Annotated in this window: 37 protein-coding genes, 2 tRNA genes and 2 rRNA genes; 19 read left to right on the top strand and 22 right to left on the bottom strand. The window is 57.9% G+C overall.

Translation table 11 applies throughout. From position 1 onward, the window contains the following. The 8 genes from VK574_RS03265 to mtnB form a co-directional block, all read right to left on the bottom strand. Positions 1–82: ribosomal RNA gene (locus VK574_RS03265) — 23S ribosomal RNA — on the bottom strand; the annotation flags it as partial. A gap of 390 nt (positions 83–472) precedes the next feature. Beyond that, positions 473–548: transfer RNA gene (locus VK574_RS03260), tRNA-Ala, on the bottom strand. Positions 549–583: 35 nt separating this feature from the next. Beyond that, positions 584–660: transfer RNA gene (locus VK574_RS03255), tRNA-Ile, on the bottom strand. A 254-nt stretch (positions 661–914) separates the two neighbouring features. Then, positions 915–2416, bottom strand: a 16S ribosomal RNA gene (locus VK574_RS03250). Positions 2417–3256: 840 nt separating this feature from the next. Further along, complete coding sequence (locus tag VK574_RS03245; protein ID WP_472798375.1) at positions 3257–3949, bottom strand: MarC family protein; 693 nt, start codon at positions 3947–3949, stop codon at positions 3257–3259. Between the two features lie 44 nt (positions 3950–3993). Next, the gene (gene mtnC, locus VK574_RS03240) at positions 3994–4755 is read right to left on the bottom strand and encodes an acireductone synthase (protein ID WP_472798374.1); all 762 of its coding nucleotides are present in this window, start codon (positions 4753–4755) and stop codon (positions 3994–3996) included. Continuing rightward, positions 4752–5321, bottom strand: a complete 570-nt coding sequence (locus VK574_RS03235) for a 1,2-dihydroxy-3-keto-5-methylthiopentene dioxygenase (protein ID WP_472798373.1) — start codon at positions 5319–5321, stop codon at positions 4752–4754. Before VK574_RS03235 ends, mtnC begins: the two co-directional genes overlap by 4 nt. 72 nt (positions 5322–5393) lie before the next feature. Then, on the bottom strand, positions 5394–6020 hold the full coding sequence (mtnB, locus tag VK574_RS03230; protein ID WP_472798372.1) for a methylthioribulose 1-phosphate dehydratase: 627 nt from the start codon (positions 6018–6020) through the stop codon (positions 5394–5396). A 191-nt stretch (positions 6021–6211) separates the two neighbouring features. On the opposite strand from mtnB, the gene VK574_RS03225 reads away from it, so the two are divergent. The 3 genes from VK574_RS03225 to VK574_RS03215 all read left to right on the top strand — a co-directional run bounded on the left by VK574_RS03225 (position 6212) and on the right by VK574_RS03215 (position 10150). Next, complete coding sequence (locus tag VK574_RS03225) at positions 6212–7861, top strand: VWA domain-containing protein (RefSeq protein WP_472798371.1); 1650 nt, start codon at positions 6212–6214, stop codon at positions 7859–7861. A 54-nt stretch (positions 7862–7915) separates the two neighbouring features. Continuing rightward, on the top strand, positions 7916–8701 hold the full coding sequence (locus VK574_RS03220) for an RNA methyltransferase (RefSeq protein ID WP_472798370.1): 786 nt from the start codon (positions 7916–7918) through the stop codon (positions 8699–8701). A gap of 339 nt (positions 8702–9040) precedes the next feature. Then, complete coding sequence (locus VK574_RS03215) at positions 9041–10150, top strand: energy transducer TonB (RefSeq protein WP_472798369.1); 1110 nt, start codon at positions 9041–9043, stop codon at positions 10148–10150. A 12-nt stretch (positions 10151–10162) separates the two neighbouring features. Here the strand turns inward: VK574_RS03215 and VK574_RS03210 are convergent, their stop codons facing one another. Further along, complete coding sequence (locus tag VK574_RS03210; protein WP_472798368.1) at positions 10163–10552, bottom strand: VOC family protein; 390 nt, start codon at positions 10550–10552, stop codon at positions 10163–10165. Between the two features lie 2 nt (positions 10553–10554). Further along, positions 10555–10725: a hypothetical protein gene (locus VK574_RS03205; RefSeq protein WP_472798367.1), complete on the bottom strand. Its 171-nt coding sequence runs from the start codon at positions 10723–10725 to the stop codon at positions 10555–10557. A 122-nt stretch (positions 10726–10847) separates the two neighbouring features. Here VK574_RS03205 and VK574_RS03200 point away from each other — a divergent pair, with 122 nt between their 5' ends. The 4 genes from VK574_RS03200 to VK574_RS03185 all read left to right on the top strand — a co-directional run bounded on the left by VK574_RS03200 (position 10848) and on the right by VK574_RS03185 (position 13959). Beyond that, positions 10848–11126, top strand: a complete 279-nt coding sequence (locus VK574_RS03200; RefSeq protein WP_472798366.1) for a hypothetical protein — start codon at positions 10848–10850, stop codon at positions 11124–11126. Between the two features lie 123 nt (positions 11127–11249). Next, positions 11250–11528: a hypothetical protein gene (locus VK574_RS03195; RefSeq protein ID WP_472798365.1), complete on the top strand. Its 279-nt coding sequence runs from the start codon at positions 11250–11252 to the stop codon at positions 11526–11528. A gap of 238 nt (positions 11529–11766) precedes the next feature. Then, positions 11767–12801, top strand: a complete 1035-nt coding sequence (gene moaA / locus VK574_RS03190; RefSeq protein ID WP_472798364.1) for a GTP 3',8-cyclase MoaA — start codon at positions 11767–11769, stop codon at positions 12799–12801. A gap of 138 nt (positions 12802–12939) precedes the next feature. Continuing rightward, positions 12940–13959, top strand: coding sequence for a GGDEF domain-containing protein (locus VK574_RS03185; protein WP_472798363.1), 1020 nt, complete (start codon positions 12940–12942; stop codon positions 13957–13959). A gap of 194 nt (positions 13960–14153) precedes the next feature. On the opposite strand, the gene era is transcribed toward VK574_RS03185, so the two are convergent. Beyond that, positions 14154–15254 carry a GTPase Era gene (gene era, locus VK574_RS03180; protein WP_472798362.1) on the bottom strand — a complete coding sequence of 367 codons (1101 nt, stop codon included), beginning with the start codon at positions 15252–15254 and terminating at the stop codon, positions 14154–14156. A gap of 5 nt (positions 15255–15259) precedes the next feature. Between era and VK574_RS03175 the strand changes: the two genes are divergently transcribed. After that, the gene (locus VK574_RS03175; RefSeq protein WP_472798361.1) at positions 15260–15820 is read left to right on the top strand and encodes a GNAT family N-acetyltransferase; all 561 of its coding nucleotides are present in this window, start codon (positions 15260–15262) and stop codon (positions 15818–15820) included. Between the two features lie 103 nt (positions 15821–15923). On the opposite strand, the gene VK574_RS03170 is transcribed toward VK574_RS03175, so the two are convergent. From VK574_RS03170 to VK574_RS03145, 6 genes are all read right to left on the bottom strand, one after another. Next, entirely contained in the window at positions 15924–17225 is a 1302-nt protein-coding gene (locus VK574_RS03170; protein ID WP_472798360.1) for a hemolysin family protein, read from the bottom strand. Then, positions 17222–17803, bottom strand: a complete 582-nt coding sequence (gene ybeY, locus VK574_RS03165; RefSeq protein ID WP_472798359.1) for an rRNA maturation RNase YbeY — start codon at positions 17801–17803, stop codon at positions 17222–17224. The genes VK574_RS03170 and ybeY overlap by 4 nt, the downstream gene beginning before the upstream one ends. A gap of 62 nt (positions 17804–17865) precedes the next feature. Beyond that, on the bottom strand, positions 17866–18924 hold the full coding sequence (locus VK574_RS03160; protein WP_472798358.1) for a PhoH family protein: 1059 nt from the start codon (positions 18922–18924) through the stop codon (positions 17866–17868). Positions 18925–19385: 461 nt separating this feature from the next. After that, the gene (locus tag VK574_RS03155; RefSeq protein ID WP_472798357.1) at positions 19386–21206 is read right to left on the bottom strand and encodes a hypothetical protein; all 1821 of its coding nucleotides are present in this window, start codon (positions 21204–21206) and stop codon (positions 19386–19388) included. 196 nt (positions 21207–21402) lie between these two features. Further along, positions 21403–22464 (bottom strand): ImmA/IrrE family metallo-endopeptidase, encoded by a 1062-nt coding sequence (locus tag VK574_RS03150; protein ID WP_472798356.1) that lies wholly within the window; start codon positions 22462–22464, stop codon positions 21403–21405. 4 nt (positions 22465–22468) lie between these two features. Next, the gene (locus VK574_RS03145) at positions 22469–23059 is read right to left on the bottom strand and encodes a hypothetical protein (protein WP_472798355.1); all 591 of its coding nucleotides are present in this window, start codon (positions 23057–23059) and stop codon (positions 22469–22471) included. 354 nt (positions 23060–23413) lie between these two features. Between VK574_RS03145 and rpsT the strand changes: the two genes are divergently transcribed. Continuing rightward, positions 23414–23689, top strand: coding sequence for a 30S ribosomal protein S20 (gene rpsT, locus VK574_RS03140; RefSeq protein ID WP_472798354.1), 276 nt, complete (start codon positions 23414–23416; stop codon positions 23687–23689). A 419-nt stretch (positions 23690–24108) separates the two neighbouring features. Here rpsT and VK574_RS03135 read toward each other — a convergent pair whose 3' ends face one another. The 3 genes from VK574_RS03135 to VK574_RS03125 all read right to left on the bottom strand — a co-directional run bounded on the left by VK574_RS03135 (position 24109) and on the right by VK574_RS03125 (position 28465). Beyond that, positions 24109–25293 carry a thiolase family protein gene (locus VK574_RS03135; protein ID WP_472798353.1) on the bottom strand — a complete coding sequence of 395 codons (1185 nt, stop codon included), beginning with the start codon at positions 25291–25293 and terminating at the stop codon, positions 24109–24111. Between the two features lie 87 nt (positions 25294–25380). After that, entirely contained in the window at positions 25381–26007 is a 627-nt protein-coding gene (locus VK574_RS03130; RefSeq protein ID WP_472798352.1) for a hypothetical protein, read from the bottom strand. A 1-nt stretch (position 26008) separates the two neighbouring features. Beyond that, positions 26009–28465: a 3-hydroxyacyl-CoA dehydrogenase/enoyl-CoA hydratase family protein gene (locus VK574_RS03125; RefSeq protein WP_472798351.1), complete on the bottom strand. Its 2457-nt coding sequence runs from the start codon at positions 28463–28465 to the stop codon at positions 26009–26011. A 999-nt stretch (positions 28466–29464) separates the two neighbouring features. Between VK574_RS03125 and VK574_RS03120 the strand changes: the two genes are divergently transcribed. Then, positions 29465–30679, top strand: a complete 1215-nt coding sequence (locus tag VK574_RS03120) for a GNAT family N-acetyltransferase (protein ID WP_472798350.1) — start codon at positions 29465–29467, stop codon at positions 30677–30679. Between the two features lie 209 nt (positions 30680–30888). On the opposite strand, the gene VK574_RS03115 is transcribed toward VK574_RS03120, so the two are convergent. Further along, positions 30889–31461 (bottom strand): GNAT family N-acetyltransferase, encoded by a 573-nt coding sequence (locus VK574_RS03115; RefSeq protein ID WP_472798349.1) that lies wholly within the window; start codon positions 31459–31461, stop codon positions 30889–30891. Continuing rightward, positions 31458–32099 (bottom strand): NADPH-dependent F420 reductase, encoded by a 642-nt coding sequence (locus tag VK574_RS03110; RefSeq protein ID WP_472798348.1) that lies wholly within the window; start codon positions 32097–32099, stop codon positions 31458–31460. The genes VK574_RS03115 and VK574_RS03110 overlap by 4 nt, the downstream gene beginning before the upstream one ends. A gap of 170 nt (positions 32100–32269) precedes the next feature. Between VK574_RS03110 and VK574_RS03105 the strand changes: the two genes are divergently transcribed. The 9 genes from VK574_RS03105 to VK574_RS03065 form a co-directional block, all read left to right on the top strand. Continuing rightward, positions 32270–32746 carry a hypothetical protein gene (locus tag VK574_RS03105; RefSeq protein WP_472798347.1) on the top strand — a complete coding sequence of 159 codons (477 nt, stop codon included), beginning with the start codon at positions 32270–32272 and terminating at the stop codon, positions 32744–32746. A gap of 65 nt (positions 32747–32811) precedes the next feature. Beyond that, positions 32812–33768, top strand: coding sequence for a cation diffusion facilitator family transporter (locus VK574_RS03100; protein WP_472798346.1), 957 nt, complete (start codon positions 32812–32814; stop codon positions 33766–33768). A gap of 25 nt (positions 33769–33793) precedes the next feature. Next, a complete protein-coding gene (locus tag VK574_RS03095; protein WP_472798345.1) occupies positions 33794–35980 on the top strand; it encodes a CocE/NonD family hydrolase in 2187 nt (728 codons plus the stop codon). A gap of 59 nt (positions 35981–36039) precedes the next feature. Then, on the top strand, positions 36040–36696 hold the full coding sequence (locus VK574_RS03090) for a hypothetical protein (RefSeq protein ID WP_472798344.1): 657 nt from the start codon (positions 36040–36042) through the stop codon (positions 36694–36696). Between the two features lie 205 nt (positions 36697–36901). Beyond that, the gene (gene prfA, locus VK574_RS03085; RefSeq protein ID WP_472798343.1) at positions 36902–37978 is read left to right on the top strand and encodes a peptide chain release factor 1; all 1077 of its coding nucleotides are present in this window, start codon (positions 36902–36904) and stop codon (positions 37976–37978) included. Beyond that, positions 37978–38925, top strand: coding sequence for a peptide chain release factor N(5)-glutamine methyltransferase (prmC, locus tag VK574_RS03080; RefSeq protein ID WP_472798342.1), 948 nt, complete (start codon positions 37978–37980; stop codon positions 38923–38925). The genes prfA and prmC overlap by 1 nt, the downstream gene beginning before the upstream one ends. 117 nt (positions 38926–39042) lie before the next feature. Next, positions 39043–40089 (top strand): NAD(P)-dependent alcohol dehydrogenase, encoded by a 1047-nt coding sequence (locus VK574_RS03075; RefSeq protein WP_472798341.1) that lies wholly within the window; start codon positions 39043–39045, stop codon positions 40087–40089. 52 nt (positions 40090–40141) lie between these two features. Then, on the top strand, positions 40142–40246 hold the full coding sequence (locus tag VK574_RS03070) for a translocated intimin receptor Tir (protein ID WP_472798340.1): 105 nt from the start codon (positions 40142–40144) through the stop codon (positions 40244–40246). A gap of 82 nt (positions 40247–40328) precedes the next feature. Further along, on the top strand, positions 40329–41019 hold a 691-nt coding region (locus VK574_RS03065; protein WP_472798339.1), incomplete at its 3' end, for a GRP family sugar transporter.

Genomic DNA, 41019 nt, shown 5'->3' with positions numbered 1-41019 from the left:
CCCGAAGCTTATCGCAGCTTGCCACGTCCTTCTTCGCCTGTCTCTGCCAAGGCATCCACCGTGCGCCCTTAGTAGCTTGACCATAGAATTAACTCCAGCGCAGGGTGCTGAATCACTTCAGTCCTGATCAAAGTTAACCTTGATTATTCGCCTTGAGATCGATCGCTTGCGACTCACGTCGCTACGACCCTTCTCCTTAAAGACACTCTTATTACATTGAACACTTCCTGATCGCAAAGACACCCCAAAAGGAATGCCTCGACGGCCAGTCGTGCTCGGCCTTGTATTACCCAATCAATTTCGTTGTCAAAGAACAAAACAATACTTCGATGTCGAAGCATTTGAGCCCTGAGGCTTGGAAACCAGCTGAACGCTAAACTTAATAAGCAATCCAGCCTCTGTCTCCGGGTCGATGTCTCGGACTGTAAGTACGAGGCATCCAACCGGATACAGTGAATGAAATATGAGGATTTGGTGGAGCTGAACGGGATCGAACCGTTGACCCCCTGCTTGCAAAGCAGGTGCTCTCCCAACTGAGCTACAGCCCCATTGTTAAATTCGACTCCGGGTGCTACGGCAAAATTGGTGGGCCTGGGTAGATTCGAACTACCGACCTCACCCTTATCAGGGGTGCGCTCTAACCAACTGAGCTACAGGCCCAATCTGATTCGCACTCCAGGGCGATACTCCTCATCCATTCAAAAAGGTTTCGAGGACAAGGTTGAACGTGCAGAGCGACTACGTCGCTCGTGACCATCGTGGAAAACTAAAGCAGTCAGAGAAGGCCTGAACCGGACTCTTATGAACCTCAACTTGCGTCGATGCTCATAAGGTTGTGTGACCACCGCACTCTACGTCTCGCGACGTTCCGCCTAAGCGGAAGGAGTGCTAAGCGCCACAGCGTTCTCTCTTAGAAAGGAGGTGATCCAGCCGCAGGTTCTCCTACGGCTACCTTGTTACGACTTCACCCCAATCATGAATTATACCTTGGACGGCTGCCTCTCTTGCGAGTTAGCCCACCGGCTTCTAGTACAACCCACTTTCGTGATGTGACGGGCGGTGTGTACAAGGCCCGGGAACGTATTCACCGTGGCATTCTGATCCACGATTACTAGCGATTCCAGCTTCACGCAGTCGAGTTGCAGACTGCGATCCGAACTGAGGCCGGCTTTTTCCGATTAGCTCCACCTCGCGGCTTTGCGACGGTTTGTACCGGCCATTGTAGCACGTGTGTAGCCCTGGACATAAAGGCCATGAGGACTTGACGTCATCCCCACCTTCCTCCCCGTTATCCGAGGCGGTTCCGCCAGAGTGCCCAACTTAATGATGGCAACTGGAGGTAAGGGTTGCGCTCGTTGCGGGACTTAACCCAACATCTCACGACACGAGCTGACGACAGCCATGCAGCACCTATATACAGGCCCATTGCTGGGCGCCGATGTTTCCACCGGATTCCTGTACATTTCGAGCCCAGGTAAGGTTCTTCGCGTTGCGTCGAATTAAACCACATGCTCCACCGCTTGTGCGGGCCCCCGTCAATTCCTTTGAGTTTCAGCCTTGCGACCGTACTCCCCAGGCGGACTGCTTAACGCGTTAGCTACGGCACGGCGGGATTGGGTACCCGTCACACCAAGCAGTCATCGTTTAGGGCTAGGACTACCAGGGTATCTAATCCTGTTTGCTCCCCTAGCTTTCGTGCATCAGCGTCAGTTATGGTCCAGTGAGCCGCTTTCGCCACAGGTGTTCCTCCTGATATCTACGCATTTCACCGCTACACCAGGAATTCCACTCACCTCTCCCATACTCAAGCCCGGCAGTTTCTCATGCAGTCTATGAGTTGAGCCCATAGATTTCACATAAGACTTACCAAACCGCCTACGCACCCTTTACGCCCAATAATTCCGAACAACGCTCGCCCCCCTCGTATTACCGCGGCTGCTGGCACGAAGTTAGCCGGGGCTTCTTCTTCCGGTACCGTCATTATCGTCCCGATCGAAAGGAGTTTACGTCCCGAGGGACTTCATCCTCCACGCGGCGTTGCTGCGTCAGGGTTTCCCCCATTGCGCAAAATTCCCCACTGCTGCCTCCCGTAGGAGTCTGGACCGTGTTTCAGTTCCAGTGTGTCCGTGCGCCCTCTCAGGCCGGATACCGATCACTGTCTTGGTGGGCCATTACCCCGCCAACTAACTAATCGGCCGCGACCCCCTCCTGAAGCGAATTGCTCCTTTGACCCGTAGGTATTATGCGGTATTAGCTAAGGTTTCCCTCAGTTATCCCCCACTCCAGGGTAGGTTAGTCACGTGTTACTCACCCGTGCGCCACTGTACTCAGGTATTGCTACCCTTTCTCGTTCGACTTGCATGTGTTAGGCACGCCGCCAGCGTTGATTCTGAGCCAGGATCAAACTCTCGTTTGAAACCTAGTTGTCTAACTACCCGACGGAGGTCGGAATAGTTTCGACTCGTCTGCGCATCACTGCGCGAGACGTGTTACTTACCTTGTGAGAAGATCAAGCCAAACCTGATCGTTTCTCACGACTGGCACGTTCAACCTTATTGTCAAAGATCCTTGAGAGCGGTCCGCCTGAGCGGTGCCCCTTTTGGATCGAGGCCCAGGCTATTACGCCAAGGTTGTCCTCGAACTTATTGCGCCATGCCAGAATCTCGCTTCTTAGCGGTCACCGGCATTTTTGCGCGAACCTTCTAAACCTATCGAAGTTCCGATGTCGTGTCAAGCTGCGATTCTGTGGGAATCAAGCTTGCAACTCTTTCATCTTCGGCAGGCAGATTTTCCTGCCTATTCGATCGACTCGAGCGGCGAGGTTAGTCGTCCGCAGAAGGTCGCACTGCGCAAAATTTCAAACAGCAACCAGCGATAAATCGCCTCGCGCATTTCGCGCGCACGAAAGGAATTTTCCTCTCGGGTCATGCAATGGGTTTGTTCTCTGCGGGATTCCCTACAGGGGCCGGATGAGCTTACGCTTCCTATCCGCCCTACGAACCGGCTTCCCACTTCCCCACTCGGGGCAGGCCATAAGGCCACCGGGAGGCTCCACTGCTACTTGTACAACTTTTCAAGAGTAGCACAGGCCACTCTTCAATGCAAATCGCGAATCGCCTTATTCTTAGCGCCATTTCGCGACCTCCTGAGCATAGCAACCGGGCCCTCTTCACGCAACTCAATCCAGCTGTGGAAAGGAGCCCAATTCTGTGGGAAACAATGCCGCAGCCGCACCAGCGCAGGCCGGTAATTCTCGCTACGGCCGCGAAATAACTTCGAGATCCGTCAGCCCATTTACGAAAAACTGCATGGCCAGGGCCACCAGTAGCAGCCCCATGATCCTGACCAGGATACGGATCCCCGTCTCCCCCAGCACCGCCCGCACCCTTCCTGCTCCGGCAAGTACTAAATAACTAATAAAACAAGTGATAGCGATCGACCCAAGGACCGCCCCCATCTCCCACCGCCAAAGCCCCGAAGCCTGCCCTACCAGCACCATGACCGATGAAATTGCCCCCGGCCCGGCCAGCATCGGAATTCCAAGCGGCACGATTCCCGCATCTTCCTTGGCCGCACCTTCTTCCGTATCTCCATGCGCTTCCTGGGTGGGCGATCGCTTGGCCTGCAGCATGTCCAACCCGATAAGCAGCAGAATCAACCCTCCAGCTATCTCAAACGCAGGCAGGGTAATCCCGAACATCCTGAAGATCAACTGCCCCGCCAGCGCGAAGCTCGTCAGCACGATGAAGCAGGTAAGCGCCGCCTTGCGGGCCATCCGTTTCCGACGCGCCGGATCGACGCTCTGCGTAATCGCAAGAAACGAAGGAATTGCCGCGAACGGGTCAACGAGAAAGAAGATAGAGCTGAACGCCAGCACCGAAAAGCGCACCAGCGGCGCGGTGCGGATCTCGTGCAACGCGGCGGCGGCGGGGTTTGTCCAGTCGAGCATGGTCTTTTGATTCCCTACCTCGCAGGGCTGATTCGCGGAAGACCCTAAAGAACAGTAAAGCTCTTGATGCGGCGGTGACCATGCGCATCGTCCACCGGGACATTGCCCTCGCGCATCACCAGGCGCGTATGGCACCCAGCCTCACGTGCTGAATCGAGTTCCCTCACCACATCGGAAAAAAACATCACTTCGCGCGGTTCGCATCCCATCGCTGAGGCAATGGATTCATAGCTCAGCTTTGCTGTCTTCGGCCCCGTGCGCGTGTCGAAATAGCCAGAAATCAGGTGCGTCAGATCGCCGAAACTCGAGTGCCGAAAGAGCAGAAGCTGAGCCGCGACGGAACCCGAAGAATAAATCGCAACCTGAGCGGCCGACGACCACCGCTCCAGCGCCCGAGGCACATCTTTGAACAACGTTCCCTTCAACTCATCCGATTCAAATCCGCGCTGCCAGATGCGTCCCTGCAAGCTTTTCAGCGCCGTCGATTTGCGATCCTGGTCCATCAACCAGTTCAAGTAGGGAATCGCTTCATCCCAATATTCCGGCGTCGTGAACTTTGGAGCAGTCGGATCGGTTTCGCCTCCATTTTCTTCGGCCAGCATCCTGAGGTCGCCGGCAACGTTGGGGTCGCCACAGTGCAACTGAAGAAACCTTTCAAAATGCGCGCGCGCGTAGGGGAACATCTGGTCGTAGATCAGCGAAATAGGCGCGACAGTTCCTTCGACATCCAGCAGAAACAGTTTTGGCGCTCCCAATGACTGCTCCGCGCCGTTGGGGTGATTCTTCGGCGTCCTGGCCTTGGTCATAGGCGAATGCCAGTGGCGGCGCGCGGCCCAAAATACGCAGGACCGAAGCACAGCGGCTGGTAGCCCCCGTCCACGCCGGAACCGGTGTAATGCGGCGTCCAGCCGGCAGTGTCTTGAAACCAGCGAATAGCGCGAATCCGGCGATCTTCGCAGAGCGTGAACCAGTGCGTAGTGCCCCTCGGCACGCGCAGCATATCGCCCGGACCAACCTCAACCGAAGCGACCCGCCCCGCAATGTTCAGAAAAAAAATGCCGCGACCGGCAAGGATGAAGCGCACTTCATCTTCGTCGTGCGTGTGTTCCTTGTCGAATTTCGCCAGCATGACGTCGAGATTCGGCGTCGCAGGATTCACGTCGATGAAATCTGCAGTCACATATCCGCCGCGGCGCTTCATCTCTTCGATTTCGCCTGCATAGGCACTCAGTACATCGTCGGCAGATGCATCGGCGCCCACGCGATCAAGGCTCCAGCGCTCGTAGTCGATGCCAAGAGCGGCAAGCTCGCTGCGGATTTCCGGCTCGTTTTCGAATCTGGTGTTCTCTTCGGGGAAGCGAAGAACTGCCATGATGTGCACTCCTGATGGATAGTACGGAGTCAATTTTCCAAACTTCCGAATTGAAGGCCCCGGCACCTGGAATTAGTACTGGCCGAATATCCGCCGTCCCTCAACCTCGAAGAGAAATTCGAGGGCCTCCAGGTGACGGCGTGCTTCAGCCACCGATTCACCCCAAGTATAAAGCCCATGTCGGCTCAGCAAAACCCCGTGCGCATCGGGATGTTCGCGAAGGGCTTCGCCGAGATCTTCAGCAAGCGCATCGTATTCCTGCGAATTCGCGACAATGGGCACGCACTCCGTATGTTCGTGCGTCGTGACACCCGCGAGCCCCTTCAGCAACTCGTAGCCGGAAATGCAGACACTTCCCTCACCCGCAAATCTCCCCGAGAGCAGCGTGTTCCAAATCGTGTGCACGTGCACGATCGCACGCGCCTCCGGCCGCTCGCGATAAATGACCGTGTGCAGGCTCGTCTCCGCCGAAGGCCGGCCATGTCCGCCGAGCACGCTGCCGTTCATATCGATCTCCAGCAGATCCTGCTGCACAAGCGTTCCCTTATCCAGACCTGTCGGCGTAATCGAAATCCGGCTTCCCCAACGCACGCTGAAGTTGCCGCTCGTCGCCGGCACCCATCCCCGCGCATAGCAGGCACGCGCAGTGGCGCAAAGCTGCTCGATCTCCTGAACCTCTAAGTGTGCTTCCTCAACCATAGGTGAAAGCAGTGTAGCAATCCATCATCGCAACCGGCGTCGGAATTGATCGGTCGGATATACTTTAGCCGTCCCTTCGCGGAGGCAGTTTGCAGAACCGCAGCCGTTCTCTCTTACCAACCCTCCTCGCGCTTTTCGTCCTTCCACTTCACGCCCAGAGCAATTCCGGTAGTACCGCGCAGAACGTTCCCGTGCTGAAAACCACGGCGCGTGCGGTGGTCGTAGATGTCGTGGTCACCGACAAGAGCGGTGCCCCCGTCGGAGGATTGCAGCAGCGCGATTTTTCGGTGCTTGAAGGCGGCAAAATCCAGGCCGTCGACTTCTTTGAGGAACACACAGCCACGAATGCGCCACCCGCCGCGCTGCCGCAGTTGCCGCCAAACGTCTACAGCAATGAGCCGGCAGTCGCTCCCAACGAAGCTGTCAACGTGCTTCTGCTCGACAGCTTGAACACCGAAGAAGCGGACCAGGCCTATGCCCATAAGCAGATCGAGGGGTTTATCGGCAGCCTGCAACCCGGGATGCGCGTTGCCATTTACGTTCTGAATTCGCGCCTGAGGCTCCTGCAGGGTTTCACATCGGATGGCACACTGCTTCGAGCGGCGATCGAAACCAAAGGCGCAGCACCGGGAACGACCACGCTCTCGCGCAGCCGGCAAGACGACCTCTTCGACAAGGAAGCCGTCTCCATGGCTGGGGACGCACAAAAGGGACAGGCACAAGAGCGATCGATTCAGGCGTACGCGAGTTCGGAGCGAGGTCAGACCGCATCGCTCACGCTCGCGACGTTGCAACAAATGGCTCGCTCACTCTCAGCCATTCCTGGCCGTAAAAACCTGATCTGGTTCGCAAGCACGTTTCCGGTTGCTCTTTTTCCTGAGGGCGACAATCGCGCACTGCTCACGGCATTTCACGGACACGAACTGCCCGAGGCTCTGCGCGAGACCGTCAACATGCTGACCCGCGCGCGCGTCGCGGTGTATCCAGTATCGGCGCGCGGACTCATGGACGACCGCACCACGAATGCGGAATCGGGCGGACAGCCCAATGGCGATAACTTTGAAACGAATCCGTACAAGGAATCGCCGGCCATCCGCGCAAATACTGCGACCATGGATCAACTGGCCACGGACACCGGCGGCAGGGCGATTTACACGACCAACAATGTGGCGGCGGCGCTTACGCGCGATATCCAGGACGGCGCACACTACTACACCGTGTCGTACACACCATCGAACGAGAAGATGGATGGAGCGTTTCGCCGAATTGACGTGAAGCTGACCGAGAGCAAGTACAGGCTGGCCTATCGGCGCGGATACTACGCTGACACAGGATCGACGCCGACCGCCCAGCCAGCTTCAGATCCGCTGGCACCGCTGCTTGCAGCTGGATTGCCCGAAGCGACGCAGATTGTCTACCGAATGCGCGTAATCCCCGAAGGCCCTCCGGCATCGGGAGTTGCAAGAGCCGGCGGCAATGCAAAATTGACCGGTCCGCTCACGCGTCGCAAGATGATCTTCCAGATCCCGGCAGACAGCTTGAGTTTTGCGAAGTCCGATGGCGGAACATTCGACGCCCGGATCAGGGTTGCGATGGTCGCTTACGGCCGCGACGGCAAGCCGGTGAACTGGACCGGAGGTGTCATGACGCTCAAACTCAACGAAGCTCAGTACACGAAGGCGCAACAAACCGGAATCATGGCTCCCATGGAGATCGATCTACCGAATGCGGAGACCTCTCTCGCAACCGGGATCTTCGACATGAACACCGAAAAGGCAGGCACCCTGCGGATCGCGGTGAATCCTGCCTCGGACGCTTCCGCAACGCCGCCTGCGCAGTGACTTTGATTCTCGCCGTGCGATCGCTGGCAACCGCCACAGTTCTACAATCGTTCTTTGCTTACCGAGCCTCAACGCGAACGCATCAACGTGGTGCTGGTGTCGCCCCGGAATCCGCTGAACATCGGGGCGGTCGCGCGCGCCATGGCGAACTTCGGATTCACACGCATGCGTGTCGTAAACCCATACGAACCACATTGGCGCGAAGCTCGCTCGGCGGTGGGCGCACCGGAGTTGCTGAAGGGCGCACAAGAAACAGCTTCGCTGGCCGAGGCCATTCGAGATTGTTCCCTTGTACTCGGGACTGGCACCCTGACCCATCGCAAAGCGGAACAGCCCGTCGTGCCCCTCGATAAACTCGCACCGCTGGTGACCGAATCCCTGGGTCGAGGCGAACGCATCGCGCTCGTCTTCGGATCGGAAAAGCACGGCTTGACCCGCGAGGATCTTTCCTATTGCCACGTGCTGGTGGAGATCCCGACCGACGCGCAACAGCCCTCAATGAACCTTGGCCAGGCAGCAGCGGTTTGTTTGTACGATTTGGCTACGCGGAGCGGTCCATCGATCACAGGATCGGGAATTGCGGAGGATCGACTCGATCCAGCCTCCAAAACCGCAAATGCCTCAAAACCGTCGCCGACCTCCGACAACCTCGACATTCTCTCCAGTCTGATCGAAGAGGTCATGGTCGCCGCAAAATACTCCCCGCACACGATGCAGGGGGCTAACCGACACGACCTGCGCCTGATATTGCGCCGTATGAACCTGAACGCAGCCGACAGCCGAAGGGCCCTGGGACTGTTCCGGCGGATTCTGAGACGGCTTCGAATCCCTCAATCGTAACGTTACGTTGCAAGTCCTCAACAACTTACGTGTGATAGGCATCCTTTCTCACCCCAATCACAATCTTGTTAGATCGGAAAAACGAAAGGTTGCCGGATGCGTACGTCTATCGACGCTCTTCACGAAATGCGGAATCTCCTGAAGTGCGCTCATATTTCCCGGGCAGTATGCGGGTTTGTGGTGCTTTCGGCGATCTGTCTGATTGCTCCTTGCCAGACTCCCAATCCTGACCAGAGCCCGTCAGCACCTCCAGCGCCCGATCAGGCAACATCGGCTCCGGCAACCGCTGCTGAGGCCACCGCTTCCCCATCAACCCGCGGGGACGCCCCTTCCGTTTCAGTGAAGAACTCTGTCCTGAGCCAGGGAGCATTTACTGTCCAAACCGTTGGGGGCGAGATCAAAGAAGACCAGTTGAAGCTGTTGCTGGTTGGCAAGACCATGTACCTGCGCGCCGGCTACCAGGAGAACAATCTGGAATTTGATGAGCACGGGCGATTGCAGGGACATTCGCCCCAAGGCTCTTTCACGCTGAGCCAGATCCAGATCAACAAGGTGAAGCTCTCGAAGCGCAAGCTCGAACTCGAAGGCGACCGTTACGCGCTCCACTTTCTGGGCGCAGCACCCTACGAGGACCCGACGGCAGCGACAGACAGGGTAAAGATCACCCCGAAAAAGAAATCCGTGCGCATCTATTTCGTCCGCGAAGAGGTCGAAAAGCCAAAGAAAAAAGACAAGAGCGAAAACAAGAAACAGAAGCATCACGCGAAGAACGAAGATACCGAAACCGCCGGCAACCAGCCGTCGAGCGCGGGCTCTGACATCTCCGATTCAGCTAGCCCATCCACGCCCGGCGATCACCAGTCTGACAAGAAAGGGACGGCCGCCGCGTCGGAGACCCAGGCTTCGCAGCTGCTGCTGAGCGCGCTCGACACCGTCTTTTCAGTCGGAATCGATGAGCGCATGATCGCGACCATGCCTGAGTTCTGGAAGCTCTACTACCAGGCTGCAGCAGAAAAAACTGATTACAAGCCGGCCGATCCCGGAGTGCTGCGCCAGAGCGTAGTCGACCAAAAGGCCCGGTTGATTTCGGCGCTGGATCCGCCGTCAAACGAGTTCGCGCAGGCCAATGGCGTTGCGGGAATTGCCCTGTATCACGCAGTGATCGGCAGCGATGGCAAGGTTGAAGCGGTTGTCGCAGGCAGGCCGATCGGCTTCGGCCTGGACGAAAGCGCCGACCAGACCATTCGCAAAGCAACCTTCCAACCGGCGATGAAAGATGGCAAGCCAGTCCCGGTGACGCTGGACGTTGTGGTGTCGTTTCGAATCTATTCGAAGAGAACTTCGCAGCAAGCCGCAACCGACACCGGCCAGAAGCCGGAGTCACCAGCATTACCCGGCCCCTACACCGTGCAGTCGGAAACCGCGCAGGCATCGAGCGCGGTGCATTAACCGACTCGAAGGCTACGGTTTTTCGCCGCTGGATTCTGCCGCGTGAGGCTCCCACAGCTCAACCCGATTGCCTTCAGAGTCCCAAATCCACGCGAAACGCCCGTAATCATAATCTTCGCGTTTGGGATCGATGCGCACCCCGGCGCTCTCGAGCTTTGCGAGCAGTGCATCCAGGTTGTCGACGCGAAAGTTGACCATCGCCTGCTGCGATCCGTCGCCGAAGTACTTCGTGCTTTCCGGAAAGTGTGCAAACACCGTCATTCCCATCGAGCCGGGCCCATCAAAGGCCAGGGCACCGCCGTCCTGCAATGGAATCCCAAGATGCTCTCTATACCACGCGGACAGTTTTTCCGGGTCGCTCGCTTTCAGAAACACGCCGCCGACTCCCACCGCTTTGGCCACTGTTACTCCTCCTGCTGAATGATCTGTTCAAGCTTTGGCTTGTGTTTGGCCTGACGGCCTGTTTTTGGCGTATCCTCAACAATGCGCGCAGGCTTTGGCTGGCCGACATGTTCGCGGGCGTTTGCCTTTACGGCCTTGGTGGCCGAGAATTTCCCTGGCTTGCGTTTCGTCATTGCAAGGTCGAGTATGGAATAAGTCGGGCCAGAGTGGAAGCGCCTGGAATATTTATCTGCGAGGCTTTGTCGGGAACGGCTTGTCCGACGGGCTCTTTCGCTGAAGTGGAGAAGCGCGGGAGATGGAAGAGCGGGAATTTTTCATAGAGACGACGGAGACACGAACGCACAATCTGACCTGCCCCAAATGCGGGCAGCCTGGCGAGTACAAAGTGACCTGGGTTGTGCGCCGGAAGCGGCCCCAACTGCCGCGCCAAGCCGATGAGCGGGATCGGGCGCGGTTCGCAAAGGCGCAGTCGTACATGGTGCGTCGTGACGATAAGCTCAGCTGCATGAATGTCCGCTGCCGCAAGCCCTTTGAGATTACATCTCTGCAATCGCTGGCTTTCCTGAACGAGTAGTCGATATCATGAAAAGTCCGCCGCGCCATAGGTGGCGCTTCCCCAGCGGCATGTGATTGAATCGAAACAGTGAGCGGCACAAGGCCCGGAGGCCGTTGGTTGCCCGTGAGGAGACAAGGTCCAATGGCGAATTCCCTTCTTCCCGCTGCAGAACGCAACCTGACCCCCGACCAGGTGGAGGCACTGGACAAACGGCGCGAGTGGGGACATGCCCTGCTCGTGATTGCAGGCCAGTTCGCCGTGATTGCGACGGTATTGCTGCTGTGGGTAGGTCAGGATCTGACCTATTCGCCGGGGTGGGTTCACCCCATGGCCTTCTACTTCGTTATCGCGATCACCCTGGTTGCCGTGCTCGGCTTAACCGGGCTGATTTTGCGGTCTGGAACGCCTCGAATCGACTGAATCCGCGTTGAAACTTCACACATCGGCACGAACGAGGGTGCCCCATCCAAGCTCCGCTTGGGTGGGAAGGCACGATCTGACTAGCAGTGGTTTTCTTCCTTTTCCGGGTGTCGAGGAGCGATATCCACGACTGCGGTTGAAAAACGACTCATCGTCAGACGAGCTGGCCTTTGCGCCGGCTCTCGTTTTTGTCGTGCCTGCAGACCGTGCGAAAACGGTATAGCCTGAGGATGGACCGATGGCATCAGTTTCCCCAACCGCACCATCTACGACTTCCGCCCGGCGGCTCATCGACAGCCATGGCCGCGTGATCCACGACCTGCGTGTCTCCATCACCGATCGCTGCAATTACAAGTGCGTCTATTGCAGAACCGGCGAGTTGGGTGCCCAGTATCCCGAGTTGGGGATCGAAGAATATCTACGGCTGATCAAGCTCTTTGTACAGCTCGGCATCGAAAAGGTGCGCATCACCGGGGGCGAACCTCTCCTGCGCCGCGGCTTGATCCAGCTGATCGAGGAACTCGCGAAGTTGCGGACAGTTGCCGGCGAACCGCTTGACCTCGCGCTGACCACCAATGGGCATCTTCTCGACAACCTGGCGGCTCCCTTGAAGGCTGCGGGGTTGAATCGTGTCACCGTGAGCATGGATGCCGTCGATCCGCCGACCTTTGAGCGCATCACACGCGTTCCCGGCAGCTTTAAGAATGTCCTGGCCGGCATCCGCGCCGCTCGCGCCGCGGGCCTGATGCCCTTGAAAATCAACTGCGTCCTGCTGCGCGGATTCAATGACAACGAAATCGAGCGATTTGCCCGATTCGCTCGCGAAGAAGATGTGGTCGTACGCTTTATCGAATTCATGCCGCTCGAGGAAGGCCGCCTGTGGACGCCAGAGATTGTCGTTCCCCTGGCGGAGATTGTTGCCCGGATCGGCCGCGAAATGCCACTTGTCCCCTTGCCGCCACGCGAACCCAGTGAGACCGCTCGTCGCTATACCTTTCCAGATGGCGTCGGCGAAATCGGGATTATCGCGCCGGTCAGCCAGGCATTCTGTGGAGCCTGCAGCCGCGTGCGCCTCACATCCGACGGAAAAATCCGGACATGCTTATTTTCACAAGTCGAACACGATCTCTATGGAAGGATGCGCGCCGGTGAAGATGAATCCGCACTGTCCGACTACATTGTGAAGACCATCAATGGTAAAGAAGCACGACACCATATTGGCGAACCTGAATTTCTGAAACCCTCGCGGTCCATGGTCCACATCGGCGGCTGATCCCGTGAAAATCCAAGACAGGTAACTTTAGTACATGCCGACATGGACTAAAGAGACCCTTCCTGCGCGATTTGAACATGCGCGTGTGACAGAATTCACATCAGATGAGATCGCTCCCCATTTGCGCAAATGAATGAATTGACTGAAAATCGAATCCCCCTTGACGACCTGATGGTCTTCCACCAGCTGGCGCGTTCGCTCAATTCGAGTCTCGATCTGGATACGATCCTGCGGACGATTCTCGACCAGATGGAGAGAATCATCACGGCAGACATGTGGACCCTGCTGATGCTGGACGAACAGCGCCAGGAGCTCTATTACGCCATCGCTTCGGGAAGTGTTGAGGGAGCCTTGCGCGATCTGCGCGTGAAGATGGATGAGGGCGTCGCAGGCTGGGTCGTTCAGCACGGAGAAACACTCATTGTTCCGGAATCAGAGAACGACGATCCCCGCCTGCAACAGACGCTCGCCGCAGACAGGCACCGCGTGCGTTCCGTAATCGCGATGCCCCTGCGCGGCCGCAAAGGCGTGCATGGCGTGATTGAGATTCTCAATCCGCGCTCCAGCCAGCTGAGCGATTACACCATCGCCTTCCTCCACATCCTCTGCGACCACGCCGCCATCGCAATTGAAAATGCGCGCGACGTATCGCGCATTCAACAGCTCACCATCACCGATGACGCAACCGGACTGTACAACGTGCGGCATCTCTACAAAACGTTGGAGCAGGAACTCGATCGCGCTCGGCGCCTGCGGCATCCAGTTAGTCTGGCGTTCATTGATCTCGATCGCTTCAAGTTGGTGAACGACATTCATGGACACCTGATCGGGAGCGAACTCCTGGCACGCGTGGGAAGCCGATTGAAGCAGCTCAGTCGCGAAAAGGATAGCTGTTTCCGCTATGGCGGCGATGAGTTCGTCATCCTGATGCCGGAGACCTCGGCAACCGAGGCGCTCGCGCTGGCCACAAGTCTCCACACGGAATTGATAAACACACGCTTCCACATGAGCAACCACCTCGAGCTGACCGCAAGTGCCAGCGTTGGCCTCGCCACCTGCCCGCCTGAAAACCTCGCGGTCCACGCGATCATCGGCGCCGCAGACGCCCGCATGTATGAAGTAAAAAGTAATGGCCGCGGCAAAGTTCGCGGCGCTTGATCTCTGCGTCGATCAAGCACAGTTCATTCAACTCTCTCTAAACTCTTGTCCCTTATTCACAACAAAAGTTGAAAGTGTCATCCTGAGCGAACGGGGCCCCAAACGTATTTCAGTTTGGGGGTGGTGAGCGAAGGATCTGCTTTTGCGTCTTGCTTTTCACGATGCGGCTCTCTCCACCAGCACTGTCATCCTGATCATTTGTCGTGCTGCTTCTCCGCCAGCTTTTCGAGTTGGTTGCGCCAGTCCAGCGACTCGACAAATGGCCGCGACTCCCGCCAGTTGGGTTCCACAATCACGCGCAGTTCGAGATAGACTCGTGTGCCCAGCAGCGATTCAATCTGCTTGCGCGCGCCTGTTCCAATCTCCTTCAGCTTCGATCCGCCCTTGCCTATGAGAATGGCCTTCTGACCATCGCGCTCGCAGTAGATTGCCGCTGCGATGCGCGTGAGGGGCAAACGCGCAGGCGGCTGGCCCTTCTTGCGCGGCGGTGCAGGCGGCTCGGCTTCTTCAAATTGCTCGATCACCACGGCCGCCGCATACGGCACCTCTTCTCCCGTGTCCACAAGGATGCGCTCGCGAATCAGTTCCGCCACCATGAAGCGCATGGGCTGATCCGTGTACTGGTCCTTGGGGTAAAAACGTTCGCCCACAGGCAGCGCATCGACAATCTTCCTGACAAGAAGATCGAGCCCGTCTTTCTTGCGTGCACTGACCGGAATGACTTCCGCAAAATTGAACTGCTTCGTCAGGGTCTCGATCAGTGGCAGCAGCACGTCCTTCGCAACAAGATCGATCTTGGTGAGGACAAGGAAAACCGGACAATCCAGCCCGCGAATCAGCGAGAACAGAAACTCTTCTTCGCTTGCCCAGTTGGGCTTGCCGCGCTGATGCGCTTCGGCTGGTTCGCCCGCGGCCTCCAGTTGCACGCGCCGGCTGGCATCCATCAGCACCAGAACAACATCTCGCGTTTCGAGCGCCTCGTGAACCTCCTGCAACATCCGGCGATCGAGATGCGAGGAAGGCTTGTGAACGCCCGGCGTGTCGACGAAGACGATTTGTGCCGCGGGATTGACCTTCTTGCGCGCAGCAACTTCCAGCACGCCGATGATGCGGTTGCGCGTCGTCTGCGGTTTAGCCGTGACAATTGCGACCTTTTCGCCCGTAAGGGCGTTCATCAGTGTGCTTTTGCCGGCATTAGGCCGGCCCAATATGGCTACAAATCCTGATTTCAATTGGTTCTTCGACCCCAGCCTTCTATTATCGCGGATGCTCGCCCGCGAAGCTGCCGATATCATGACCTATGCCTGTCGAAGGCCACACCCGGCGGCTGCTTCTCAAGCCGCTCGAACTCACCGACGCTGACCGCATCCAGGAGTTATTTCCGCACTGGGAAATCGTGCGCTACCTGGTTAAGCAGGTTCCGTGGCCCTATCCACCGGATGGTGCGCTGAAGTTTCTGCGTGAATCGGCCCTCCCCGCCGTAGAAAGTGGCGAGGCGTGGCACTGGTCCATCCGCCTTCGAACGGAACCAGCGATAATGATCGGATCCATTTCCCTCATGAAAGGCGATTCAGACAATCGCGGCTTCTGGCTTGGTCTTCCATGGCAGGGATGCGGGTACATCAGCGAAGCATGTATCTGGGCCAACGATTTCTGGTTCGATACCCTCGGCTTTCCGATCCTCCGTGTGCCCAAGGCGGCCGCCAACGTCGCCTCGCGGCGGATTTCAGAGAAGCTCGGCATGCGCGTGGTTGGCTCTGGAAAAAAAGACTACGTCTCCGGTCGGCTGCCATTTGAACTCTGGGAAATCACTGCCGACGAATGGCACGCCTGGAAATCCCGCACCTCTCGACCAGACTGATTCAGCCACAAGGTCTGTTACTCCCCACTCCCTCAGTCCCCAGCCCCACGTCCCACGTCCCACGTCCCACGTCCCCTAGACCCTACGTCCCTGGTCCCTGTCTTTACGGCAGCGCCGTCGCTTCTTCCCTGGCCGGAGGAAAAATCCGCAGCCGGTCAACGCGGCGATCGGTAGATGCGATGACCTGGATGCGCAGGCCGCTCTGTTCCAGCAGCACAACCTCTCCCGGCAACGGGATACGCCCTTCGACCTCGCTTACCAGTCCACCAAGGGTCGTGGCCTCGTATTTTCCATCGACCTCAACCTCGTCGCCAAACAGATGCTGCAACTCATCGACCGGGAAATCGCCGGGGACAACCCACACGCCGCCTGGTTCACGTTGCGGATCGCTTGTATGGCCATCCTTCTCGTGTTCGTCCTGAATGTCGCCGACAATCTCTTCGAGAAGGTCCTCGATGGTCACAAGGCCTGAGACGCCTCCATACTCATCGATGACGATGCGCATGTGCTGCTTTTCCCGCTGCATCTCGCGCAGAAGCTCGTAGCCGCGTTTCGTCTCCGGAACAAAAACCGCGGGATGCTGGATGCTGGCGACGGTTCTGGTTCGCGCCTCCTCATCGGCAATCTGCAGCAGATCGTGCGCGAACGCAATTCCTGAGATCGAATCTAACGTTCGCTCGTAGACCGGCACGCGCGAAAAGTTGTGCTCTTTCAGCATTTCGAGAAAGCGTTCGAGTGTGATTGATTGCTGAACGGCAAATACCTGCGGGCGCGGCGTCATTACTTCGCGCACCAGCTTGTCTCCGAACTCAACAGCCGAACGCACGAGTTCGCGATCGCTCTCTTCGAGAATGCCTTCTTCTTCACCAGCCTCGAGCAGCGACTCAACGTCGGGCGCGGGCTCATCTTCTTCCGCAACGGGTTTTTCTGCGAGCGACGCGAGGGAGAAGAAGAAGCGGATGATTGCAGTGATGGGCGTCATGAGCCACAGCAGCAGTCGAATGGGCCACACCAGCCGCGCCGCCCAGCGGCCCTTGGTTTGCGTGAACAGCAGCGAAGGCAGAAGTTGGTTGCAGAAGACGACTGCCAGCAGGACGACCAGGACAGCCTGGGCAATTTCGGGATAGGTGGGGCGCGCAGCGTGCGGAGCGCGATCAAAGAGGACCGCTCCGATGGCGAGCGCGAAAACCGCCAGCGTAAGCTGCTGCAGCACGGCGGCGCAGAGTGCGGCATGCTCACGCGTAAGGCCGATCAACGGCTCAATTTTTTCTTCCCACTCGTCGAGATTGTCCTGCACCTCGCGGGGCAGGATCTTGCCGAACTCGGAATATACGCGGCTGATGTATGCGGCAAACGTGTCGACCAGCGCCGCAATCACCAGAAGGATGATAGTGAGCCAACTCATGCGCGCCGACCCTTCGCAGGTTTGGCATTCTCGTCCAGAGCTGCTCTCTCGATCAGCCCGTGCGGAAGCCGAAGACTGCCGCGAAGTTTCTGCTCCCGCCGCGCCATCTGGCCTGAATCAACTTCGTGGTCGTACCCGGCCAGGTGCAGCAATCCATGAAGCATCAGCACCTTGATTTCCATCGCGAGCGAATGACCGCGATCTGCAGCCTGCCGGCGCGCGGTGGGAATGCTGATAGCCAGATCGCCGGCGACTTCCTGAATCCTGGGTGCCCCTGGTCTCGCTTTTGAGACCAGGGGTAGCACCGCAGCAGGAAACGAAAGCACATCCGTAGCCTTGTTTTTTCCTCGGAACTGCCGGTTCAGTCGCCGGATGGCCGGATCGGTTGTCAGAAGTACCGAAACGTGCCCGCGCAACTTCACCACCGCCTGGGCCTCACGCAGAAAACGCGCAAGCGTCTGCCGCGACGGAATGCGCTGCCCGCGGAGGACAGCCGGCTGGCTGGCGCCTCCTGACCTCTTCGGCAGCTTTGCCTCCGGGGAAAGGTCGGTGTCCAGATCTGGGTCGAGAAGGATCATCGTGCGCGGGGACGCCATCTGCAGCGGCCCCGTGTCCCTACTATTTTACGCGAACGGCAGATTTACTGCGGTTTGGCCGGGTGCGCAGCCTGCTGTGCCGCCTGCTGGTCGGCCCGCGGTTCGATCGCTTCTCCCATGTTGATGTTCAGCGGCAGTTCCTGCTGCTGCGGCTTGGCGGCGTCGTAGGCGCGCACAATACGCTGCACCAGCGCATGCCGCACCACATCCCCGTCGGTAAAGTGGCAGAATGAAATGCCCTCCACCCCGTCAAGGATGTTGATCGCATCCAGTAAACCCGACTTGCGCGGGTTCGGCAGATCGATCTGCGTAATGTCGCCTGTAATGACGGCCTTCGAGCTGTTGCCCATGCGCGTCAGGAACATCTTCATCTGCTCGATGGTCGTGTTCTGCGCCTCGTCCATGATGATGAATGCATCGTTGAGCGTGCGGCCGCGCATGAACGCCAGCGGCGCAACCTCGATCACATTCTTCTCGAGCATCTTGTCGACCTTCTCAGGATCGAGCAGGTCGTACAGCGCGTCGTAGAGCGGGCGAAGATAAGGATCAACCTTCTCCTGCAGTGTGCCGGGAAGAAAGCCGAGACGCTCGCCGGCCTCCACCGCCGGGCGCACCAGCACGATCCGGCTCACTTTCTTGGCATTCATCGCAGCCACAGCCATGGCCACCGCCAGATAAGTTTTGCCGGTACCGGCAGGCCCGACACCGAACACCATATCGTTCTGCTCGATGGCCTCAATGTACTTACGCTGATTGAGTGAGCGCGGCTGCACGGTGCGCTTCACACCCGCCGAGCGCGCTTTGCCCGCATCCGCGAGTGAGCGCAGCGTCGTCGCCGGATCGGCCACGACCAGGCGCAGCATTCCATTCAATTCGCCATTGTGGGGATTGATACCCTGTCTCCGCAGAGCCTCGAAGTCCTGAAATATTCGCTGGACTCTGCCGACCGCTTCGTCTGGCCCTTCCACGTGTACGGCGTCAGACCGTAGGTCGATCCTGACACCTAGTGAATCCTCCATCAGTCTGAGGTTTTCATCGCGGGTCCCGAAAAGGGGCTCAAGATTTGGCGTGATCTCCAGAGCAGCGTTCAGATGGCCTCCCATGGCCCTGCCTCAAGGGCAGAAATCGGCTGTTGAATTTGATGATTGCGCGGGTGAATTGGGTGGAGTTGCAGAGCGATTATTTGCGAGTTGCAGAGAAAAGCGCACTGGGCCGTGGCCGTTGTGAAAGATTTCCGTATTGGCGCAGGCAACCAAGTGGCGGTGTATGGGGAGAGAGTAGCGCCAGAGTTAAATTCCGTCAATCCCACCACCCATGAATATTGAACCAATTAGTCACCACCTGGATACCAGCCGAGCCTCGTCCTCGATACCAGCCTCAGCCACATCCTCGATACCAGCCTCAGCCACATCGCCAACGCAGTAGTCCCACACCAGCGGATGTCATTCTGAACGAGCGGGGCCCCGAACGTACCAGGGGCCCTGCAGAGCGATATCTGTGGGGCAGGTTCGGGGGTGGTGAGTGAAGAATCTGCTTTTGCTTTTCCTGCATGAGCCTTCACCTCCTATTGCTTCATCGAAGCCGCATCCGCCCGATGCGGCTGCCACGCCGGTCCGCCTTCTTCCCATTGGTCGTCGGTCAGCTGTTCTACCTCGGTACCGTCCTTGCGCATAAGAAAAATCTCGCCATAGGGTTGCGGCGCGCCTATCAGAAGGGCCTCATCTTTGAAGCCCATCCGCGAACTTGTAAACAGCAGCCACTCTCCGTCGGGAGACCAGGCCAGGTGCGCCTCGTTGCCTTTCGTATGCGTCAACTGCGTCATCCCTGTCCCATCGGGATGAACAGTGAACACCTGAAAGTCACTGCCGGTTCGGCGAATGAATGCGATCAAATCCCCGCGTGGAGACCACACCGGAAAATTGTCCCACTCGCTGGTCAGCACCTTGATGGAATGGTCTTCCAGATTCATGATGCGCAGTCCCATCTCCTTCGCGCCGAGGGTGCGATACACAATGTGCTTTCCATCCGGCCCGAAGGACGCAAATGCGTTGTTGTTTTCTCCCGATGTAACGATCTGAAAGCCCGTTCCATCCGCATTCACGATACCGACCTGCGCCCCTCCGTTTGCCGGATCGATCGGTTTCTTTCCGCCTGCCTCAGAGTCGAGAAACGCCGTGAAGTTTCCCACCCCCACCACGATCTGTTTGCCGTCCGGCGACCACCCCGGAGCAAGAATCAAGTCCTTCCGCTCCAGAATTGCCCGCGCCGGTTTGCCCTCATCCACAACGAACAAGCTCACCCCTCCCCCACCCGGTTTCATCCGCGTTACGGCCAGGTGCTCTCCGCTTGGGTCATATGCCGGCAGCCACGCCGTGCCGTAGAGATCGAATTTCGGATTCTTGCTGAACTGCTTCACCGGCTCGGTCACGTGCTTCGACACGAAGCGGCTGAAGACAACCTGGGTTCCATCGGGCGCCCACGAAGGACTCCGCAGATCGTTCCCCTTCGGTCCCGGCTTGCCGATCCCATAAAAGACTCCGCTGGCCGTGGGGTCCATGCGCAAATACGCAATCTCGCCGGACGACAACACAGCCGGCTGCTCTTTCACTCCGGGTCCCGCCGCCACCGCCGTCGCGTTCCCTGTGCCGATATCGATCTTCATCAGCTTGTCTTCGCCATTGCTCCCACCAAAACGAAAATCCCAGGTCTCCTGCGCCAGCATGCAATACGCAACCACGCTTTTACTGTCTGGCGTCCATTTGGGACTGCCACAGAAATCCCCATGCTGCGAAATCCGCTTAACTCCCGAACCATCGGGACGGATCAGATAAATGTCCACCAGGTGCAGTCGCTCCCAACGGCCTTTCGCATCCGGCAAACTGCTTTCGCGATCAGAGGAGAACGCAATCCACTGTCCGTCCGGTGACCAGGAGGGCCGGAAGTCTCCGCCATTCCCTGTCGTTAACGCCCTGGCCTGATGCGTCGCGACATCGAGCACCCACAGGTTGGCTCTTCCACCACCTCGCGTCGAGACAAAGACAAGTTGGCTGCCATCGGGCGAGAACGCAGCCTGGTCGTCATACGCCGGATCGTCTGTCAGCCGTTCGATTCCCGTGCCATCGGGATGGATGCGATAGAGATCCGCCGATCCGGCGCGCTCCGATGTAAACGCAATCCAATCTCCCTTGGGAGACCACGCGGGATCGTAGTCAAGCGACCCCGACTGCGGAAGACCGTGCTCGCCGGTGCCATCGGCATTGGAGATAAAAAGGTTTGCCTGTGTAGGACCAAGCCGGGCAAGCACGATGCGATCGGCAGCATCACAGCAGGTCGCCCCGGAACCGACCACAAAGACACAAAGGAACCACGCACGGAGACAAGACATCTTCCACTCCGAATAGGGAATTTTGGATCAGGAGAAGTTGCCTGCGAGCATACCACCGCAAAGCACCGCCCGGCGACGAGAACTCGCCGCCCGCGACCCTCAGTTTTGAAAGGGCACGACTTCAGTCGTGCCCATAGGGCCGTCAAAGATGGCTGGCTTTAGCCCACTGAGGGATGTGTGAGAGATGCCAATTGAACTACGCAAATTGAAGAACCTTGGGACGGGGAAGGTACTTCGCAATAAATTCGGGTTCCAACTCGTTCATCAAGAGACTCAACTGCTCGATGCTGTATCTGAGGCCCACGAGATGCGTCTGAATCAGTTCATCCAATAGCGTAGGTTTTTCGATTGGAATATCTGTCTCAACCGATTCCCTATAGCTGTGTGTCTCAGCGCGAAGTTGGATTATCAATCGACTTCTTTGCGACTTCGATATGTTCCCAATGCGATATGCCTGTTCGATCAGGGAACCCATTGAGACACGCCACTCCTGTTTCAGCATGGCGAGCTTAGGCAACGTCAACCTCGTAAGCTGATGCGCTATGTCTCGCTCCGGAGTAAGGAACTCAGAGGCAAATATGTCCGCCTGTTCTTCCATGTGTGGCATCGGGAACTCGTGCATAACGACATGCCCTAGTTCGTGAGCCAAGCTAAATCTCAAGCGGTCGCCGGTCACATCGGGATGTGAGTTGATAAAGAAAATAGGCGGGTTCGGCTCTACCCACTCACTCACTGCGTCGGCCTTACGAGTTCCAAAGTCATGACGAATAATGATTGCGCCAGCATCTTCAAGCGCCTCAGTCAGGTTGCGAATAGGACCTGGAGGAATACGCCACGCCGTTCTTACGGCTCTCGCAATAACATCAACTCGCCCACGGTATTCCTGAGGGTCGAAGTGATCAAAACTGTTTGACGCGGCAATTCCCGTGGCCCTGAGCAGTTTTTGGATGCCATATCGCCTGATATTCATCTCCGCGTGAAGCTGGCGAAGCTGCTTCATAGGAAGCCCCTGCCGCTTGCGGTGATAGAAAACGCTCGACCCGAAGCCGTAGACCTTCTCGTTCTGAAAGAAAAATTGCAGCGGATATCTCAGCGTATCTGCGACTTTGGCAATAAGTTCCTCAGGGGTGAACAGAAAGCCAGCTTCCAGTTTTGATATTGTGCCCTGCTCTACGCCGATCAATTTTGCCAATTCAGACTGCGTGTATCCGCGCGATTCTCGCGCAAGCACCACCATGCCGGGATTGAATTCTGGCATCTCACTACATCTCCGATTGCTCTTCTGAGGGGCGAATGAATACTCGCCGTTTTGGTGTTGCTTCGGTGCTGACGGTGCTGTCGCGTGAATCAAGCACGATCAGCCCCTCTGACGGTGCCTCAAGCGTGATGCCGTATACATATCTTCCATTGAGAATGTTCGTGATCTGAACCTCGACCACGGCGGTCTGGAGCCGGTTTAGCTTGTACCCAAGTGAAAGCCGCTGAGGTGCCGATGGTATTCCCGGTAGGTCTTCGCCCCGATCCCAGTTGACCGCCGCTGGTGTTGGGAAGTTGGAAGGGAAACCGGCCATGCTCAATTTCTTGAATCGGATGCACACCTTCTCCGCGATGACCAGCAACACAACCCCGTTTTTCGTAACGATGATCTTCGTGTTACTGACGCCACGAAACCCACGGTGGACCCGGTCAACCCCCAAGTCCCAAATGATGTTCGCCCTTGTTCTCGTGCTATGGATAGCCAGGTTCGGGTACTTCTTCATGTATTCAGTAAAGGGATCTGCGCCTATCGAATACAACTGTTCGGAATACGGCTCAATCACTGAGATAACTTCGTCGCGCGAAAGTCGTTGCAAGTCGGCATCCCCCTTAAACGATGAGATATGTGCAGAGTACGCTCATCGAAGGGAATAATCAACATAAATTATTCCTAAAATTATGTTGAGTGTTTTCAGCTACTTCCAGCGAGTCTTTTGCTGCCGCCTTTCAGATTGCCTTGCTTGAGCGCTTAGGGTGTGGCTGTGATCTGCCATCAAACTGGCGCGCTGACAGTTCTACACAAATTCGGATGGATCCACCAAGGCAGCGCCACATTGACCCTTCCCCCAATTTCCCGTAGACTAGGAAACTGCGAGGGATGCGGTGTGTCTGCATTCTCACCCGCACCACTTTTCCCTGACAAATCAGGGCTTTAGACCAAGGAAAACTTAATGGCAAACCATGTATCGTCGCTGAAGCGCGCCCGCCAGACCGAAACCAAGACCGTTGTGAACCGCGCCAACCGCACCCGCGTGCGCTCCAGCCTCCGCGCCCTGCGCGAAGCCATCGCCAAGGGCGATGTCAAGGCTGCACAGACCCAGTTCCGCGAGACCGTTTCCGCCCTCGACAAGAGCGTCCAGAAGGGCGTTCTTCACTCAAATACCGTCTCCCGTTACAAGAGCCGCCTGAATGCCCGCTTGAAGGCTCTGGCGACGGCAAAAGCATAAGTTTTATGGGGTGGCCGCGATCCAGTGGGATGGTGAGGGGCCATATGAGCAGGTAACGGCCGGGAGCAATCCCGGCCTTTCCTTTTGCGCTGTCAAGCCTCGTCATTGTCGAATCTTCCTAAATATCAGATTTCATGAGCGAAATTATCTCCCGCATTTTGCAGGTAATTTCCACCCGCGGTCGCATAATCAAATCAAAGCTCCGAGACACGTTCCGGCACCATTTCATCCGCCTGAACGCTCGAGAATCTGATAACTGCTTTCTATAGAGAAATCTACGGTCAAGTTGAATTGCAAGAATAGTTTGCAGACTTGCCCATCCGTATATCGGTGAAAACACCATTTTTGTTCCCAGAGTGTGGGGGGGATGGGGGGCCCTCGTCGCACACGGCTCCTATTTTGAAAGCCACCGCGAACCCTTACTGCAGAAGCTCGAAAATCCCCGCGGCTCCCTGCCCACCGCCCACGCACATCGTCACCATGCCATAGCGCGCCTTCCGGCGTTTCATTTCCTGGAGGAGTGTTGCGGTAAGCTTTGCCCCGGTACATCCCAGTGGATGGCCCAGCGCGATCGCGCCGCCATTCACGTTCACTTTGTCAGGATCGAAACCAAGTTCGCGCATCACCGCCAGCGCCTGCGCCGCAAACGCCTCGTTGAACTCGATCAGCTCGATGTCGTCGAGTTTAAGCCCGGCTTTCTTCAGAGCCTTCGGGACGGCGTACAACGGCCCCATCCCCATCTCTTCCGGCAGGCACCCCGCCACCGCGTAGGCCACCAGTCGCGCCAGCGGTTGAATTCCCAGTTCCTTCGCGCGCTCCACGTCCATCAAGATCGTCGCGGCGGCCCCATCGGATGTCTGCGAAGAATTGCCGGCGGTCACAGAACCCTTCGCATGAAAAACCGGCTTCAGCGCTCCCAGCGCCTCGGCCGTTGTGTCGGCGCGAGGACCTTCATCTGTAGAGAAAACCGACTCCGAAGTTGCCGGTTTTCCTGCCTTGGCTGTCGGCGTCGCCATCGCCACCTTCACTGGAACAAGTTCCTCGTCAAACCGGCCTGCTCGCTGCGCAGCCACTGCTTTCTGGTGACTTCGCAGTGAAAACGCGTCCGCATCCTCGCGCGAGATGTTGTAGTGCTTCGCAACCCTCTCGGCGGTCAGTCCCATCGTCAACAACGAAGCTGGATAATTCTCCGCCAGCCACGGATTGGGCCGGGGCTTGACGCCGCCCATCGGCAGCATACTCATCGTCTCAGCGCCACCCGCAATCACCACGCGCTGCACGCCACCGCGAATGCGCATGTCGGCCTGTGCGATGGCTTCCAGTCCCGAAGCGCAAAGGCGGTTCACCGTCATGCCGGGCACATCAATCGGAAGCTGCGCCCGCAGAGCCGTCATCCGCGCCATGTTCCAACCCGACTCGCCCTCCTGCTGAGCGCAGCCGAGGATCACATCTTCAACCTCGGCTTTATCCAGTGCCGGGATCCGCTCCAAAGCATTCGTCAACGCAGCCGCAGCAAGATCGTCGGGGCGCGTGGTGGATAAGGCGCCCTTCGGCGCGCGGCCTACAGGAGTACGAACAGCGCTTACGAGTACAGCTTCGGGCATCGAATGCTCCAGGAAAACGTGGACCGGTTCACAAGATCCGCTGCTCATTGTTAGACCGCAAGGCGTTCAGCGGTCAAATAAGTGCAATTAGTCCGACGTATCTACTACCGTCCACGCGCTATGCGTATAGAAGCGATACACCGTCTTCTGGTTCAGAACGACATCCTCAAGCGCGTCGTGATCGAGCTGCGGAGGATGGTGCTCCATCCCAGCCTGCGCCTCGCGGATCTGTCGCGGTGAAGCAGGATCAATCCCCCAGTCGAATCCCAGAACTCCCGAGGAATCGTGCCGCTGCAGGCGTTCGAGTTCCGGAACCGATGCGAGCGTCACTGGCTTGTTTGGAATGCGCGCAAAAAACACCAGCAGGTCCACATTGCCATGCGTGGAACAAAGCACCGCCCAGTCCGACGATCCGGGGCGCTCCAAACTTGCGTTTATTACGTTTTCCGGCCGGTGCGCCTGAAACGTCTGCGGAATCATGCAACCGCGCTTCTCCAGAACATCGGCGATCGCATCCGGCAGATCAGGAAAAGAACTCGCCGGCAGCCGACGGATCAGGTACGAAGCAATGCGGCCATCGATACTCGTTTTGCCCGACTCGTTGAATTTTCCCGAACTATCCGGCTGTCTGGGAGATGATTCCTGAGCGAGTGCGCCCGCAGTTGCGAGCGCCAACGATGCCGCTGAAATCACGATGAGTGCTGCGAATTTCATTTCAATTGCGCAGTGGCTTGCCGGTCTTCAGTGTATACGCGATTCGCTCCTGCGTCTTGCGTTCGCCACACAGCGAGATAAACGCCTCACGTTCCAGGTCGAGCAGGTACTGCTCTCCGACCAGAGAACCTGCCGTGACCTTGCCGCCGCACAGGATGTACGCCACCCAGCGCGCGACCTTCATGTCGTGTTCCGAGGCAAACCCCGCCTCCCCCATCAAAAAGACGCCGGTATTCAGCACAGCAAGCGAAGCCGTACCCGGCGCCGGAATCACGCGTGGCTGCGGAGCCACATAGCCTGCCTCGGCCAGCGCAATCGCCTGCGCCTTGGCGTCCAGCAGCAGCCGCTCCCGGTTCAGCGTAATTCCATCACTCGGCAGCAGCAGTCCCAATGCACGCGCTTCTGCCGCGGACGTCGCCACCTTCGCCATCGCAATCGTCTCCAGCGTCCGTTTCAATGCCGAATTCATCTCGGCCGATTGCGCAAATCGCGATGGCGGGTCCTTCGGATCGGGCGGTGCGAGCGCAGTAGCCGCATCTACAGCGCGCAGCAGCATCTCCTTCGTTCCGCCGCCTCCGGGAATCAGCCCGATGCCCGTCTCCACAAGCCCGATGTAAGTCTCCGCATGTGCCTGCCGACGCGCAGCGTGCAGCGAGATCTCGGCACCACCGCCCAGCGTCAGGTTGAACGGCGCAACAACCACGGGCCGCGGGCAGAACTTGATCGACATCGACATCTGCTGAAACGCGCGAATAGCCCCCTCAACCTCATCCCACTCACCCTCCTGAGCGCCCAGCAGCAGTTGCATCAGGTTCGCGCCGACGCTGAACCGGTCGCGATCACCGCTAATCACAAAGCCGCGAAAGTTCTTTACCGCCTCCGACGTTGGATTCAGCACCGACGCAATCATCGCAACCACATCGCCGCCGATCGCGTTCTTCAGCGAGTGCAGTTCGATGCAGCCGATGCCGTCGCCGATATCCACCAGCGATGCGCCTGGATTGCTCCGAACCACGCCATTGCTCCGACGGAAATCGGCAACGCGCGCGTGCCCCGGCTGTTGCGGGATCGTCTCCCACGCGCCGGTCGTTGGGTTGTAGCACTGCGGTCCGTCCGGCGAATACCAGGAAACAGGAGAGGTCTCAGGCGCAGAGTCCAAAAGACCCCTAACGGCCTCGCTCACCGGAATACCCAACGCCTTCATGCGGCCTGCAGACTCGCGCACTCCCGCCGCGTCCCAAAGCTCAAACGGGCCCAGTTCCCAGTTGAACCCCGCCCGCATCGCCTGGTCGATCGACGGCGCATCGTTCGCCGCATCGCCTATGCGCTCCGCAGTAAAGTTCCACAGCGACAAGAGAAACGGCCAGAGAAACGCTGCGGCCTTATCCTTCTTCGGATCATTCGCAAGCAGCAGCTTAATCCGCTCCTGCACCGTGGCTGCGTTCTTCGCCATCTCCAGCGAAGGCAGCGCCGGCTTCACCGAAGGGCGATATTCGAAGTTCTCCAGGTCGAGCACCATGCGTTCGTCTTTACCATCCGCGCCACGCGTCTTCTTATAGAACCCCTGCTTCGACTTGTCGCCCAGCCAGCCGCGCTTCACAATCTCCTGAAGCTTCTCCGCAAATCCTCCCGGTGTTACTCCCTGCGGAAAATTCGCCGCGACGTGCGCAAGGATGTCGATGCCCACCATATCGGCCAGGCGAAATGTTCCCGTTCGCGGAAATCCAAGCGCCGGCCCCGTCAGTGCGTCGACTTCTTCGATCGTCAGACCCTGCTCCAGCATCAGCGTCGACGCAAGAAACATCACAAAGACGCCAATGCGGTTGCCGATAAAGTTCGGCGTATCGTTCGCGAACACCACCTGCTTGCCCAGCACACGATCCCCGAACGTCGCGAATGCGCCAATCAGTGCCGCATCGCTCTCCGCCGTAGGAATGATCTCCAGCAGTTGCATATACCGCGGAGGATTGAAAAAGTGCGTGCCGAAAAAACGGTCCCGGTGCGACTTCAATCCCGCCGCAATCTTCGCAATCGGCAATCCCGAGGTGTTTGTGCTCAACACAGCCTGCGGCGCCAGGTGCGGCACAACCCGATCCAGCAGCGCCCGCTTGATCTCAAGATTCTCCGCCACCACCTCGATGACCCAGTCGCATTGCTTCAGCTTCGGCAAGTCGTCTTCAAAGTTGCCGGGAGTGACCATCGACGCCAGCGATGCCTCGTAAAATGCTGCGGGCTTTGACTTGGCCAGAGCAGCCAGCGCCGACTCTGCCAGCCTGTTCCGCGAGCCATCCCCGCTGGGAACCATGTCGAGCAGCAACGAAGGAATGCCTGCATTGGCAAGATGTGCAGCGATGCGCGAGCCCATGGTTCCGGCTCCCAGAACTGCGGCCCGGCGCACCAGGAGCGGTTGAGCAGCAAAGAGATAAATGGGCGCAGTTGACGGTGCAATCGTACTCATGCTGCCATCTCCCCGCGGAAGCGCTACTCGATGCAGCGCATACGCCTTAATCGTTCCCGAGAATACGAGGTGCGCTTAGCCTGGTCAAGGCGAGGGTAGCACTGAAGAAATATGCGAAAACAGTCATCGGTTGGTCCTATCGAGGCCAAATCGTGCCCGAGCGCTAACCAAAAGGTAGTTTTTGCGCTAGCCAAGTCCAGCCGAAAGAGTATTGTGCGCACTGAGATGGTCTGTGCGGCCACCGCAATGCACTCGCGAGCTCAGAGCAAGCTGTCAATACTACTTAAGTGAACGTGAAACGTCGGTGAACTCATTGACAACTTTTTAAGGGGTTCACATACTATTTAGAAGAAACCCAGTGCCATAAGGGTAGTGCCGTATTCTATGGACTCCTTCAAATCAGCACCGCTCACCTCACTCCTGCTGATCGTGCTATTAGGCTCGATTGCGGCGGTTTTGATTGCCCCTCAAATTGACCTGCCCGATACTGCCTTCCAAAGAAATAGCTCCCCTCTTGCAATTCACGCGCAATCGCACCAGGTGGCGCAGACGAATTCGGATGGTATTGCACCTCTGATCTCGTTCCGATTAAGGGAGGCTTCCGAGATTGCACTAAACGCCCGCTTCGGTGACAGTGCAGTCGAAATACCTTCCGTCCCTCCTCCGACTCTCCGCTGTTAGCGATCGTCCACCTCATCGCAAGCAGGGAGTCGACGCCCGCTCGAATCACGCATCATGATTCTCTTGCGTCAACCTCCACCTCAGACGGCCTGAACGAAGTATTCGCCCGCTCCGTAGCGACGGTCCTTACAGTCTCGTGGCTAGTCCTCATACCTTCCGGACAGACCATTGAGAAGGCAATGCGCCGAATCAGGATCCGGTTCATTGTCAAATATGCACAGCCACAGGACGACGTTCTAAATATGAGAGGCGGCCCATATCTCATGTTTTGAGCCGTTCGATCGTTAGAAAACAACAAAGTTTCGGAGTTCTCAACGCATGTCTTCCAATCACCTGCCCAAGGATTATCGGTCGGAGCGCGATGAAATACCAAAGCCAAATGTGGAGCGTATCTCGACACGCTTAGTCGCCGTTCCGAAATCCGAACAATATGTCGCAGAGAGCGTCTTCAACCCCAAAGACATCATGAGCCTCGCCACTAGCGCCAAGCGGATAATCGGCGATGAATTGGGGACGCTCAGCCCTCAGTTCTTCTTGAATTCAATTCCGCAAGAAGGCTCATTTCCACGAGTGGTAGTGGTGAGGCGCGCAGGCGCTGTCATTGGCTTGTTCTACGCAAAAGAGCTTAAGCTTGCGGGGTTTCGTACGGGCTTGATCTGCGGTGATGCAAGTGACGGTCCGATCATCGCATGCAAACCGGAAGAACAGGAAGCAGTATGGAGCAGCGCTCTGTCACATCTCCTGACCTTTAAAACGGTACTTGGCATTAGACTCGCCATCCCTTACACGGAATATGAACTCTATGCTGGTGAAAGAATCGTAAGTCCGATCGGCGCAGTTGCCTCGTATCGCGAATATTCCACTAACGCAATGCTCGCACTGCCCTCCAGTTATGAAGCACTTCTGAGCCAGATGGGATCACACACGCGCCGGAACTTTCGCTACTATCGGCGCCAGTTCGAAACGCAAGGGCACGCATATGTTGAGCCGTTGACGATTCCAGAGTTTCGCACTGCCACCCGTGAGCTAATCGGAAAATCATCGATTCCAGCAAAGAGCAAGCGCGTAGAGATTGATGTGAGGATGTGTTTAGCTGCAGATCGGCCGATGCTGATCGGGTTGCGTTCGAACAGCGGCGAGTGGCTTGCGACTCTGGGCGGATGGTACGTCCGTGACCAAGCGACTGTGCGGTTCCAAATGAACCGGGACCAGGAACATCGAGCGGACTCGCTGTCGGTGGTCTTACGGGGGTATTTGATCGAATCGCTCATTCGACGTGGTTTTCAGTCCATTGTTTTCATTCGTGGTGTCGGTGAACCGCTGAAACGCTATTGTCGCAATGTCCCGACTGTAATTCTCTATCTGGATAAGCCGAACCGCTTTTTGAGGCCCGCTCGTTTTCTTGAGCTTGCCGCGCGCCTTGCGCCGCCTAGTCTGGCATTTAAGGCTGTATGGCTTGCCAAGACTAATCTCAAGGAGACTCCCACTCCCTCTGCTCAACTTAACGATCCTTTCGATCCAACTCTGCAATAGCTTGAATGATAGGTTCGACAAGACGTCGGCCTGTTTGGGCTTTCGCCTGATCACGGCACTTCATTGATGGTCTTGGGTAATCGCCTCACGGGCCAGTAAACCAAGTAAACAGTGCGAGACGCTTGGCTCGTCAGCCTCCGCGGCCGCAACTCTCAGCTGGAAACAGGTGAGTATTGGCCTTTCGGGCACTTTATGGTTGTTTTGACGAACTAGCGCGCATTCGCAGTCATCCAGTCATCCCGTTTGAGCCGGTAGAGCACGTGACGCTGGAGCGGATGGCCCGCTGGAATTGAAGGGTGATCGAAGTCGTCGCGAGGGTCATGGGTCATCCCGAGCTTCTGCATGACGCGCAACGAGCGCACATTCGATGGAACTGTAAAAGAAACTAGTTCGAGCAGCCTCTGAACTTCAAACCCGTGACTAGCCAGGGCGCGCGCGCCCTCGGTTGCCAGTCCTTTGCCCCAATATTTCCGCGCCAGCCGCCAGCCGATTTCAACGCATGGTGTGAATGATGCTTCGAATCGGGGAATAACAAGGCCGACGTATCCGATGAATTCCTGCGATTCGCGCAGTTCCGCAGCCCAGGGTCCGAATCCGTGCTGTTCAAGATGCGCCTCGGCGAAATCGACCAATGCATCGCTATCCTCACGCGACAGCAACGCTGGAAAGTGCTCCATCACCAACGGATCGCAATTCATCTTCGAGAACGGTTCGCGATCGCTTTCACGCCATTTCCTCAGAATCAACCGCTCGGTCCCGATTTTCTTAGCGCCGTCAGTCATTTCGTCAGTAACTTGAAGGCATGCATCCAGTCGTTGCGGATGAAGCCGGGAATGCACCATAGCATGCACAGCGGTTCGATCGCACGCGCTGCCTCGGCCGCGCCCATGTCCGCCGTCTCCCAGCCGAATTGCTCGTTGATCTGCTTCACCTGCTTCTTAGCGCCCTCGTCGTTGCCGCAGATGAACATCGTAGGCCTGCCGCTTGCAAAATCGGGGTTGATCATGCAGGGAGCGCCCACCGAGTTGTAGGCCTTCACAAAACGCGCATCAACAAATTGGCGCTGCAACGTCTCCATCAGTGACAGGTTGATGTCGGTAAAGAAGCGGAGCACGCCTTTCTCCGGCGGAGCATCCTCGATCGGGTTACAGGCGTCGATCACCGTCTTCCCTGCCAGATTCTTCATTCCCGCCAGCGTCAGCGCTTCGGCAGCCGCTTTCCCCTTCACCGCCAGTACCACCAGTTCGCCGAACGCGGCTGCCTCTGCGAACGTCCCGGTTGAGCCACCCCTTGATTCAGCCGCCCAATCCACCAGTTTCGCAGGACTCCGGCTACCCACCTTCACTGCGTGACCATGCTTCAGGAACCCGCCGGCCAGTGTCTTCGCAACGTCGCCCGATCCAAGCACGCCCACCTTCATCCCACACCTCCGATCACGCGAGTTTAGATGCATCGGATGAAGGGGATCAAGAACAAGAACCGGAATAGACCAGGCAGTACCTTCGGATAGCGACGGTCTCTCTCCCTGTGGTACGAAAGAGTCCACTCTGCGGTATGCTCAAATTGGGATCATTCTCGATCTCCCCCGCGATGAACTTTCTTACCAGAAACGCCTGGGAAACGACAGCCGGTGTAACCCTGATCGCCGGCCTGGCCGTTGGTGCGGTCTTCTATCTGCGGCGCAAGCGACCGACAGAAGAGGAGTTGGAGCGAGCACGCCGCAAAATGCTTGCCTTAACGGGTCGCGTCATCGATGGTATGTTGCTCGACATCCGTGAGATAAGCATCGAGGAAGGTCGATCCCTGACCATGCTGGAGTACAGCTATCGAAGCGCCGGCGTGGACTACGAGTGTTCGCAGGACATCACCACCCTGCTCGACGTGGTCGATCCCGGAGAGATGCGCGCCGGCTTCCCCTGCTCCGTCCGCTACCAGACCGGCAACCCCCAAAACAGCATCGTCATCTCGGAATCCTGGTCGGGACTCCGATCGAGCCTGCCGGTGTTTCCGCACCGCGATCCATCAAAGCACAACGATCTGGGAGAGTTGCGTCCGGATCGGGGTTAGCAGGCGTGCACCAGAACCCCTGCAACCATTAGCGCGCCATACCCAACCCCGTTTACACTTTCAGTATGCATGTCCACGCCGCGCCTGGGTCTGCCGGCGCATCCAGGACACAATCCGTACTGCGTTTCTCGCTCGTCGCCACGCTGGCCTACGTGGTAATCACCCTCATCGCTGGACTGCGCGCGCATTCCCTTGCACTGCTCTCGGAATCGGGCCACAACGTCTCCGATTTCCTGGCGCTCCTGCTCAGTTTTGTTGCTGTCTATTTCCAAACGCGCCCCGCCACCCACTCCAAGACATTCGGTTACCAGCGCGCGGGCGTACTGGCTGCCTTCGTCAATGCCGCCACGCTCATCGTCATCTCCGTCTGGATCGCCGTCGAAGCCATCCATCGCCTGAGCGCTCCCGTCGCCGTACAACCAAAATTGATGATGGTGGTAGCCGCCGCCGGCGTGCTGATGAATGGCGTAATCGCCGCGCTCCTCTGGGGAGTGGCCCGCGACGTCAACATGCGCAGCGCCTTTCTCCACATGGCGGGCGACACGCTTTCGACCGCGGCAGTCATCGCCGGAGGAGCCGGCATCCTCTTCACCGGGCGCAATTGGATCGACCCGATACTGTCGCTCCTGATTGCTGCCCTGATCCTGTGGACCAGCTTCGACATCGTGCGCGAAACCCTCAACATCCTTCTCGAAGGCACGCCGCGCGGCATCTCGCTCAGCGAAATCCGGGCAGGAATGCAGGACGTCGACGGCGTTCGCAACGTCCATGACCTGCACGTCTGGAGCCTCGGCTCCAACAGCCATGCGCTAGCCTGCCATGTCTGCATCGCCGACATTCCGCCCTCCGAAAGCGCATGCATCCTGGTCAAGCTGAATCACGTTTTGCGCGATCACTTCTCCATTCAGCACTCTACAATTCAGTTTGAACACGAAGGATGCGAAGAGCTCCACGGCTGCGTAGTTCCCATTGAAGAAATGTCCAGCCCGGTCGCTCACGGCCATCACGGCCACGCGCACTAATTAGCTCTATTCGGAGGTCCCTGCCTTGACTCGACGTCGAGTTGCTCTTGTTGCCCTGTGCTTTGCAATCTTTCTCTCAACCAGCAAGGCTATGCAATCCGCACCAATTGCGATCGCCGCTACGCCTCTTCAGGCCAGCCCGCCGACTGCCGCTCAACTCGATGCTCTTTCCGGCGAATACACCGACCCTGGCGACCCCGACACCCCCGTCAGCTTCTACGTCCACGACGGCAAGCTCGTCCTTGAATCCGAACGCCAGGTCCCCACTGCGCTGATAACAAACTCGCCGACCGACTTCGCTATCTCTGGAACCAAGATAACCCTCAAGTTCACGCTGGATGCCGCCGGTCACGGCGCAACGATGATCCCGTCCAACGATTCCGCGGTTGTTCTCAAGCGCACCGGAGACGCTGTTCACCACATCTTCCACGATTACCAGCGAACCGAATCCATGATCCCCATGCGTGACGGCATCAAGCTCCATGTCGTCATCCTCAAGCCCGCCGACATCACTACGCCGCTCCCCTTCCTCATCCAGCGCACTCCTTATGGCTGCGACGGAACCAACCGCGCATCCTTCTCAGGCAGCCGCCCTGAACTGGCCCGCGACGGATACCTCTACGTCTGTGGCGACATCCGCGGCCGCTTCAAGAGCGAAGGCCAGTTTGTAATGAGCCGCCCCGAAGTCGACCATAGCAACACAAAAGCCGTCGATGAAAGTACCGACACCTACGATACCGTCGACTGGCTGCTCAAGAACGTCTCCGGCAACAACGGCCGCGCCGGCTTTGTCGGCACCAGCTACCCGGGCTTCCTTGCCATGGCCGCCGGCATCGATCCGCATCCAGCCGTAAAAGCGGTTTCGCCGCAGGCCCCCATGATCGACGTCTGGATGGGCGATGACTTCTTTCACAACGGCGCATTTCGCCAGACCTACGGCTACGACTACGTCTACGGCATGGAGTCGAACAAGGAGAGCGCCGACGTCAGCTACGGTAAAGATAAGGACGGAAAACCCGTCGATGGCTACGACTACTTCCTCGGACGCGGTTCGTTTGCCGAAGACGTCAAGAAATCCGGCATCAAGGAGCCTTTTCCCAGCTGGAAGCTCTTCCTTGACCATCCCAGCTACGACTCCGTCTGGTCCTCACGCGCCGTTGAGAGTCACCTCGACAAGGTCTCCGTTCCAACCCTGAGCGTTGGCGGCTATTACGACCAGGAGGACATGTGGGGACCGCAGGAGGAGTACACAAAGCTCGAGCCCCATGACAGCAATCATGAAAACTTCCTTGTCCTCGGCCCCTGGCGGCACGGCTATTGGTCTTCCTCATCGCGCCACCTCGGCAATCTGAATTATGGCGAACCCATCGGCAAGGAATTTCGCGCGCAGATTGAAGCGAAGTTTTTCGGACACTACTTGAAGGATGAACCGGGATTCAATCTCGAAGATACCGCCAGCTTCCAGACCGGATCGAATACCTGGAAGTACTACGCACATTTCCCTCCGAAAGAAGCTCAACCTACCAGCCTTCACCTCGTCGGCGACGGGCAGCTTAGCTGGAGCGACACCAAGGAGCCCGCCAAGACCACTTACCAGAGCGATCCGGCAAATCCCGTGCCCTACCGTCAACGCCCCATCCAAGTCACCTACAGCGAGGGCTCGCAGTGGTTCAACTGGCTCACCGAAGACCAGCGCTTCGTCACCGATCGCAAAGACGTAGCCGTCTGGAAGCTCCCCTTGCTCAAAAAAGACCTCATCGTCACCGGCGAGGTGCTGGCCGACATCTTCGCCTCCACGACCAGTTCCGACAACGATATGGTCGTCAAGCTCATCGACCAGTACCCCGACGACGATCCAGACCCAAAGATGCGTGGCTACCAGTTGATGACCAACGAGGAGATTTTCCGCGGCCGCTATCTCGACAGCTTCGAGAAGCCGACCCCCTTGCGCGCCGGCTCTGTGAAGGAGTACCGCTACAGCCTGCACGACGTAGATCACGTCTTCAAGGCCGGCCACACCGTCATGGTGGAGATTCAGAGCACTTGGTTCCCGCTCTACGACCGCAACCCGCAGACCTTTGTGCCCAACATCATGACCGCCAGGCCGGAGGATTACAAAGCCGCGACCATCACGATCTACTCCGACCCGGATCATGACTCAAGTCTGCAGCTTCCCCTGATGAACGCCTGCGACCATATTGCGTGCTTCTGACGTCAGCTGGCCTATACTTTGCATCTTAAAGTATAATGCGGGAGATATCTCCAGACTGTGTGAGATATCTACGACTTACCTATCAGGGAGTCGAGATGACCGCATTCGACCTGCTCTTGATTCTTATGGTGCTCGCAACAGTTGCGGGCATCGCGGCTGCCCTTGCAGCCTTTGCATTCCACCGCCGAGTCTTCGCTCTTCGCTCCCTCGCTGTGATCGTCGGTGCGTGGGTCGTATATCTGGGAATCGGAACCGCGATAGCGCTCATGACACCGCAGCACATCATGTCGCTCGGTGAGGACCGCTGCTTCGACGAAATGTGTTTTGCGGTTATGGGATGGAATCGAATTCCTTCAACGAATGCAGGGAAGGCGTTCTACCTGGTGGATGTCCGCATTTCCAACCACTCGCGCGGGCGGGTGCAACGGGAGATCGGCCGCAAGGGCGTGCTCATTGATCGAGGCGGCCGGGTGTACGAGGTGTCCACGCAGGGCATGCACGCACTCTCCCCTGCGAATGGAGCGCCCTTTCCCGGCCTTGATGCCGAGGTTGCGCCCGGCCAAACATTGGAGACAAAGCTTGTATTCGAATTGCGCGACGATGTCGACTACCCTGGTTTTGCGCTGGGCAGCAGTTTGGCCCTCAATCCGGCACGGATCATGCTTGGCGATGAAGACCACTTTCTGCATTGGCCGACCGTCGTGCCGCTCGACTGACAGTGATTGACTTGGCCCGGTCGCGAATGCGAAGAATCCGCAAGGTAATCCCCCGCATCCAAAAACCGGGTACAATCAGTACAGCGCAATGGCCCTCCATCAACCCATCCCGGCTCTCCTCTAGCGGCGCCCGCCGCCTACAATGTTCTGCGCCCCTTCCCGTCGAAAAACCATTCCAAAAACGCAAGAGCCCGGAGGGCACGCCATGCTGGATCGCCTGGAACAAATGGAGCAACGCTACAACGACCTGCAGGCGCAGTTTTCGTTGCCTGAAGTTTTGAACGACCACGAGAAATATCAGAAGACCGCCAAGTCCCTGCGCGAGATCGAAGAGCCGGTCGAGAAGTATCGCGAGTTGAAACAAGTGCAGCAGGGTCTGACCGAAGCCCGCGCCATGCTCGCCGAGACCGACCCCGACCTGCGCGCCATGGCGGGAGAAGAAATCGCTGCTCTCGAGCCCCGCGCCGCTGCCATTGAAGAAGAAATCAAGATCCTGCTGATCCCCAAAGATCCCCTCGACGAGAAGAACGTCATCCTTGAAATTCGCGCCGGCACAGGCGGCGACGAAGCCTCTCTCTTTGCCGCCGAGGTCTTCCGCATGTATACCCGCTTTGCGGAGCAGCACCGCTGGAAAGTTGAAGTCCTGTCGATGTCGGAATCCGGCGTAGGCGGATACAAGGAAGTCATCGCCATCATCGAAGGCAAGCGCGTCTACTCCCAGCTCAAGTGGGAGAGCGGCGTGCATCGCGTCCAGCGTGTTCCCGCGACGGAAACGCAAGGCCGCGTCCACACCTCTGCCATCACGGTCGCCGTCCTTCCTGAGGCCGAAGATGTTGACATCAAGATCGAAGCCAAGGACATTCGCATTGACACCTTCTGCTCCTCCGGTCCTGGCGGCCAGTCGGTCAACACGACTTACTCCGCGGTCCGCATCACCCACATCCCCACCAACACCGTGGTCAGTTGCCAGGACGAAAAATCGCAGATCAAGAATCGCGAAAAGGGTATGCGCGTCCTTCGTTCCCGCCTCTACGAGCAGGAAATGGAAAAGCAGAACGCCGAGCTCGCCGCGGCCCGCAAATCCCAGGTTGGCTCCGGTGACCGCAGCGAGAAGGTTCGCACCTACAACTTCCCGCAGAACCGCCTCACCGACCACCGCATCGGCTTGACCCTGCACCAGCTCGACCTGATCATGGAAGGCCGCCTTCAACCTATCGTCGACGCCCTCGTCGCGCACTACCAGGCCGAGCAACTCAAAGCCGACAACGACCAGGCAGCTTGATGACGCTGCGCGACTTTCTCGAGTACGGTGAGTCGCAGCTCAGCGCGGGCCCCCATCCCGAGCGTGCGAAGCGCGATGCCGAGACATTGTTGCTGCATTTGATTGGCAAAGACAAAGCCTGGCTCATAGCTCACGCAGAAGACGACTTCGCCGGATGCTCCGCCATCCGCTACGCCGGCCTGCTCGAACGCCGCCGCAAAGGCGAACCCATCCAATACATCACCGGCGAAGTCGAGTTCTACAGAATGCCGTTTCGCGTCACACCCGACGTGCTCATCCCCCGCCCCGAAACCGAGCACCTCGTTGAGAAAGCCGTCCAGCTGATTCCGGCGCTCGATCGTAGGCCAACCAAGTTCTTTTCGATTCGCAAGATCCGCCCCGCATTTCGCAACGGGGAAAGGACACCCAGAGAGGGAGATCCTGGTCAAGTTAGCTGGCCGCCTCGCGTCCTCGACGTCGGCACCGGCTCTGGATGCATCGCCATCAGCATCGCGCACGATTGGGGCGAAGCCGAGATTACCGCTACCGACGCATCATTATCCGCTCTCGAAGTCGCTCGTTCGAGCGCCGAAAAACTCGGATTCGCTGACTGCATCCGCTTCCTTCACGGCGATCTTCTCGACCCAGTCGCCGGCGAAACCTTCGACCTCATCGTCTCCAATCCTCCCTACGTTCCCGTCACCGATCGCGATTCTCTCGCCGTCGAAGTGCGCGATCACGAGCCATCCCTCGCTCTCTTCGCGGGCGACGACGGCCTGGAAATCTATCGCCGCCTCATCCCGCAAGCCTTCGCCGCTCTCGCCTCAGGCGGATTCATCGCCCTCGAAATCGGCTACGGCCAGCATCCCGCGATCCAGGATCTTCTCGCTGCCACAGGTTTCACCAACATCGAATTCACACCCGACCTGCAAGGCATCCCCCGGGTCGTCGTCGCAGAGCGCACATAAACGCGTTCGTCATCTCATTCATCGAATCAGCCCCCGAAGAATTGCGAATCTGAACCCCGCCCCATCATCACTCTGCATGCGCCTGATTTACACTCGTCTCCTGAAAGGATTCATTCCATGCCCTCATCCAAAGGCTACGCTGCGTTCGATTCCAAATCACCGCTGGCTCCGCACTCTTTCAACCGCCGCGAGCCCGGCCCCTCTGAAATTGCAATCGAAATTCTCTATTGCGGCGTCTGCCACTCTGACCTCCACATGACGCGCAATGAGTGGGGCAACGCCATCTATCCCATGGTCCCCGGTCACGAGATCGTCGGCCGCGTCGCTGCCGCCGGCAAATCCGTTACAAAATTCAAACTCGGAGAACTCGCCGCCGTCGGTGTCATCGTCGACTCCTGCCGCCACTGCGAGCCCTGCAACCGCGGGGAAGAACACTTCTGCATCGAAGGCTCCATCCTCACATACGCAGCCAAGGACCGCGTCGACGGCTCCATCACCATGGGCGGCTATTCCAGCAACTACATCGTCGACGAACGGTTCGCCCACACAGTCCCCGCCAATCTCAATCCCGCGGCGGTTGCTCCGCTGCTGTGCGCCGGCATCACTACCTATTCGCCCCTGCGCCACTGGAATGCTGGTACTGGCAAAAAAGTCGGCATCGTCGGTCTCGGTGGACTCGGCCACATGGGACTGAAATTCGCGCACTCCTTCGGCGCCCACACCGTGCAACTCACCACCTCGCTGAAGAAAAAAGATGACGCCCTCAAGCTCGGCGCAGACGAAGTCATTCTCTCCACCGACGCGGCGGAGATGAAAAAACAGGCCGGTACCTTCGACTTCATCCTCGACACCGCGTCGGCCCCCCACTCGCTCGATCCCTACCTCTCGCTGCTCAAGCAGGACGGCACCATCACGCTCGTCGGCCTGCCTGAAAAGCCTCCCTCCATCAACATGTTTGCGCTCATCACCAAACGCGCCTCTATCGCCGGATCCATGATCGGCGGCATGCCCGAAACCCAGGAGATGCTCGATTACTGCGGCCGCAACGGCATCGTCTCCGAAGTCGAAGTCATCCCCATTCAGCAGATCAATGAAGCCTACGAGCGCATGTTGAAGCAGGATGTGAAATATCGTTTCGTAATCGACATGAGTTCGCTACGATAACTCGCTCACCCGTCGCACACGCACGAGACCAAGACAATCCAAGAGGAATCCGATGACCACTCTGACGAAGACAAAATCCATTCTGACCGACACACACTTCGTGATACCAGTCGTCGTCTTCTGTTTTGGTCTCGCGCTGCTCATCGTGCTGCATTGAATCAAAAACATCGGACTTTCGTTACTGGCGAAATTGCAATGGGTGTCGTGAAAATCGAATCAAGGGAGAAAGTCCAGCAAGCATGAGCGAAGTAGCTCGCACCAATCCGGCTCCCCCCATCAGGTCTGTTCACGGCATCGGCGTCGTCTGCGGACTGGCAGCCGGGGTATGGCTCGGCGCGGCCGAAGCGCCCACTAAACTCGTCAACTCCGGCCTGTCGCCCTACGCCATCTCGCTCTGCATGGTGGCCGGCGTCTTCACCGCGCGCTGGAGCGTTCCCACGCTGCTGAAAGGCACGCGGCAGGTCTTCGCCGATCTCGCCCAAAACAAGCACCTCATTCCCATCGCTATCCTCGCGGGCATGCTCTGGGCAGTCGCCAACACCTTAACCGTCTTTGCCATTCGCGATGTCGGCCTGGCCATCGCCTTTCCTCTTTGGAATACCAATTCGCTCGTCGGCATCCTTTGGGGTCGGGTGCTCTTCGGCGAGCTAAAAGGTGCCACCCGCATCAACGTTGCCAAGGTCGTTCTCGGTGCGGTGGCCATCGTCGCGGCAGCCGTCATGCTCGGCTTCAGCACCATTCACACGGGCGGCGCGCACAATCGTGCGGTTGGCGGAGTCCTTGCCGCCATCGGAGCCAGCCTGCTGTGGGGAACCATGTACATCCCCTATCGCAAGGCCTACATCAGCGGCATGAATCCGCTCTCTTTCGTCACCATATTTACCGTTGGTGAACTCGGCACGATGATCGCCCTCGTGCTCGCCCTCGATG

It is taken from the genome of Occallatibacter sp. (genome assembly GCF_035317045.1).
In the GTDB taxonomy this organism is placed as follows: domain Bacteria; phylum Acidobacteriota; class Terriglobia; order Terriglobales; family Acidobacteriaceae; genus Telmatobacter.
Note: the sequence above shows the minus strand (reverse complement) of the source record. Positions and strands in the feature narration are given on the sequence as shown.

Bases quoted from the DNA above. Each gene is read 5' to 3' on its own strand.
- VK574_RS03245 (WP_472798375.1), bottom strand. From the start codon at position 3,949: ATGCTCGACTGGACAAACCCCGCCGCCGCCGCGTTGCACGAGATCCGC.
- mtnC (WP_472798374.1), bottom strand. From the start codon at position 4,755: ATGACCAAGGCCAGGACGCCGAAGAATCACCCCAACGGCGCGGAGCAG.
- VK574_RS03235 (WP_472798373.1), bottom strand. From the start codon at position 5,321: ATGGCAGTTCTTCGCTTCCCCGAAGAGAACACCAGATTCGAAAACGAG.
- mtnB (WP_472798372.1), bottom strand. From the start codon at position 6,020: ATGGTTGAGGAAGCACACTTAGAGGTTCAGGAGATCGAGCAGCTTTGC.
- VK574_RS03205 (WP_472798367.1), bottom strand. From the start codon at position 10,725: ATGACGAAACGCAAGCCAGGGAAATTCTCGGCCACCAAGGCCGTAAAG.
- VK574_RS03200 (WP_472798366.1), top strand. From the start codon at position 10,848: ATGGAAGAGCGGGAATTTTTCATAGAGACGACGGAGACACGAACGCAC.
- VK574_RS03195 (WP_472798365.1), top strand. From the start codon at position 11,250: ATGGCGAATTCCCTTCTTCCCGCTGCAGAACGCAACCTGACCCCCGAC.
- moaA (WP_472798364.1), top strand. From the start codon at position 11,767: ATGGCATCAGTTTCCCCAACCGCACCATCTACGACTTCCGCCCGGCGG.
- era (WP_472798362.1), bottom strand. From the start codon at position 15,254: ATGATATCGGCAGCTTCGCGGGCGAGCATCCGCGATAATAGAAGGCTG.
- VK574_RS03175 (WP_472798361.1), top strand. From the start codon at position 15,260: ATGCCTGTCGAAGGCCACACCCGGCGGCTGCTTCTCAAGCCGCTCGAA.
- VK574_RS03170 (WP_472798360.1), bottom strand. From the start codon at position 17,225: ATGAGTTGGCTCACTATCATCCTTCTGGTGATTGCGGCGCTGGTCGAC.
- ybeY (WP_472798359.1), bottom strand. From the start codon at position 17,803: ATGATCCTTCTCGACCCAGATCTGGACACCGACCTTTCCCCGGAGGCA.
- VK574_RS03160 (WP_472798358.1), bottom strand. From the start codon at position 18,924: ATGGGAGGCCATCTGAACGCTGCTCTGGAGATCACGCCAAATCTTGAG.
- VK574_RS03155 (WP_472798357.1), bottom strand. From the start codon at position 21,206: ATGTCTTGTCTCCGTGCGTGGTTCCTTTGTGTCTTTGTGGTCGGTTCC.
- VK574_RS03150 (WP_472798356.1), bottom strand. From the start codon at position 22,464: ATGCCAGAATTCAATCCCGGCATGGTGGTGCTTGCGCGAGAATCGCGC.
- rpsT (WP_472798354.1), top strand. From the start codon at position 23,414: ATGGCAAACCATGTATCGTCGCTGAAGCGCGCCCGCCAGACCGAAACC.
- VK574_RS03135 (WP_472798353.1), bottom strand. From the start codon at position 25,293: ATGCCCGAAGCTGTACTCGTAAGCGCTGTTCGTACTCCTGTAGGCCGC.
- VK574_RS03130 (WP_472798352.1), bottom strand. From the start codon at position 26,007: ATGAAATTCGCAGCACTCATCGTGATTTCAGCGGCATCGTTGGCGCTC.
- VK574_RS03125 (WP_472798351.1), bottom strand. From the start codon at position 28,465: ATGAGTACGATTGCACCGTCAACTGCGCCCATTTATCTCTTTGCTGCT.
- VK574_RS03120 (WP_472798350.1), top strand. From the start codon at position 29,465: ATGTCTTCCAATCACCTGCCCAAGGATTATCGGTCGGAGCGCGATGAA.
- VK574_RS03115 (WP_472798349.1), bottom strand. From the start codon at position 31,461: ATGACTGACGGCGCTAAGAAAATCGGGACCGAGCGGTTGATTCTGAGG.
- VK574_RS03110 (WP_472798348.1), bottom strand. From the start codon at position 32,099: ATGAAGGTGGGCGTGCTTGGATCGGGCGACGTTGCGAAGACACTGGCC.
- VK574_RS03105 (WP_472798347.1), top strand. From the start codon at position 32,270: ATGAACTTTCTTACCAGAAACGCCTGGGAAACGACAGCCGGTGTAACC.
- VK574_RS03100 (WP_472798346.1), top strand. From the start codon at position 32,812: ATGCATGTCCACGCCGCGCCTGGGTCTGCCGGCGCATCCAGGACACAA.
- prfA (WP_472798343.1), top strand. From the start codon at position 36,902: ATGCTGGATCGCCTGGAACAAATGGAGCAACGCTACAACGACCTGCAG.
- prmC (WP_472798342.1), top strand. From the start codon at position 37,978: ATGACGCTGCGCGACTTTCTCGAGTACGGTGAGTCGCAGCTCAGCGCG.
- VK574_RS03075 (WP_472798341.1), top strand. From the start codon at position 39,043: ATGCCCTCATCCAAAGGCTACGCTGCGTTCGATTCCAAATCACCGCTG.
- VK574_RS03070 (WP_472798340.1), top strand. From the start codon at position 40,142: ATGACCACTCTGACGAAGACAAAATCCATTCTGACCGACACACACTTC.